54 protein-coding genes, 1 tRNA gene and 2 pseudogenes (2 of these 57 only partly in view) are annotated in these 56,198 nt (G+C 70.6%); 17 read left to right on the top strand and 40 right to left on the bottom strand.

From position 1 onward, the window contains the following. On the top strand, positions 1 to 1,326 hold the 3' portion of the coding sequence (locus J3486_RS33915) for a glycoside hydrolase family 18 chitinase (protein WP_207827467.1). It extends 537 nt beyond the left edge of the window; only the last 1,326 of its 1,863 coding nucleotides appear in the window; its start codon lies beyond the left edge, outside the window; its stop codon occupies positions 1,324 to 1,326. A gap of 81 nt (positions 1,327 to 1,407) precedes the next feature. Here J3486_RS33915 and J3486_RS33910 read toward each other — a convergent pair whose 3' ends face one another. The 25 genes from J3486_RS33910 to J3486_RS33790 form a co-directional block, all read right to left on the bottom strand. Beyond that, positions 1,408 to 1,863, bottom strand: coding sequence for a DUF2550 domain-containing protein (locus J3486_RS33910; protein WP_207827465.1), 456 nt, complete (start codon positions 1,861 to 1,863; stop codon positions 1,408 to 1,410). A 158-nt stretch (positions 1,864 to 2,021) separates the two neighbouring features. Continuing rightward, positions 2,022 to 2,405 (bottom strand): F0F1 ATP synthase subunit epsilon, encoded by a 384-nt coding sequence (locus J3486_RS33905; RefSeq protein WP_207827463.1) that lies wholly within the window; start codon positions 2,403 to 2,405, stop codon positions 2,022 to 2,024. A 114-nt stretch (positions 2,406 to 2,519) separates the two neighbouring features. After that, positions 2,520 to 3,956, bottom strand: coding sequence for a F0F1 ATP synthase subunit beta (gene atpD / locus J3486_RS33900; RefSeq protein ID WP_207827461.1), 1,437 nt, complete (start codon positions 3,954 to 3,956; stop codon positions 2,520 to 2,522). Continuing rightward, positions 3,956 to 4,873 (bottom strand): F0F1 ATP synthase subunit gamma, encoded by a 918-nt coding sequence (locus J3486_RS33895; RefSeq protein ID WP_207827458.1) that lies wholly within the window; start codon positions 4,871 to 4,873, stop codon positions 3,956 to 3,958. Before J3486_RS33895 ends, atpD begins: the two co-directional genes overlap by 1 nt. A 21-nt stretch (positions 4,874 to 4,894) precedes the next feature. After that, positions 4,895 to 6,490: a F0F1 ATP synthase subunit alpha gene (gene atpA / locus J3486_RS33890; protein WP_207827456.1), complete on the bottom strand. Its 1,596-nt coding sequence runs from the start codon at positions 6,488 to 6,490 to the stop codon at positions 4,895 to 4,897. A gap of 112 nt (positions 6,491 to 6,602) precedes the next feature. Further along, the gene (locus J3486_RS33885; RefSeq protein WP_207827454.1) at positions 6,603 to 7,424 is read right to left on the bottom strand and encodes a F0F1 ATP synthase subunit delta; all 822 of its coding nucleotides are present in this window, start codon (positions 7,422 to 7,424) and stop codon (positions 6,603 to 6,605) included. Further along, complete coding sequence (locus tag J3486_RS33880) at positions 7,421 to 7,966, bottom strand: F0F1 ATP synthase subunit B (protein ID WP_207827452.1); 546 nt, start codon at positions 7,964 to 7,966, stop codon at positions 7,421 to 7,423. Before J3486_RS33880 ends, J3486_RS33885 begins: the two co-directional genes overlap by 4 nt. A 40-nt stretch (positions 7,967 to 8,006) precedes the next feature. Beyond that, positions 8,007 to 8,258: a F0F1 ATP synthase subunit C gene (locus tag J3486_RS33875; RefSeq protein ID WP_111668288.1), complete on the bottom strand. Its 252-nt coding sequence runs from the start codon at positions 8,256 to 8,258 to the stop codon at positions 8,007 to 8,009. A gap of 77 nt (positions 8,259 to 8,335) precedes the next feature. After that, positions 8,336 to 9,157: a F0F1 ATP synthase subunit A gene (gene atpB, locus J3486_RS33870; RefSeq protein ID WP_207827450.1), complete on the bottom strand. Its 822-nt coding sequence runs from the start codon at positions 9,155 to 9,157 to the stop codon at positions 8,336 to 8,338. 225 nt (positions 9,158 to 9,382) lie between these two features. After that, positions 9,383 to 9,826, bottom strand: coding sequence for a hypothetical protein (locus J3486_RS33865; protein ID WP_207827447.1), 444 nt, complete (start codon positions 9,824 to 9,826; stop codon positions 9,383 to 9,385). Positions 9,827 to 10,086: 260 nt separating this feature from the next. Next, the gene (locus tag J3486_RS33860) at positions 10,087 to 11,451 is read right to left on the bottom strand and encodes an MraY family glycosyltransferase (protein ID WP_307805046.1); all 1,365 of its coding nucleotides are present in this window, start codon (positions 11,449 to 11,451) and stop codon (positions 10,087 to 10,089) included. A gap of 146 nt (positions 11,452 to 11,597) precedes the next feature. Continuing rightward, a complete protein-coding gene (gene glyA, locus J3486_RS33855) occupies positions 11,598 to 12,842 on the bottom strand; it encodes a serine hydroxymethyltransferase (protein ID WP_207827443.1) in 1,245 nt (414 codons plus the stop codon). Positions 12,843 to 12,931: 89 nt separating this feature from the next. After that, a complete protein-coding gene (locus J3486_RS33850; RefSeq protein WP_374194803.1) occupies positions 12,932 to 13,612 on the bottom strand; it encodes a protein-tyrosine-phosphatase in 681 nt (226 codons plus the stop codon). Then, entirely contained in the window at positions 13,609 to 14,256 is a 648-nt protein-coding gene (locus J3486_RS33845; protein WP_207827440.1) for an L-threonylcarbamoyladenylate synthase, read from the bottom strand. The genes J3486_RS33850 and J3486_RS33845 overlap by 4 nt, the downstream gene beginning before the upstream one ends. Positions 14,257 to 14,294: 38 nt before the next feature. After that, complete coding sequence (gene prmC / locus J3486_RS33840; protein ID WP_207827438.1) at positions 14,295 to 15,134, bottom strand: peptide chain release factor N(5)-glutamine methyltransferase; 840 nt, start codon at positions 15,132 to 15,134, stop codon at positions 14,295 to 14,297. Between the two features lie 85 nt (positions 15,135 to 15,219). Beyond that, the gene (prfA, locus tag J3486_RS33835) at positions 15,220 to 16,296 is read right to left on the bottom strand and encodes a peptide chain release factor 1 (RefSeq protein WP_207827436.1); all 1,077 of its coding nucleotides are present in this window, start codon (positions 16,294 to 16,296) and stop codon (positions 15,220 to 15,222) included. A gap of 110 nt (positions 16,297 to 16,406) precedes the next feature. Then, the gene (gene rpmE / locus J3486_RS33830) at positions 16,407 to 16,628 is read right to left on the bottom strand and encodes a 50S ribosomal protein L31 (RefSeq protein ID WP_010984345.1); all 222 of its coding nucleotides are present in this window, start codon (positions 16,626 to 16,628) and stop codon (positions 16,407 to 16,409) included. 154 nt (positions 16,629 to 16,782) lie between these two features. After that, positions 16,783 to 17,877 (bottom strand): LCP family protein, encoded by a 1,095-nt coding sequence (locus J3486_RS33825; RefSeq protein WP_207827434.1) that lies wholly within the window; start codon positions 17,875 to 17,877, stop codon positions 16,783 to 16,785. A 288-nt stretch (positions 17,878 to 18,165) separates the two neighbouring features. Then, positions 18,166 to 20,202, bottom strand: coding sequence for a transcription termination factor Rho (gene rho / locus J3486_RS33820; RefSeq protein WP_207827432.1), 2,037 nt, complete (start codon positions 20,200 to 20,202; stop codon positions 18,166 to 18,168). A 397-nt stretch (positions 20,203 to 20,599) separates the two neighbouring features. Further along, entirely contained in the window at positions 20,600 to 21,517 is a 918-nt protein-coding gene (gene thrB, locus J3486_RS33815) for a homoserine kinase (protein ID WP_207827429.1), read from the bottom strand. A gap of 303 nt (positions 21,518 to 21,820) precedes the next feature. Next, positions 21,821 to 22,879, bottom strand: coding sequence for a threonine synthase (thrC, locus tag J3486_RS33810; protein ID WP_207827597.1), 1,059 nt, complete (start codon positions 22,877 to 22,879; stop codon positions 21,821 to 21,823). 14 nt (positions 22,880 to 22,893) lie between these two features. Continuing rightward, complete coding sequence (locus J3486_RS33805) at positions 22,894 to 24,186, bottom strand: homoserine dehydrogenase (RefSeq protein ID WP_207827427.1); 1,293 nt, start codon at positions 24,184 to 24,186, stop codon at positions 22,894 to 22,896. A gap of 139 nt (positions 24,187 to 24,325) precedes the next feature. Further along, a complete protein-coding gene (gene lysA, locus J3486_RS33800) occupies positions 24,326 to 25,717 on the bottom strand; it encodes a diaminopimelate decarboxylase (protein WP_207827425.1) in 1,392 nt (463 codons plus the stop codon). A 28-nt stretch (positions 25,718 to 25,745) separates the two neighbouring features. Next, positions 25,746 to 26,762 (bottom strand): ArgS-related anticodon-binding protein NrtL, encoded by a 1,017-nt coding sequence (gene nrtL / locus J3486_RS33795; protein ID WP_207827423.1) that lies wholly within the window; start codon positions 26,760 to 26,762, stop codon positions 25,746 to 25,748. 360 nt (positions 26,763 to 27,122) lie between these two features. Further along, a complete protein-coding gene (locus J3486_RS33790) occupies positions 27,123 to 27,596 on the bottom strand; it encodes a response regulator (RefSeq protein WP_307805043.1) in 474 nt (157 codons plus the stop codon). Positions 27,597 to 27,756: 160 nt separating this feature from the next. On the opposite strand from J3486_RS33790, the gene J3486_RS33785 reads away from it, so the two are divergent. Both J3486_RS33785 and J3486_RS33780 read left to right on the top strand, forming a co-directional pair. Beyond that, positions 27,757 to 27,828: transfer RNA gene (locus J3486_RS33785), tRNA-Arg, on the top strand. 88 nt (positions 27,829 to 27,916) lie between these two features. Next, positions 27,917 to 28,840, top strand: coding sequence for a phosphorothioated DNA-binding restriction endonuclease (locus J3486_RS33780; RefSeq protein WP_229379025.1), 924 nt, complete (start codon positions 27,917 to 27,919; stop codon positions 28,838 to 28,840). A gap of 3 nt (positions 28,841 to 28,843) precedes the next feature. Here the strand turns inward: J3486_RS33780 and J3486_RS33775 are convergent, their stop codons facing one another. Together J3486_RS33775 and J3486_RS33770 are read right to left on the bottom strand one after the other, a co-directional pair. After that, positions 28,844 to 29,242, bottom strand: a complete 399-nt coding sequence (locus tag J3486_RS33775) for a GntR family transcriptional regulator (protein ID WP_207827416.1) — start codon at positions 29,240 to 29,242, stop codon at positions 28,844 to 28,846. Continuing rightward, positions 29,239 to 30,093: a hypothetical protein gene (locus J3486_RS33770; protein WP_207827414.1), complete on the bottom strand. Its 855-nt coding sequence runs from the start codon at positions 30,091 to 30,093 to the stop codon at positions 29,239 to 29,241. Before J3486_RS33770 ends, J3486_RS33775 begins: the two co-directional genes overlap by 4 nt. A 188-nt stretch (positions 30,094 to 30,281) precedes the next feature. On the opposite strand from J3486_RS33770, the gene J3486_RS33765 reads away from it, so the two are divergent. Then, a complete protein-coding gene (locus J3486_RS33765; protein WP_229379055.1) occupies positions 30,282 to 30,659 on the top strand; it encodes a helix-turn-helix transcriptional regulator in 378 nt (125 codons plus the stop codon). Here the strand turns inward: J3486_RS33765 and J3486_RS33760 are convergent. From J3486_RS33760 to J3486_RS33745, 4 genes and pseudogenes are all read right to left on the bottom strand, one after another. After that, positions 30,650 to 31,111 (bottom strand): MaoC family dehydratase, encoded by a 462-nt coding sequence (locus tag J3486_RS33760; RefSeq protein WP_207827410.1) that lies wholly within the window; start codon positions 31,109 to 31,111, stop codon positions 30,650 to 30,652. The genes J3486_RS33765 and J3486_RS33760 overlap by 10 nt on opposite strands. A 16-nt stretch (positions 31,112 to 31,127) precedes the next feature. Then, complete coding sequence (locus J3486_RS33755) at positions 31,128 to 32,645, bottom strand: long-chain fatty acid--CoA ligase (protein ID WP_207827406.1); 1,518 nt, start codon at positions 32,643 to 32,645, stop codon at positions 31,128 to 31,130. Positions 32,646 to 32,655: 10 nt separating this feature from the next. Continuing rightward, a pseudogene (locus J3486_RS33750) lies at positions 32,656 to 33,544 on the bottom strand (amidohydrolase family protein). Beyond that, complete coding sequence (locus tag J3486_RS33745; protein ID WP_307805042.1) at positions 33,544 to 34,458, bottom strand: SDR family oxidoreductase; 915 nt, start codon at positions 34,456 to 34,458, stop codon at positions 33,544 to 33,546. Before J3486_RS33745 ends, J3486_RS33750 begins: the two are co-directional and overlap by 1 nt. Positions 34,459 to 34,692: 234 nt before the next feature. On the opposite strand from J3486_RS33745, the gene J3486_RS33740 reads away from it, so the two are divergent. Continuing rightward, positions 34,693 to 35,157, top strand: coding sequence for a MarR family winged helix-turn-helix transcriptional regulator (locus J3486_RS33740; RefSeq protein WP_207827403.1), 465 nt, complete (start codon positions 34,693 to 34,695; stop codon positions 35,155 to 35,157). A gap of 183 nt (positions 35,158 to 35,340) precedes the next feature. Here J3486_RS33740 and J3486_RS33735 read toward each other — a convergent pair. Then, positions 35,341 to 35,730 (bottom strand): annotated as a pseudogene (locus tag J3486_RS33735) (BlaI/MecI/CopY family transcriptional regulator); the annotation flags it as partial. A gap of 246 nt (positions 35,731 to 35,976) precedes the next feature. Here J3486_RS33735 and J3486_RS33730 point away from each other — a divergent pair. After that, positions 35,977 to 37,179 (top strand): acyltransferase family protein, encoded by a 1,203-nt coding sequence (locus J3486_RS33730; RefSeq protein WP_374194806.1) that lies wholly within the window; start codon positions 35,977 to 35,979, stop codon positions 37,177 to 37,179. Here the strand turns inward: J3486_RS33730 and J3486_RS45055 are convergent. The 4 genes from J3486_RS45055 to J3486_RS33710 form a co-directional block, all read right to left on the bottom strand. Continuing rightward, a complete protein-coding gene (locus tag J3486_RS45055) occupies positions 37,142 to 39,430 on the bottom strand; it encodes an MMPL family transporter (protein ID WP_307805041.1) in 2,289 nt (762 codons plus the stop codon). The two genes, J3486_RS33730 and J3486_RS45055, sit on opposite strands and share 38 nt — an antisense overlap. 46 nt (positions 39,431 to 39,476) lie before the next feature. Next, positions 39,477 to 40,097: a DedA family protein gene (locus J3486_RS33720; RefSeq protein WP_207827398.1), complete on the bottom strand. Its 621-nt coding sequence runs from the start codon at positions 40,095 to 40,097 to the stop codon at positions 39,477 to 39,479. Positions 40,098 to 40,284: 187 nt separating this feature from the next. Further along, complete coding sequence (locus tag J3486_RS33715) at positions 40,285 to 40,914, bottom strand: MerR family transcriptional regulator (RefSeq protein ID WP_207827396.1); 630 nt, start codon at positions 40,912 to 40,914, stop codon at positions 40,285 to 40,287. Between the two features lie 37 nt (positions 40,915 to 40,951). After that, entirely contained in the window at positions 40,952 to 41,980 is a 1,029-nt protein-coding gene (locus tag J3486_RS33710) for a Ku protein (protein WP_207827395.1), read from the bottom strand. 73 nt (positions 41,981 to 42,053) lie between these two features. Here J3486_RS33710 and ligD point away from each other — a divergent pair, with 73 nt between their 5' ends. Together ligD and J3486_RS33700 are read left to right on the top strand one after the other, a co-directional pair. Then, complete coding sequence (gene ligD / locus J3486_RS33705) at positions 42,054 to 42,941, top strand: non-homologous end-joining DNA ligase (protein WP_207827393.1); 888 nt, start codon at positions 42,054 to 42,056, stop codon at positions 42,939 to 42,941. Next, positions 42,938 to 43,915, top strand: a complete 978-nt coding sequence (locus tag J3486_RS33700; RefSeq protein ID WP_207827391.1) for an ATP-dependent DNA ligase — start codon at positions 42,938 to 42,940, stop codon at positions 43,913 to 43,915. The genes ligD and J3486_RS33700 overlap by 4 nt, the downstream gene beginning before the upstream one ends. A 105-nt stretch (positions 43,916 to 44,020) precedes the next feature. Here the strand turns inward: J3486_RS33700 and J3486_RS33695 are convergent, their stop codons facing one another. Then, on the bottom strand, positions 44,021 to 44,824 hold the full coding sequence (locus J3486_RS33695; RefSeq protein ID WP_207827389.1) for a nuclease-related domain-containing protein: 804 nt from the start codon (positions 44,822 to 44,824) through the stop codon (positions 44,021 to 44,023). A gap of 396 nt (positions 44,825 to 45,220) precedes the next feature. Here J3486_RS33695 and J3486_RS33690 point away from each other — a divergent pair, with 396 nt between their 5' ends. The 6 genes from J3486_RS33690 (at position 45,221) to J3486_RS33665 (ending at position 51,141) form a co-directional block, all read left to right on the top strand. Then, positions 45,221 to 45,931 carry a hypothetical protein gene (locus J3486_RS33690; RefSeq protein WP_307805039.1) on the top strand — a complete coding sequence of 237 codons (711 nt, stop codon included), beginning with the start codon at positions 45,221 to 45,223 and terminating at the stop codon, positions 45,929 to 45,931. After that, positions 45,928 to 47,259: a HAMP domain-containing sensor histidine kinase gene (locus J3486_RS33685; protein ID WP_207827385.1), complete on the top strand. Its 1,332-nt coding sequence runs from the start codon at positions 45,928 to 45,930 to the stop codon at positions 47,257 to 47,259. Before J3486_RS33690 ends, J3486_RS33685 begins: the two co-directional genes overlap by 4 nt. Positions 47,260 to 47,382: 123 nt before the next feature. Then, a complete protein-coding gene (locus J3486_RS33680; RefSeq protein ID WP_229379023.1) occupies positions 47,383 to 47,739 on the top strand; it encodes an SH3 domain-containing protein in 357 nt (118 codons plus the stop codon). A gap of 40 nt (positions 47,740 to 47,779) precedes the next feature. Beyond that, complete coding sequence (locus J3486_RS33675) at positions 47,780 to 49,150, top strand: FtsW/RodA/SpoVE family cell cycle protein (RefSeq protein ID WP_207827383.1); 1,371 nt, start codon at positions 47,780 to 47,782, stop codon at positions 49,148 to 49,150. Further along, on the top strand, positions 49,147 to 50,619 hold the full coding sequence (locus tag J3486_RS33670) for a penicillin-binding protein 2 (protein ID WP_207827381.1): 1,473 nt from the start codon (positions 49,147 to 49,149) through the stop codon (positions 50,617 to 50,619). Before J3486_RS33675 ends, J3486_RS33670 begins: the two co-directional genes overlap by 4 nt. Before the next feature lie 69 nt (positions 50,620 to 50,688). Continuing rightward, on the top strand, positions 50,689 to 51,141 hold the full coding sequence (locus J3486_RS33665) for a DUF3291 domain-containing protein (RefSeq protein WP_207827379.1): 453 nt from the start codon (positions 50,689 to 50,691) through the stop codon (positions 51,139 to 51,141). Here J3486_RS33665 and J3486_RS33660 read toward each other — a convergent pair. Continuing rightward, a complete protein-coding gene (locus tag J3486_RS33660; RefSeq protein ID WP_207827378.1) occupies positions 51,122 to 51,988 on the bottom strand; it encodes a hypothetical protein in 867 nt (288 codons plus the stop codon). The two genes, J3486_RS33665 and J3486_RS33660, sit on opposite strands and share 20 nt — an antisense overlap. A 10-nt stretch (positions 51,989 to 51,998) precedes the next feature. Beyond that, positions 51,999 to 52,901, bottom strand: a complete 903-nt coding sequence (locus J3486_RS33655; RefSeq protein WP_207827376.1) for an ADP-ribosylglycohydrolase family protein — start codon at positions 52,899 to 52,901, stop codon at positions 51,999 to 52,001. Between the two features lie 132 nt (positions 52,902 to 53,033). On the opposite strand from J3486_RS33655, the gene J3486_RS33650 reads away from it, so the two are divergent. Further along, the gene (locus J3486_RS33650; RefSeq protein WP_207827374.1) at positions 53,034 to 53,183 is read left to right on the top strand and encodes a hypothetical protein; all 150 of its coding nucleotides are present in this window, start codon (positions 53,034 to 53,036) and stop codon (positions 53,181 to 53,183) included. On the opposite strand, the gene J3486_RS33645 is transcribed toward J3486_RS33650, so the two are convergent. Beyond that, positions 53,180 to 54,286 (bottom strand): ferritin-like domain-containing protein, encoded by a 1,107-nt coding sequence (locus tag J3486_RS33645; protein WP_207827372.1) that lies wholly within the window; start codon positions 54,284 to 54,286, stop codon positions 53,180 to 53,182. The two genes, J3486_RS33650 and J3486_RS33645, sit on opposite strands and share 4 nt — an antisense overlap. A gap of 140 nt (positions 54,287 to 54,426) precedes the next feature. On the opposite strand from J3486_RS33645, the gene J3486_RS33640 reads away from it, so the two are divergent. Together J3486_RS33640 and J3486_RS33635 are read left to right on the top strand one after the other, a co-directional pair. Further along, positions 54,427 to 55,365, top strand: coding sequence for a diiron oxygenase (locus J3486_RS33640; RefSeq protein ID WP_207827370.1), 939 nt, complete (start codon positions 54,427 to 54,429; stop codon positions 55,363 to 55,365). Positions 55,366 to 56,049: 684 nt separating this feature from the next. Next, positions 56,050 to 56,198: the beginning of a TetR/AcrR family transcriptional regulator gene (locus tag J3486_RS33635; protein ID WP_207827367.1), read on the top strand. 577 nt of this gene lie beyond the right edge of the window; 149 of the gene's 726 nt are visible here — the first part of the coding sequence; its start codon is at positions 56,050 to 56,052; the stop codon falls past the right edge of the window.

Genomic DNA, 56,198 nt, shown 5'->3' with positions numbered 1-56,198 from the left:
AAGGGCGTCAAGAACTACGACGTCCTGCGCGACGGCGCCAAGGTCGCGACGGTGACCGGCACCTCCTACACGGACAGCGGCCTGACCGCCGGCACCGACTACTCGTACACCGTGCAGGCCCGCGACACCGCCGACCAGACCGGCCCCGCCTCCGGCGCCGTGAAGGTCCACACCACTGGTGGCGGCGGCACCGACCCCGGCCCGGGCACCGGCGGCACGGTCAAGATGGGCTACTTCACCGACTGGGGCGTCTACGGCCGCCAGTACTTCCCGAAGAACCTGGAGACGTCCGGCTCGGCGTCCAAGGTCACGCACATCAACTACGCGTTCGGCAACGTGCAGAACGGCCAGTGCACGATGGGCGACTCGTACGCCGACACGGACATGGCGTACACCGCGGCCAACTCCGTCTCCGGCGTCGCCGACACCTGGGACCAGCCGCTGCGCGGCGCCTTCAACCAGCTGCGCCAGCTCAAGGCCAAACACCCGAACCTGAAGATCCTCTGGTCGTTCGGCGGCTGGACCTGGTCCGGCGGCTTCGGCCAGGCCGCGCAGAACCCGGCCGCGTTCGCCGACTCCTGCTACAAGCTGGTCGAGGACCCGCGCTGGGCCGACGTCTTCGACGGCATCGACATCGACTGGGAGTACCCGAACGCGTGCGGTCTGTCCTGTGACACCTCCGGCCAGGACGCGCTGAAGAAGCTGACGACCGCGCTGCGCGCCAAGTTCGGCTCCTCCAACCTGGTCACCGCCGCCATCACGGCCGACGCCTCGGCCGGCGGCAAGATCGAGAAGAACGACTACGCGGGCGCGGCCCAGTCCCTCGACTGGTACAACGTCATGACCTACGACTTCTTCGGCGCGTGGGACGCCAAGGGCCCGACGGCCCCGCACTCCCCGCTGACCTCGTACTCCGGCATCCCGCAGGCGGGCTTCGACTCCGCCGACGCGATCGCCAAGCTGAAGGCCCAGGGCGTTCCGGCCTCCAAGCTCCTGCTCGGTATCGGCTTCTACGGGCGCGGCTGGACGGGCGTCACACAGAAGGAGCCGGGCGGCACCGCGACGGGCCCGGCGGCGGGCACCTACGAGCAGGGCATCGAGGACTACAAGGTTCTCAAGACCAAGTGCCCCTCGAACGGCACGGTGGCCGGCACGGCGTACGCGTACTGCGGATCCGACTGGTGGTCCTACGACACCCCGGCGACGATCGGCTCGAAGATGAGCTGGGCCAAGTCCCAGGGCCTGGGCGGCGCGTTCTTCTGGGAGTTCTCGGGAGACACGTCGAACGGTGAACTGGTGACGGCGATCGACTCCGGCCTGAAGTAGGCCGGGGCCCTCAAGAACGAAGCCGGGTTCACGGGAACGCCCCCCGTGAGCCCGGCTTCTTCCCTGCTCGCGTCACATCGCTCAGGCCACGTTGACCCGCTGGCCGGGAGGCGCCGCCTCCAGCCAGGCCAGGAATCCCGTCAACGCGTCCTCGCTCATGGCCAGTTCCAGCCGCGAGCCCCGGTGCGTACAGGCCAGCACGATGGCGTCGGACAGGAGCGCCAGCTCCTCCTCGCCCTCGGGCGCCCGACGCCCGGTGACCTCGATGGCCGCGCGCTCCAGGACCCGCCGCGGCCGGGGCGCGTACGAGAAGACCCGGAACCACTCGATCCGGTCACCGTTGTAGCGCGCGATGCCGTAGCCCCACCCCTTGCCGGCGGAGTCCACGGCATCGGGTGCGGGGGCGTCCCACCGCAGGGAGCAGTCGAACGTGCCGCCCGAGCGCTGGATCAGCCGGCGCCGCAGCCCGAAGACGAACAGTCCCAGCAGTACGAGTACGACGACCGCGACTACGCACAGCACGAGAACGAGGACCATCTGCACCGACCTCCTCGCTTCTCACGAACCTGCTCGACGGATCAAACGCCTGATAACGGAACAGCAAAAACAGTTGTAGATCGCCTCAGCCGCGACCCGGTCCGGAGGGGTACTCCGGCCTGGGCCGCGGCTGAGTTGCGTCTAGGGGCTCGCTGGGGTCAGCGAACCGCCACCGCACGAAGACGGACATCGGCGCGACGCTCGGCGGACGCGTCCGCGTCCGACTGCGCACGCTCCAGCGCCCGCTCCGCCCGCTGGACATCGATCTCGTCCGACAGCTCGGCGATCTCGGCCAGCAGGGACAGCTTGTTGTCCGCGAACGAGATGAAACCGCCGTGGACAGCCGCCACGACCGTTCCCCCGCCGGACGAGTCACTCGTACGGATCGTCACCGGGCCCGACTCCAGCACACCGAGCAGCGGCTGGTGACCGGGCATGACGCCGATGTCGCCGGACGTGGTACGCGCGACGACCAGGGTGGCCTCGCCGGACCAGACACTGCGGTCCGCGGCGACGAGCTCGACGTGCAGCTCAGCAGCCAAGGTGGGCTCCTCGGGTCACCACCCGGCGGCACTCGCTGCCGGGTGTTGGGTCAAAGTCTAGTGGGCGTACGACGGGGGGCGGGGCACCCGCCCCCCGTCATGAAGTCAACGACTTCAGGAGACGCCGAGCTCCTTGGCGTTGGCCTTGAGGTCCTCAATGCCACCGCAGAGGAAGAACGCCTGCTCCGGGAAGTGGTCGTAGTCGCCGTCGATGATCGCGTTGAACGCGGTGATCGACTCGTCCAGCGGCACGTCCGACCCGTCGACGCCGGTGAACTGCTTGGCGACGTGGGTGTTCTGGGACAGGAAGCGCTCCACGCGACGGGCGCGGTGGACAGTGAGCTTGTCCTCCTCGCCGAGCTCGTCGATACCGAGGATCGCGATGATGTCCTGAAGGTCCTTGTACTTCTGCAGGACCGTCTTGACGCGCATGGCCGTGTTGTAGTGGTCCGCCGCGATGTAGCGGGGGTCCAGGATGCGGGACGTCGAGTCCAGCGGGTCCACGGCCGGGTAGATGCCCTTCTCGGAGATCGGACGGGAGAGAACCGTCGTCGCGTCGAGGTGGGCGAAGGTGGTCGCCGGGGCCGGGTCGGTCAGGTCGTCCGCGGGCACGTAGATGGCCTGCATGGACGTGATCGAGTGACCACGGGTCGAGGTGATGCGCTCCTGGAGGAGACCCATCTCGTCGGCCAGGTTCGGCTGGTAACCCACGGCGGACGGCATGCGGCCGAGCAGCGTGGAGACCTCGGAACCGGCCTGCGTGAAGCGGAAGATGTTGTCGATGAAGAACAGCACGTCCTGCTTCTGCACATCGCGGAAGTACTCCGCCATGGTCAGACCCGCGAGGGCCACGCGCAGACGGGTGCCCGGCGGCTCGTCCATCTGACCGAAGACCAGCGCGGTCTTGTCGATGACGCCCGAGTCGGCCATTTCCTCGATGAGGTCGTTGCCCTCACGGGTGCGCTCACCGACACCGGCGAACACGGAGACACCGTCGTGGTTGTTGGCGACGCGGTAGATCATCTCCTGGATGAGCACCGTCTTGCCGACGCCGGCACCACCGAACAGGCCGATCTTTCCACCCTTGACGTACGGGGTGAGAAGGTCGACGACCTTGATGCCGGTCTCGAACATCTCGGTCTTCGACTCGAGCTCGTCGAAGTTCGGAGCCTTGCGGTGGATGCCCCAGCGCTCGCCCTCGTACGTCTCGTTGACGTTCAGGACCTCGCCCAGGGTGTTGAACACCTTGCCCTTGGTGAAGTCACCGACGGGCACGGTGATCGAGGCACCGGTGTCCGTGACCGGGGCCTGGCGGACCAGGCCGTCGGTCGGCTGCATCGAGATGGCGCGGACCAGGCCGTCACCGAGGTGCTGCGCGACCTCGAGCGTCAGGGTCTTCTTCTTGCCGTCCTCGGCCGGGTCGTTGACCTCGACGTGCAGGGCGTTGTAGATGTCCGGCATCGCGTCGACGGGGAACTCCACGTCGACGACCGGGCCGATGACCCGGGCGACGCGGCCCGTGGCCGTCGCGGTCTCAACAGTGGTCGTCATTACTTGTCACTCCCCGCGTTCGCGTCGGCCAGGGCGCTCGCGCCACCGACGATCTCGCTGATTTCCTGGGTGATTTCGGCCTGGCGGGCCGCGTTGGCAAGTCGGGAGAGCGTGTTGATGAGCTCTCCCGCGTTGTCGGTCGCCGACTTCATCGCGCGGCGCGTGGCGGCGTGCTTGGAGGCAGCCGACTGGAGCATCGCGTTGTAGATACGGCTCTCGACGTAGCGCGGCAGCAGGGCGTCGAGGACGTCCTCCGCCGACGGCTCGAACTCGTACAGCGGGAGGATCTCGTCCTTGGACGAAGACTCCTCCGCCACCTCTTCGAGGCTGAGCGGCAGCAGCCGGCTGTCGACCGCCGACTGCGTCATCATCGAGACGAACTCGGTGTAGACGATGTGGAGTTCATCCACGCCGCCCTCCGCCGTCTCCTTCTCGATGGCCTCGATCAGCGGGCCCGCGACCTTCTTGGCGTCCGCGTACGTGGGCTCGTCGGTGAAGCCCGACCACGACTCCACGACCTTGCGCTCGCGGAAGTTGTAGTGGGCCAGACCACGACGGCCGACGATGTACGTGTCGACCTGCTTGCCCTCGGCCTGGAGCCGCTCGGTGAGCTGCTCCGCGGCCTTGATGGCGTTCGAGTTGAAGGCGCCGGCCAGACCGCGGTCGCTCGTGAGGAGCAGCACCGCGGCACGGGTCGCCGTCTCGGCCTCGGTCGTCAGCGGGTGCTTGGTGTTCGACCCGGTCCCCACCGCCGTGACCGCGCGCGTGAGCTCGGTCGCGTACGGCGCGGAGGCCGCCACCTTGCGCTGCGCCTTGACGACACGCGAGGCGGCGATCATCTCCATCGCCTTGGTGATCTTCTTGGTCGCGGTGACGGATCGGATGCGACGCTTGTAGACCCGGAGCTGGGCTCCCATGAGTCAGGTCCCTTCCTTACGTCACTTGGAGACGTTGACGGCCGGAGCGTCCTCGCCGAGAAGCTTGCCGTCCGAGGTCTCGAACTGCTTCTTGAACTCCGCGATGGCGTCGGCAACAGCGGTCAGCGTGTCGTCCGACATCTTGCCGCCCTCCTTGATGGAGGTCATCAGGCCCTGCTCCTTGCGGTGCAGGTACTCGAGGAGTTCCTTCTCGAAGCGGCGGATGTCGGCGACCGGGACGTCGTCCATCTTGCCGGTGGTACCGGCCCACACGGAGACGACCTGGTCCTCGGTCGGCATCGGCTGGTACTGAGCCTGCTTGAGCAGCTCGACCAGACGCTGACCGCGCTCCAGCTGGGCCTTCGAGGCGGCGTCCAGGTCGGAACCGAAGGCGGCGAACGCCTCCAGCTCGCGGTACTGGGCCAGGTCGAGGCGGAGTCGGCCGGAGACCTGCTTCATCGCCTTGTGCTGCGCGGAACCACCGACTCGGGAGACGGAGATACCGACGTTCAGCGCGGGGCGCTGACCGGCGTTGAAGAGGTCCGACTCCAGGAAGCACTGACCGTCGGTGATGGAGATCACGTTGGTCGGGATGAACGCGGAGACGTCGTTGGCCTTCGTCTCGACGATCGGCAGACCCGTCATCGAACCGGCGCCCAGCTCGTCCGAGAGCTTCGCGCAGCGCTCGAGGAGACGCGAGTGCAGGTAGAAGACGTCACCCGGGTAGGCCTCGCGCCCCGGCGGGCGGCGCAGCAGCAGGGACACGGCGCGGTAGGCGTCGGCCTGCTTCGAGAGGTCGTCGAAGATGATGAGGACGTGCTTGCCCTCGTACATCCACTGCTGGCCGATGGCCGAACCGGTGTACGGCGCCAGGTACTTGAAGCCGGCCGGGTCGGACGCCGGGGCGGCGACGATGGTCGTGTACTCCAGCGCGCCGGCCTCTTCGAGCGCACCACGCACGGAGGCGATGGTGGAGCCCTTCTGGCCGATGGCGACGTAGACGCAGCGGACCTGCTTCGACGGGTCGCCGGTGCGCCAGTTGTCACGCTGGTTGATGATCGTGTCGACGGCCAGGGCGGTCTTGCCGGTCTGGCGGTCACCGATGATCAGCTGACGCTGGCCACGGCCGACGGGGGTCATCGCGTCGACGGCCTTGTAGCCGGTCTCCATCGGCTCGTGCACCGACTTACGGGCCATGACGCCCGGGGCCTGCAGCTCAAGGGCGCGTCGGCCGGTGGTCTCGATCTCGCCGAGGCCGTCGATCGGGTTGCCGAGCGGGTCGACGACGCGGCCGAGGTAGCCCTCGCCGACACCGACGGAGAGGACCTCACCGGTACGCGTGACCGGCTGACCCTCCTCGACGCCGCTGAACTCGCCGAGGACGATGGCACCGATCTCGCGCTCTTCGAGGTTGAGCGCGAGCCCGAGGGTGCCGTCCTCGAACTTCAGCAGTTCGTTGGCCATGGCCGAGGGAAGACCCTCGACCTTCGCGATGCCGTCGCCGGCAAGGGTGACCGTACCGACCTCCTCGCGCGAGGCCGCGTCCGGCTTGTACGCCTGGACAAAGTTCTCCAGCGCGTCCCGGATCTCCTCCGGCCGGATCGTGAGCTCCGCCATCTGGGTTCCCTGCTCTCCTTGTTGGGCCCGAAGTGTTCTTGGGGTCTGGGGTCAGCCCCCAGGAATCCTCTGCACGGCCCAACTAGGGCCGTATTTCGTACGTGGTGAGGTGTCAGCCGGCCATGCGGCGGCTGGCGTCCTCGATGCGGTCCGCGATCGAGCCGTTGATGACCTCGTCGCCCACCTGCACCTTGATCCCGCCGAGGACCTCGGGGTCCACGTCCAGGTTCAGGTGCATCTGACGGCCGTAGAGCTTCGCCAGGGACGCACCCAGGCGCTGCTTCTGCTGGTCGCTCAGCGGCACCGCCGTCGTGACGACGGCGACCATGCGCTCCCGACGCTCGGCGGCGAGCTTGGAGAGGGACTCGAGTCCCGCTTCCAGGCTACGTCCACGCGGCGCGGTCACAAGACGCTCGACGAGTCGCTCGGTGGTGGGCCTGGCCCGACCGCCGAGGAGCTTCTTGACGAGGTCGCCGCGCAGCTTGGCGGAGGCGGCCTTGTCGGTCAGCGCGGCACGCAGCTCGGTGGTGGAGGAGACGATCCGGTCGAACCGGAACAGCTCGTCCTCGACGTCGTCGAGTTCACCGTTCTTCTGCGCGGCCGTGAGGTCGGCGGTGTTGGCCAGCTCCTCCAGGGAGTCGACCAGGTCGCGCGAGGCCGACCAGCGGGAGCGGACCAGACCGGACACCAGGTCGACGGCCTCGCCGCTGACCTGGCCGCCGAGCAGCCGGCCCGCGAGCTCGGCCTTGGCGTCACCGGCCTGCGCCGGGTCGGTGAGGACCCGACGCAGCGAGACCTCGCGGTCGAGCAGCGCGGTCACCGCGGCCAGGTCGCCGGCGAGCGTCTTGGCGTCGACCGACGTGGAGTCGGTCAGCGCGTCGAGACGCTCGCGCGCGGCGCCCAGGGCCTCGCGGCTCGCTCCGTGGGCGGTCATCGCGTGGCCTCTGCCTTCTCGTCGAGCTCGTCGAGGAAGCGGTCGATCACGCGCGACTGGCGGGCGTGGTCGTCCAGCGACTCGCCGACCAGCTTGCCGGCCAGGTCGGTGGCCAGCTGGCCGACGTCCTGACGCAGCGCCTGAGCGGCGGCCTTGCGGTCGGCCTCGATCTGCGCGTGACCGGCGGCGATGATCTCCTCACGCTGCCGCTGGCCTTCCGCGCGCATCTCGGCGATGAGCGTGGCGCCCTGCTCCTGCGCCTCCTGGCGCAGCCGCGCGGCCTCGTGCCGGGCCTCGGCGAGCTGAGCCTTGTACTGCTCAAGCACGCTCTGGGCCTCGGTCTGAGCGGCCTCGGCCTTCTCGATACCGCCTTCGATGGCCTCGCGGCGCTCTTCCAGAACCTTGTTGATGTTCGGGAGGAGCTTCTTGGCGAGGAACGCGAAGACGATGACGAAGGCGATAAAGCCGATCACGAGCTCTGGGATCGGCGGGATCAGAGGGTTCTCGGCCTCTTCAGCCGCCAGCTGAACCAGGGGGCTCATTTCACTGCCTTTCGTCGAAAGGGGTAGTCCGACGTCCGGATCAGGAGGACGGGTAGACGAACGGCATGACCAGACCGATCAGGGCGAGCGCCTCACAGAAGGCGAAGCCGAGGATCTGGTTGGCGCGGATCAGGCCGGCAGCCTCGGGCTGACGGGCGAGAGCCTGCGTACCGTTACCGAAGATGATGCCGACGCCGACGCCCGGGCCGATGGCCGCGAGGCCGTAACCGATCGAGCCGAGGTTGCCCTTGATTTCGACGCCAGCGGCGAGGGTCTGCGCGAGAGCGGACATGCCGGTTCTTCCTTCTCTTTCAAGTACCGGTGGGGGTTGGCCACCGGATGTCTATGGGGTGTGGAGCAGGGTCGGACTCAGTGGCCTTCGGCCATTGCGCCCTGGAGGAAGCTGCACGCCAGGAGCACGAACACGTAGGCCTGGACGGCCTGGATGAAGAGCTCGAAGGCGGTCATGATGATGACCATCACGAACGAGACGGCCGAGTACGCGATACCGATGCCGTTGAGCATGTACCAGCTGGCGATCGTGAAGAGCAGCAGCAGGGTGTGGCCGGCGAACATGTTCGCGAAGAGTCGGACGGTGTGCGTGAACGGCCGGACGATCAGGTTCGAGAAGAACTCGATGGTCATCGACAGCGGCAGCACCGCACCGAGCGACTTGTCGTAGCCCGTGAAGTTCTTGAACGCGCCCACGAAACCGTGGCGCTTGAAGGTGAGCGACACCCACATCACGTAGACGATCGCGGCCAGCGCGGCCGGGTACGAGATGATCGCCGTCACCGGGAACTGCGCGAGCGGGATGATCGACCAGAGGTTCATCATCCACACGAAGAAGAAGAGCGACACCATGAAGGGCACGTACTTCTCGCCCTCGCGCTTGCCGATCGTCTCGTAGACGATGCCGCGCCGGACGAAGTCGTAACCCGCCTCCGCGACCATCTGCAGCTTGCCCGGGATCATCTTCGGCTTGGCGAAGGCGGCCCAGAAGAAGCCGATGATGACAACCGAGCCGAGCAGCGCCAGCAGCATCGTCTTGTTGAAGTACAAGTTGCTGTCCGCGTCGCCCCAGATGGGCTCGAACAGGAACGAGTGCAGGCCGGGAGCCGGGAAGCCACACCCATCAAAAAGGTGGCAGTCGGTCTCGAAGGCGAGCACCTGCGTCGGGTCAGCACTCACCGCGGGCTCCTTCAGCGTGGCGCATAGGTACGGCAACCTCGTTGTGTCGGCGCGGCGCGCAGCCGCGGTTCGGCACGGGACTGGTGTTTCGGATGTGGGGGCGGCAGTTGGGCATCAAGCCTCGCGCTACAGCAGGCGTCAGCTCAGATGCCCGCGCCCGCGATGCCGCAGTTGGCACCGGACGATAGCAGGGTCCCGAAGCTCCACTTATCCCGCCCCTACGCTTCACGGCTTCGACCCCGTCTTTTCGGGCTTCTCGCCCTTCTGGGAGACGGAATCGGGATCGACGTAGAGGATCTTCGCCTTCATGTGGGCACGCGTCTGCGAGGCGATCCACGCGAGCGTCGAGACCACGAGCGAGATGGCGAAGGCCTTCGGGTTGAAGAGGGTCGTGTCCTTGAAGAGGGCCATGAAGATGACCATCAGCAGCAACTGCACCGCGTAGAGCATCAGGCCCATCATCTGGAACAGATGCGGAAGCGATTTGGCAGTGCGCTCCAGGACCAGAAGTCCCAGCCCCATGAAGAAGATCGCGACCAGCGTCCCGACGACCGCACCGAGGGCTCCCTTGCCGCCGGCGACCGCAGCACTGATCACGACGGCGATCGCGCCGACGGCGGCTGTGGGCACAGCGATGTGTACAAGGGTCCGTGCGTCTTTGGACGGCATGGCGGCAGCTCCGCTTGCTGATGGGGGCGGGGGTCGTCATGGACGAGCGTAGTCCGGGGCCGAGAGGGAACTTCGGGCCAATGGACCGTCGCACTCCGGTCTTTCGGCTCTATCCCCGGGTTTCGTGAACGGTATCACAAACTATTTGATGCGGTCTTTACCTAGATGGTGTGCTTGCCGTCACACGTGAGAGTGACCCTGCGCGTCTGCGCAACAACCGCATCAACTTGTCTGGTAATGGCGGCATTTGCCCGCGCGCGTCAGCGCGACGAACCGGCCTTCCGCCGATCGGTGAAGCGCGAACGAGCGCCAATTGCCGTCGCCCCGTTGACTCCTGCGGGAATCGGCGTGCGCTCCCCCTCGTCGCTGTCGTCGCTGTCGTCGCTCTCGCCGTCCGCGGCCTCCTGCGACGCGTACGCCGATGCGGCCGACGCCTCGTCGAGGGCGGCCCTGCGACGGCGGTAACGCGGCGGCACGAGACGCTCCGCCCAGCGCGGGGTGTGCGGCGTGAAGCGGGGCAGCAGAAGCAGCACCAGGCCGACGAAGCTCAGGGCGACGATGGTGAGCATCACCCACATCCCCGACGCCGAGTGCACGGAGTAGGCGACCGCGCCGAAGGCGATGAGCGCCGACCAGAAGTACATGATCAGCACCGCGCGGGAGTGCGAGTGACCGATCTCCAGGAGCCGGTGGTGCAGGTGGCCGCGGTCGGCCGCGAACGGCGACTGGCCGTTCCAGGTGCGGCGCACGATCGCGAGGACCAGGTCCGCGAACGGGATCGTGATGATCGTGAGCGGCATCACCAGCGGGATGAAGACCGGGAGCATCGCGTGGGTGGCGTCACGGGTGGAGCCGTCGAGGTTGAGCCGCAGCGCGTCCGGGTCGACCTGCCCGGTGATGGAGATCGCACCGGCGGCGAGCACGAGCCCGATGAGCATCGATCCGGAGTCGCCCATGAAGATGCGCGCCGGATGCATGTTGTGCGGCAGGAAGCCCAGGCACATGCCCATCAGGATCGCCGCGAAGAGCGTCGCGGGGGCCGCCGACTCGATGCCGTAGCCGTACCAGATCCGGTACGCGTACAGGAAGAACGCCGCGGCCGCGATGCACACCATGCCCGCCGCGAGGCCGTCGAGGCCGTCCACGAAGTTCACGGCGTTGATGGTGATCACGACCAGCGCGACCGTCAGGAGCGTGCCCTGCCACTGGGTCAGCGAGACCGTGCCCACACCCGGGATCGGCAGCCACAGGATCGTCAGACCCTGCATGACCATCACGCCCGCGGCGATCATCTGGCCGCCCAGCTTGATCAGCGCGTCGATCTCGAACTTGTCGTCCAGGACGCCGATCAGCCAGATCAGCGCCGCTCCCGAGAGCAGCGCCCGGGGTTCGTTCGACGACTCGAAGACCTGGTCCAGGTTGGTCAGGTGGTCGGCGACCAGCAGGCCCGCGCACAGGCCGAAGAACATGGCGATACCGCCGAGCCGCGGCGTGGGCTCCCGGTGCACGTCACGTGCCCGGATCTCCGGCATGGCGCCGGCCACGATCGCGAACTTCCGCACCGGGCCTGTCAGCAGATAAGTCACCGCGGCCGTGATGCAGAGCGTCAGCAGGTATTCACGCACGGGCTTCCCCACAGGTATCGCTGGCCATCTCAGCCCCACACCCTAGCTTTGCGTGCTTAGGGTTGGGGACTTACGGGTAGCGACGATGGTTGCACGAGTGACGGTTCTGGTACGCCAAGCGTGTGCTCCGCCGGTGCGTCTACCCCTTATCGGGCCGGATACGGGGGGAATCTCCCCGCCAGTTCACGGACCTCCTCGCGGACGGTGCGTACGTCGAAGACGTCACGTACGACACCCGACAGGAGCACGGCGACACGGGCCATCTCGGCCTCCCCCATGCCCTGCGTCGTCACGGCCGCGGTGCCCAGACGCAGGCCACGCCCCTCGCCGTACGGAAGCGCGCAGGTGTCCAGGACCAGGCCGGCCGAGGCCAGTCGGCCGCGGGCCACTTGGCCCTGTGCGCCCAGCGGGGCCGGGTCCACGGTGACGAGATGGGTGTCGGTGCCGCCGGTGGTGACGGCGAACCCCTCGGCCTCCAGGGCCCCGGCGAGCACCTCGGCGTTGGCGACGACCTGATGCGCGTACGCCGTGAAGGCCGGCGTGGACGCCTCGCCGAACGCGACGGCCTTCGCGGCGATGGTGTGCATCTGGGCGCCGCCCTGCGTGAACGGGAAGACCGCCCGGTCGACCCGGTCGGCGAGCTCGGCGGAGCACAGCAGCATGCCGCCGCGCGGGCCGCGCAGCACCTTGTGCGTGGTGGCGCAGACGATGTCGGCGTACGGGACCGGGTTCGGGGCCGCTCCCCCGGCGACCAGACCCATCGGGTGGGCGGCGTCCGCGATGAGGTGCGCGCCCACGTCGTCGGCGACGGCGCGGAAGCCCGCGTAGTCGATGTGCCGGGGGTAGGAGATCGAGCCGCAGACGATCGCCTTGGGGCGGTGGGCGCGGGCGAGGGCGGACACCTCGTCGAGGTCGATGAGACCGGTGGCGGGGTCGACGCCGTAGGGCACGAAGTCGAACCAGCGGCCCGAGAAGTTGGCCGGGGAACCATGGGTCAGATGGCCGCCCGCCGTGAGGCCCATCGCGAGGACGGTGTCCCCGGGGCGCAGCAGCACCGCGTACGCGGCCAGGACGGCCGATGAGCCGCTGTGCGCCTGTACGTTGACGTGCTCGGCCCCGAAGAGGGCTCTGGCGCGCTCCACGGCGATCCGCTCGGCCACGTCGACGAGTTCGCAGCCGCCGTGGTGGCGGGCGCCGGGATAGCCCTCCGCGTACTTGTTGGCGAGGGGCGAGCCGAGGGCTTCGAGGACGGCCGGTGACATGAAGTTCTCGGCGGCGATCAGCTGGAGGCAGTCCGCCTGGCGGGCCGTCTCTCCGAGGATGACCTCGGCCAGCTCGGGGTCCTGACGGCGCAGTGCTTCGAGCGCGGCGGGTTCGGTGATCACCGGCATGTTCGGCTCCGGGCCTCGCGGAGGGGACGGGTGCCTTCCAGCGTAGATCCGGGGGCCGCTCCGGGCGCGGGGAACGGGGCGAACGGCAGTTACTCGGGCACGCCGGTGAGGGCGGACACCACCGGGTCCAGAGCCTCGCTGATCTCGGAGCCGACCGAGCGGAAGAACGGCAGCGGCGCCCCGTAGGGGTCGTAGACCTCGTCGGCCTCGATGCTCGGGGCCAGGAGCCACCCGCGTAGAGCGGCCGCGGCCCGCACCAGGGAGCGTGCGCGTTCGACCACGCCGCCGTCCAGCGGGTCCGGCAGGGTCGCCGGGTCTATGGCCCGCACGAGCCGCGTGAACTCCTTCAGCGTGAACGTGCGCAGGCCCGCGCTGTGCCCCATGGAGATGACCTGCGCGCGGTGGTCGCGGGTCGCGGTCAGGACCAGGTCGGCTCTTATGACGTGGTCGTCGAGGAGCTCGCGGCCCACGAAGCCTGAGGGGTCGGCGCCGAAGTCCTCCAGGACCGTTTCGGCGTTGGCCTCCATCGGGGCGCCCTCGTGGCCCCAGGTGCCGGCGCTCTCCACGATGAGGCCGCCGGCCAGCGGGTCGCCGAGCCGGGCCGCGAGGGCATGCCGGGTGAGCCGCTCGGTGATCGGCGAGCGGCAGACGTTGCCGGTGCTGACGTGGAGGATCCGGAAGGAGTCGCCGGGGAGCAGCAGCGGCTCCCCGTACGTGGTGGACTCGGTGTACTCGGTGCCTATGCCACGCCCCGTCTCAGGGGCTGTCAATTCGCCACCTCGAGGTCGGGTACCACCTTGCGCAGCTCGTCGGCGGTGAGCGCGCCCTCGCGCAGCAGGACCGGGATCTTGCCGGTCACGTCGACGATCGAGGAGGGGATGTTGCCGGGGGTCGGTCCGCCGTCGAGGTAGACGGAGACGGAGTCGCCGAGCATCTCCTGCGCGGCGTCGCAGTCCTCGGGCGCCGGGTGCCCGCTGAGGTTCGCCGAGGACAGAGCCATCGGGCCGACCTCGGTGAGCAGCTCGATGGCGACGGGGTGCAGCGGCATGCGCACGGCGACCGTGCCGCGGGTCTCGCCGAGGTCCCACTGGAGCGACGGCTGGTGCTTGGCGACGAGCGTGAGGCCGCCCGGCCAGAAGGCGTCGACCAGCTCCCAGGCCATCTCGGAGAAGTCCGTGACGAGGCCGTGCAGGGTGTTCGGCGACGGGATGACCACCGGGGTGGGCATGCCGCGGCCGCGGCCCTTGGCCTCCAGGAGGTCACCGACGGCCTCGGGCGAGAACGCGTCGGCACCGATGCCGTAGACGGTGTCGGTGGGGAGGACGACCAGCTCGCCGCGGCGGACGGCGGACGCGGCTTCGCGCAGACCGGTGATGCGGTCGGTCGCGTCGTTGGTGTCGTAACGCCGTGCCATCTAGCGGGCCTCCTGCTCAGGTGGGTATCGGTGGTCGGTCACGGCATCGCCTTGCGGGCCGTCGCGAACCGCGGACGGTTGTTGAGGTCGGGGTGATCGGCGGCGTCCGCCCAGCCCCGCTCCTCGGTGAAGATCCACGGGACCTGTCCGCCCTGGGTGTCGGCGTGCTCGATGACGACGACGCCGCCGGGACGCAGCAGGCGGTGGGCCGTGCGCTCGATGCCACGGATCAGGTCGAGGCCGTCCTCGCCGGAGAAGAGCGCGAGGTCCGGGTCGTGGTCACGGGCCTCGGGCGCCACGTACTCCCACTCGGTGAGCGGGATGTACGGCGGGTTGGAGATGACGAGGTCGACCTGGCCGTCGAGGTCCTGGAAGGCCTCCAGGGCGTCTCCCTGGCGCAGGTCGACCCTGGACCCCTCGACGTTCTTCCGCGTCCACTTGAGGGCGTCCTCGGACAGCTCCACGGCGTGCACGCGCGAGCGCGGGACCTCCTGGGCGAGCGCGAGCGCGATGGCGCCGGAGCCGGTGCACAGGTCCACGATCAGCGGTTCCACCACGTCCATGGCGCGCACGGCGTCTATGGCCCACCCGACGACCGACTCGGTCTCCGGGCGCGGCACGAAGACGCCCGGCCCGACCTGGAGCTCCAGGTAGCGGAAGTAGGCGAGCCCGGTGATGTGCTGGAGCGGCTCGCGCGCCTCGCGGCGGGCGATGACCTCCCAGTACCGGGCGTCGAAGTCCGCGTCCTTGACGGTGTGCAGCTGCCCCCGCTTGACGCCGTGCACGAACGCGGCGAGCTCCTCCGCGTCGTTGCGCGGCGAGGGCACGCCGGCGTCGGCGAGGCGCTGGGTGGCCTGGGCAACTTCCGCGAGCAGCACGCTGCGGGGGCTTGGGGGTCGCTCCCCAAAATGTTGCTGCACGCTGGTCCTCCGGGCTGAGCTGTCGTACGGGGGTTGACTCGGCTTACGCGGCGGCGAGCTTGGCGGCCGAGTCCGCGTCGACGCACGCCTGGATCACGGCGTCGAGGTCGCCGTCGAGCACCTGGTCCAAGTTGTACGCCTTGAAACCGACCCGGTGGTCCGAGATGCGGTTCTCCGGGAAGTTGTACGTACGGATCTTCTCGGAGCGGTCGACGGTGCGGACCTGGCTGCGACGGGCGTCGGCCGCCTCGGCCTCGGCCTTCTCCTGCGCCGCGGCAAGGAGCCTGGAGCGCAGGATACGCATCGCCTGCTCCTTGTTCTGCAGCTGACTCTTCTCGTTCTGGCAGGAAGCCACGACGCCCGTGGGGATGTGCGTGATGCGGACGGCGGAGTCCGTGGTGTTGACGGACTGGCCACCGGGACCCGACGAGCGGTACACGTCGATGCGCAGATCGTTCGCGTGGATCTCGACGTCGACCTCCTCGGCCTCGGGCGTGACCAGCACGCCGGCGGCGGAGGTGTGGATGCGGCCCTGCGACTCGGTCGACGGGACGCGCTGCACGCGGTGCACGCCGCCCTCGTACTTCATGCGGGCCCAGACACCCTGGCCGGGCTCGGTCGCGCCGTTGCCGCCCTTGGTCTTCACGGCGACCTGGACGTCCTTGTAGCCGCCCAGCTCGGACTCGGTGGAGTCGATGATCTCGGTCTTCCAGCCGACGCGCTCCGCGTACCGCAGGTACATGCGCAGCAGGTCACCGGCGAACAGGGCGGACTCGTCGCCGCCGGCGCCGGCCTTGATCTCCAGGATCACGTCCTTGTCGTCGGACGGGTCGCGGGGCACCAGGAGCAGCCGCAGCTTCTCGGTGATCTCCTCGCGCTGCTTCTCCAGGTCCTTGACCTCGGCGGCGAAGTCCGGGTCGTCGGCGGCCAGTTCACGGGCCGTGTCGATGTCGTCGCCGGTCTGCTTCCAGGAGCGGTACGTCGCGACGATCGGGGTCAGCTCGGCGTAGCGCTTGTTGAGCTTGCGCGCGTTGGCCTGGTCGGCGTGGACCGACGGGTCCGCGAGCTTCTTCTCCAGATCGGCGTGCTCACCGATCAGGTCCTCGACGGCCTCGAACATCTCCGGCTCCTGCTGGTACGGGGGGTCAAAAAAAGAGGGCTGCACCGCAAAGCGCCGGTCCCGGTGCCCCCGCCGAAACAGGGACACCGGAGACCGGCGCTGGAGCCTCGCTACTTCTTGGCAGCGGCAGCCTTGCCGAAGCGGGCCTCGAAGCGGGCCACACGGCCACCGGTGTCGAGGATCTTCTGCTTGCCCGTGTAGAACGGGTGGCACTCGGAGCAGACCTCGGCACGGACGGTGCCGGACGAGATGGTGCTACGGGTGGTGAACGACGCGCCGCAGGTGCAAGAGACCTGCGTCTCGACGTACTCGGGGTGGATGTCGCGCTTCAAGGTGTCTCCTAGGTTCGGGAGGGCGCCGGGTCGCAGACGCGGATTGCGGGAGCGTGAACCGGAGCCGACGTACCAGTCTGCCAGGACTGGCCGCATCCCCCAAAACCGGGGTGGGCCCGGAAGTATTCCCCGGGGCCCCCGCGTGAGTGTCCGGCTACTTCACGACACCGTCGGCCTGGCCGGTGGCGGTGCCCTCGGTGGCGGCCTTCGGGATGGCCTTGTCGGCCTTCAGGGCCTTCCAGACCTGGTCGGCCTTGGTCTCGTCGACGAGGACGCGGTTGGCGTCGTTGGTGTCGTACTGCACAGGCAGCGTGACCATGTTCATGTCGTTGGACCCGATGCCCTTGAGCCCGTTCGCGAACGAGGCCAGGTCCTTGACGGAGGCCAGCTCCGAGTCGGTGGTCACCGACTTGGTGGCGGTGTCCGCGAGGTCGTACAGCTTCGTCGGGCTGGTGAAGACGCCGACGCTCTTGAGCTGGTCCATCAGGGCCTTCATGAACGCCTGCTGGAGCTGGATGCGGCCGAGGTCGCTGCCGTCACCGACACCGTGCCGGGTGCGGACGAGGCCGAGCGCCTGCTTGCCGTCGAGGGTGTGCGTGCCCGCGTCGAGCGTGAGGTGGCTGTCGGGGTCGTCGATCGCCTTGGTGGTGGTGACCTCGACGCCGCCGAGGTCGTCGATGAGCTCCTCGAAGCCGCTGAAGTCGACCTCGACGTAGTGGTCCATGCGGATACCGGTCACGGACTCGGCGGTCTTGACCGCGCAGGCCGCGCCGCCGGTGGAGTAGGCGGAGTTGAACATGACGCCGCTGGCCGCCGGGTGCACCGTGCCGTTGCCGTCGGTGCACTCCGGCCGCTGTATGAGCGTGTCCCTCGGTATGGAGACGACGCTGGCCTTCTTGTGGCCCTTGTAGATGTGAACGATCATCGCGGTGTCGGAGCGGGCCGAGCCGTCGTCCGTGCCGCCGCCGGCCTTCTTGTTGGCACCCGCGCGGCTGTCGGAGCCGAGGACCAGGATGTCCTGCGAGCCGTTGTCCACGTTCTGCGGGCGGTCGGTGCCGAGGGCGGCGTTGATGTCGACGCTCTTGATGTTGCCGTCGAGCTTGAAATAGACGTACCCGAGCCCCGTGCCGCCGAGGACGACGACGCCTGCCGCGCTCCACGCCGCGATGCGCAGCGCCTTGCTGCGTCCGCTGCGGGGCTTGCGGCGGCGGCCCTTGGCGCGCCTGCGCCCGCTGTCTTGGTCCGGCATGTGCTCCTCGCTGGGTCTGTCTGCATAGGGGCCGCGTGGGCCGCCAAGAAGCGTTGCACAGCAGCCTGTGTCCCCACCGTGTACCCACCACCACGGAACGTAACGGGACTTTCGTCCCACACCGCTCTCACCTGCGCTTTCAGCCCCATGCGGCGCATGCTTCACAAGAGCTCCGGATCCTTATGCATGTGGTGAAGGTCTCCGGTCCCCCAGCAGCCGGAAAGGGCTGAGCCCCGCCGCACGAGGCGGCGGGGCTCAGCCCTTTCGGACGTACGAGGCGTACGACGGTCAGTCGTTGCCGTTGCCCGGAGCGGGCGTCGTCTTCTGGATCTGCAGCAGGAACTCCGCGTTGGACTTCGTCTGCTTCATCTTGTCGAGCAGCAGCTCGATCGCCTGCTGCTGGTCGAGTGCGTGCAGCACCCGGCGCAGCTTCCAGACGATGGCGAGCTCGTCGCTGCCGAGCAGGATCTCTTCCTTACGCGTACCCGAGGCGTCGACGTCGACGGCCGGGAAGATGCGCTTGTCGGCGAGCTTCCGGTCGAGCTTGAGCTCCATGTTGCCGGTGCCCTTGAACTCCTCGAAGATCACCTCGTCCATGCGGGACCCGGTGTCGACGAGCGCGGTGGCGAGGATGGTCAGCGAGCCGCCGTCCTCGATGTTGCGCGCGGCGCCGAAGAAGCGCTTCGGGGGGTACAGGGCGGTCGAGTCGACACCACCGGACAGGATGCGGCCGGAGGCCGGGGCGGCGAGGTTGTACGCGCGGCCCAGGCGGGTGATCGAGTCGAGCAGCACGACGACGTCGTGACCCAGCTCCACGAGACGCTTGGCGCGCTCGATGGCGAGCTCGGCGACCGTGGTGTGGTCCTCGGCCGGGCGGTCGAAGGTCGAGGAGATGACCTCGCCCTTCACCGACCGCTGCATGTCGGTGACCTCTTCCGGACGCTCGTCGACCAGGACGACCATCAGGTGGCACTCGGGGTTGTTGTGCGTGATCGCGTTGGCGATCGCCTGCATGATCATGGTCTTGCCGGTCTTCGGCGGGGCCACGATCAGACCGCGCTGGCCCTTACCGATGGGCGAGACGAGGTCGATGATGCGGGTCGTGAGCACACCCGGGTCCGTCTCCAGGCGGAGGCGGTCCTGCGGGTACAGGGGCGTCAGCTTGTTGAACTCCGGGCGCCCGCGGCCGGATTCGGCCGCCATGCCGTTCGCCGAGTCGAGGCGGACCAGCGCGTTGAACTTCTCGCGGCGCTCGCCCTCCTTGGGCTGCCGCACGGCACCGGTGACGTGGTCACCCTTGCGCAGGCCGTTCTTGCGGACCTGGGCGAGGGAGACGTAGACGTCGTTGGGACCGGGGAGGTAGCCCGACGTACGGATGAAGGCGTAGTTGTCCAGGATGTCGAGGATGCCCGCGACGGGGATCAGGACGTCGTCGTCGGAGACCTGCGGCTCGTTGCCGAAGCCCTCGTCGCGTCCGCGACGGCCACGGCGGTCGCGGTAACGGCCCCGGCGGCCGCGGCGGCCACCCGCGTCATCGTCGTAGCCGTCGTCCTGCGGACCGTTGTTGCGGTCACGGTCCCGGTCGCGGTCCTGCCGGCCGCCGCCCTGCTGCTGCCGGTCCTGACGGCCGCCCTGGTCCTTGCCGCCCTGGCCCTGGTCGTCGCCCTTGCCGCCGCGGCGGTCACGGTCGCGGCCACCACGGTCACGACGGTCGCGGCGCTCGCGCCGGCCCTCGTTGCCGCCGCTGTTCTCCTGGCCGGCGTCGCCCTGGCTCTCCTGCTTGGGCTCGGCCTTGGCCTCGGCGGTGACGGTCTCCGGGCTGCCCGCCTCGGCGACGGCACGACGGCGACGGCGCTCACCGGCCGGCTGCTCGTCCCCGGCGCCCTGGCCCGGGATCTCGATCTGCTGCTGGGCGACGGCCTTCTTCGCCTTGGCAGCGCCCGAGTCGGCCTTCTCCGTCTTGGCCTCGGACTTCGCGTCGGCCTTCGGCTCCTCGCCGGTACGGGCCTTCGAGGTGGCCCGGCGCTTCGGCTTGGCCTCGGCGGCATCGGAAGCGGGGGCAGCAGCGGCGGCGCTCTTCGCCGGGGCACCGCCGCCGGCCTGCGCCTCCTTGATGACCTCGATCAGCTGGCTCTTGCGCATCCGCGCAGTCCCCCTGATACCGAGGCCCGATGCGACCTGCTGCAGCTCGGCCAGCACCATGCCCTCAAGGCCGGTACCGCGGCGCCGCCGGGCAGGCGTAGCAGAGGCTTCCCCTGCAGACGCGGCGGGCGCGGCAGCGGAGCTGTCGGCAGTCACGCCCATCAGATCGGTGGTGTCGCTCACGAAGGGTCCTTCCCTGGAGCGGACGTCGGCCTGTCTGGCTCGGCGACCGGTTGTGCTGTCCGGCGGTGGTCCTCTCGGTACGGACCGTGCCGGGGCGGTTGTCCGCCGATGAGGCGGGAGAATTCATTGGTGACAGCGATTCCGGATACCGCGGGTGCACTGGATTTCTGTGTCACGCGGCTCGGTCACGCCGGTTCCGGAGCATGCTCGACAACGATCAGCGCGGCATATCGAGAGACGATGATGTCGCGATGAATTGCTGGGGAGGCTCCCGGAAGAATGGTTGTCCCGGACGGGGACACACAGCACCTCGCCATGGTGGGGTCGGGTGCAGGTTTGAGGTTAACACTACCGGATCCAACAAACATTCCCCCTCTCTCAATCCGGCAAGCACGCGTCAGGAGCCAAGCGGCAGCACGCTCGCTCCGTCGACATCGAGGGCCAGGCGGTTGGCCGCCCACCCCTCTCCGGCCAGCCGGGCGACCTTGTCGGCCGCTCCGTCCTCCACCAGGGCGAGGACCGTCGGTCCCGCCCCGGAGATCACCGCGGGCACACCGTCGGCCCGCAGTCGCTCCACCAGCGCGGCGCTCTCCGGCATGGCCGGAGCGCGGTACTCCTGGTGAAGACGGTCCTCTGTGGCCGGCAGCAGCAGCTCGGGGCGCCTGGTCAGGGCCTCGACGAGCAGGGCCGCCCGGCCCGCGTTGGCCGCGGCGTCCACGTGCGGGACGCTGCGCGGCAGGAGTCCTCGGGCCATCTCGGTGAGGACGGGTTTCCCGGGGACGAAAACCACCGGAACGATGGAATCGGCGGCGTCCAGGCGGATGGCCCGGCCCGCCCCGTTCTCCATCCACGCGATGGTGAAGCCGCCGAGCAGACACGGCGCCACGTTGTCGGGGTGGCCCTCGATCTCGGTGGCGAGCTCCAGCAGGGCGGCGTCGTCGAGCTTGACGTCGCCGCCTATGGTCACGGCGCGCGCGGCGACGACGGCCGCGACGATGGCGGCCGACGACGAGCCGAGGCCGCGGCCGTGCGGGATGCGGTTGGCACAGACGATTTCGAGGCCGCGCGGCTGCCCGCCGAGGGCGTCGAAGGCGGTGCGCAGTGCCCGTACGAGAAGGTGCGACTCGTCGCGGGGCAGGGTCTCGGAGCCCTCACCTGCGATGTCGATGTTCAGCCCGGAGTCGGCGACCCTGACGACCACGTCGTCGTAGAGCCCCAGCGACAGGCCGAGGCTGTCGAAGCCCGGACCGAGGTTGGCGCTGGTGGCGGGGACGCGCACCCTGACGGCGGCGGCGCGGAACGCGGGACCGGCCATCGCTCGATGACTCTCCTTGAGCTGCGGGATGTTTCGAGAACTTCGAGACTTCCGATGTCTTGTGATGCGTACAGCAACACCCGGGCCGCGCTCGACGGCATCACAGGGGACAACGACGGAACGGCGGCGGCACCGCTGCATATGCGGTGGGCGGGTTCGGTACAGCCTATCGAAGGAAGGTTCTGTGGCGACATAGGGCGCACAGGAGGCGCACGATGCGTGTCGTAAGCCCCCTGTGCACCCCGTGTGCGGATACGCCCAGTTGACGGCGTATCAGCACCGGCGCGATCTACGGGTGCGGAGTCAGGCGAGGCCGAGGCGCTCGGCGGCCGCGGCGGCGTCGACCGGGACGGTGACGGGCTGCGGGGCGCCGGCGACGGCCCAGTCCGGGTCCTTCAGACCGTTTCCGGTCACGGTGCAGACGATCTTCTGGCCCTTGTCGACCTTGCCCTGCTCGGCGGCCTTCAGCAGACCGGCGACCGACGCGGCGGACGCGGGCTCGACGAAGACACCCTCCTGGGACGCCAACAGCTTGTAGGCGCGCAGGATCTCACGGTCCGTCACCTCGTCGATGAAACCGCCGGACTCGTCGCGCGCGGCGAGCGCGTGCTGCCACGAGGCGGGGTTTCCGATGCGAATCGCGGTCGCAATCGTCGAGGGGTCCTTGACGACCTCGCCGCGCACGATGGGCGCGGAGCCGGACGCCTGGAAGCCCCACATGCGGGGCGTACGGGAGGCCGGACCGTCGGTCTCGTACTCCTTGTAGCCCTTCCAGTAGGCCGTGATGTTGCCGGCGTTGCCGACCGGCAGGACGTGGATGTCGGGCGCGTCGCCCAGGGCGTCCACGATCTCGAACGAGCCGGTCTTCTGGCCCTCGATGCGGTACGGGTTGACCGAGTTGACCAGCGCCACCGGGTAGTTCTCGGAGAGGCTGCGCGCGAGGTTCAGGCAGTCGTCGAAGTTGCCGTCGACCTGGAGGATCTTCGAGCCGTAGACGAGGGCCTGGCCCATCTTGCCGAGCGCGATCTTGCCCTGCGGCACGAGCACGGCGCAGACCATGCCGGCGCGCACGGCGTACGCCGCGGCCGACGCCGACGTGTTGCCGGTGGAGGCGCAGATGACGGCCTGCGCGCCCTCCTCCTTGGCCTTGGTGATGGCCATGGTCATGCCGCGGTCCTTGAAGGAGCCGGTGGGGTTGGCGCCCTCGACCTTCAGGTGGACCTCACAGCCGAGGCGCTCGGAGAGCACCTGCGCGGGCACGAGCGGCGTGCCGCCCTCGCGCAGTGTGACGACCGGCGTGGTGTCGGTCACCGGGAGCCGGTCCCGGTACTCCTCGATGATGCCGCGCCACTGGTGGGTCATTCCGGTCATCCCTGCTACTCCCCTTCAACACGCATGATGCTGGCGACACCGCGCACGGTGTCGAGCTGACGCAGCGCGTCCACGGTCCCGGTGAGGGCCGCGTCCGCCGCGCGATGAGTGACGACGACGAGGCTGGCCTCGCCGTCCTTCCCCGACTGGCGCACCGTGTCGATGGAGACGCCGTGCTCGGCGAAGACCGTCGCCACCTGCGCGAGGACGCCGGGCTTGTCGGCCACGTCGAGGCTGATGTGGTACCGCGTCACGACGTCGCCCATCGGGGAGACGGGCAGTTTCGCGTACGCGGAGTCGCCGGGTCCCGTCGCGCCGCCCAGGCGGTTGCGGCAGACGGCAACCAGGTCGCCGAGTACGGCCGACGCGGTCGGCGAGCCGCCGGCGCCCGGGCCGTAGAACATGAGCTGCCCGGCCGCCTCGGCCTCGACGAACACGGCGTTGTAGGCGCCGCGGACGGAGGCGAGCGGGTGGGTCAGCGGGATCATCGCGGGGTGGACGCGGGCGGTGACGGACTGCCCGTCGGCGGCCCGCTCGCAGATCGCGAGGAGCTTGATGGTGCAGCCCATTTCCTTCGCGGACGCGAAGTCGGCGGCGGTCACCTCGGTCATGCCCTCGCGGTAGACGTCGTCGAGACGTACGCGCGTGTGGAAGGCGATCCCGGCGAGGATGGCGGCCTTGGCGGCGGCGTCGAAGCCCTCGACGTCGGCGGTCGGGTCGGCTTCCGCGTACCCGAGGGCGGTGGCCTCGTCGAGGGCCTCCTGGTAGCCCGCGCCGGTCGAGTCCATCTTGTCGAGGATGAAGTTCGTGGTGCCGTTCACGATGCCGAGCACGCGGTTGACCTTGTCGCCCGCGAGGGACTCGCGCAGCGGCCGGATCAGCGGGATCGCGCCCGCCACGGCGGCTTCGTAGTACAGGTCCGCGTCGTGGTCGAGCGCGGCGGCGTGCAGGGCCTCGCCGTCCTGGGCGAGCAGCGCCTTGTTGGCCGAGACGACGGAGGCGCCGTGCTCGAAGGCGGTGGTGATGAGGGTCCGCGCCGGCTCGATCCCTCCGATGACTTCGACGACCACGTCGATGTCGCCGCGTTTGACGAGCGCGGTGGCGTCGGTGGTGACGAGGGCGGGGTCGATGCCCTCGCGCACCTTCGAGGGACGGCGGACGGCGACGCCGGCGAGCTCGACCGGGGCGCCGATGCGGGCGGCGAGGTCGTCGGCGTGCGTCGTCATGATGCGCGCCACCTCTGAGCCGACAACCCCACAGCCCAGCAGCGCCACCTTCAGCGGACGCGTACGCATCATCCGACCTCGTTTCCTCTACTGCTTCGACGTATCACTCGACGTATCACTACGTCTTCAACGGTGTTCTACGGTGGACCCAGTCTCACGCACCGGACCGGGCTTTCTGCTCCCGGTCCGGATGATGAGACAGATATTTCATTTACCCGACGTCGAGACGCAGGAGATCTTCCTCCGTCTCGCGCCGGACGATCACCCGCGCCTCGCCGTCGCGCACGGCCACGACCGGCGGACGCAGCGCGTGGTTGTAGTTGCTGGCCATGGAGCGGCAGTACGCGCCGGTGGCCGGTACGGCGATGAGGTCGCCGGGCGCGACGTCGGCGGGCAGGAACGCGTCCTTGACCACGATGTCGCCGCTCTCGCAGTGCTTGCCGACGACGCGCACCAGCATCGGCTCGGCGTCGGAGCGGCGGGAGACGAGGGCGACGGTGTACTCGGCGTCGTAGAGCGCGGTACGGATGTTGTCGGACATGCCGCCGTCCACGGACACGTAGGTCCGCAGGCCGTCGAGCGGCTTGACGGTGCCGACGGTGTACAGCGTGAAGGCGGTCGGGCCGACGATGGCGCGCCCCGGCTCGACGGAGATCCGGGGGGTGCGCAGCTTCGCGGCCTCGCACTCCCTCGTGACGATCTCGTTCAGCGCCTTGGCGATCTCGTGCGGCTCGCGCGGGTCGTCGTCGCTGGTGTACGCGATGCCGAGGCCGCCGCCGAGGTCGATCTCGGGGAGTTCGACGCCGTGCTCGTCCCGGATCTCGGCGAGCAGCCCGACCACGCGCCGCGCGGCGACCTCGAAGCCCGCCATGTCGAAGATCTGCGACCCGATGTGCGAGTGGATCCCGATGAGTTCGAGCCCGTCGAGCTTGAGGGCCCGCCGCACGGCCTCGGCGGCCTGTCCCCCGGCCAGCGCGATCCCGAACTTCTGGTCCTCGTGAGCGGTGGCGATGAACTCGTGGGTGTGCGCCTCGACACCCACGGTCACCCGGATCTGCACGCGCTGCCGCTTGCCCAGCCGGTCGGCGATGTGGGCGACGCGCACGATCTCCTGGAAGGAGTCGAGGACGATGCGCCCGACACCGGCGGAGACGGCGCGCTCGATCTCGTCCTCGGTCTTGTTGTTGCCGTGGAAGGCGATGCGCTCGGCAGGCATCCCGGCGGACAGCGCGGTGGCGAGCTCCCCACCGGAACAGACGTCGAGGTTCAGCCCTTCCTCGTGCAGCCACCGCACGACGGCCCGGCTCAGGAACGCCTTCCCCGCGTAGAACACGTCGGCGTCCGGCCCGAAGGCGTCGCGCCAGGCGGCGCACCGGGCGCGGAAGTCGGCCTCGTCGAGGAAGTAGGCCGGGGTGCCGAACTCCTCGGCGAGCCGGGCGACTTCGATGCCGCCGACACTGATCTGCCCGTCCTCGGAACGGGCCACGGTGCGCGACCAGACCTTCGCGTCGAGGGCGTTGAGGTCGGCCGGCGGGGCGGCGTAATGCCCCTCGGGAAGAACGTCGGCGTGGCGGGGGCCTGCGGGGTGCGCGGAACGGCTCATGGCTTCGGTAGCACTCTCTTCGTGATGCTCATACGTGTTCGGGGGCGTCGATGCCGAGCAGGGTCAGGCCGCCGGCCAGCACCGTCCCGGCGGCTTCGGCGAGCGCGAGCCGGGCGCGGTGGGCGGCCGAGGGTTTCTCCCCTCCCATGGGGAGCACGGCGGGCAGGACGGGCATCAGGGCGTCGGCGACGTCGACGAGGTACCGGGCGAGCCGGTCGGGGGCGCGGTGCCGGGCCACGGCGAGCAGGATGCGCGGGTACGCGCCGAGCAGGTCCTCCAGGGCGCCTTCGAGGGAGTCTGCTCTCGTGTCGCCGGGCTGGGGGCCGAATCCGAGGTCCGCGGCGTTGCGGCTCAGGGCGCGGGTGCGGGCGTACGCGTACCGGACGCGGAAGAGGGGGTTGGACTCGCGCTGGGCGAGCAGCTCGGCACCGATCCGGGGCCGGTCGTGCCCGGCGGGATGGAGCAGGGCCCAGCGGGCGGCGTCGGGGCCGAGCGAGAAGGGGTCGGCCGGGGCCGGCACGGGCCGGAGGCTGACGTCTTCGGCCGCCGCGGCGTGGACGACGCGGACGTCGGCGCCCTGACTGCGCGCGATGTTCTCCAGGGCCTCGGCGACGACGGCGGCGCGCGTCTCGTCGGCCGGGATCCGCAGCTCGACGCGCTGCCCGCGCAGAACGTCGGAGTGTCCGTAGGCCGCCCCCTGCCCCCGAATCTCCGCGACGAGGGCACAGCCACCGGGGTCCGTCGGCTCAAGGGTGAGATTGAGAAACCCCGGCCCGGTGATGTCGACGGCCGCGATCCCCGGGCTCCCGGCCAGCCGCCGGCCGAGCACCTCGGCGATCTGGCGGGGCGGGCGTCCGGCGGACTTGGCGATCTGCAGAGCGACATTCGTGGCGTAGTCCCCGCGCCCGCCGGGCCTCGGCCGCTCGACCACGACCCGTGCGACGGCCTCGTCCACGGCCCCGCCCGCGACCGCACCGAGCTCACCGTCGTCGGCTGCGCGGCGAACGGCGCGCAGGACGGTGCGGGAGACGTCGGCGGGGGTCACAGGGCAAGCGTAGGGGAGGAGGGGGGTGGGTAGGCGAGTCGGTTTCCCGGATGGTCCGGGATGCGGACGGGGTGGGTGGGGGTTCGGGGGGGGCTGGTGTCGGCTGCGGCGGCGTCGGCGGTGGTGCCGGCTGCGGTCGTGCCGACTGCGGTGGTGCCGGTCGCCCTGGGGTCGGTTGGGCCGGGGGTCGGGCGTCGGCGGTACGGGGAGACGAGGATGCGGACCCGGCGGACGACGGTTCGGGGCGCCCGTGCGCCGACAATCAGCCGTCGGCGCTCAGACGTCGACGGTGAGGCGTCGGCGGTCGGGCGTCGGCGCTCAGACGTCGGCGCTCAGACGTCGACGGCCAGACGTCGGCGGTCAGGCGTCGGCGGTACGGGGAGCACGCCCGGAGGGCCCGTCGGTGCTCTCCTCCCCCGACCGCGCCTCGTCCGCTGCGGAGCTCCGCTCCCCCGCCCTGCCCTTCTCGCTCAACTGCCCTACGACACGCACCAGTTCACCCGGCTCGAAGGGCTTGGCCAGAAACGCGTCGACCCCGACGTCGAGCCCGCTCTCCACCTCGTACTGGGTGCAGGCACTCACGATGACGATGGGCAACTCACTGGTACGCGCGTCGGCACGCAGCCGGGCGGCGGTCCGCAGCCCGTCGAGCCGCGGCATCACGACGTCCAGCGTGACGACATCCGGCCGCACCTGATGCACCACGTCCAGACACTCGGCACCATCGGCCGCGGTCACGACCTCGAAGCCCTCCAGCTCGAGATTGACCCTGATCAACTGCCGGATCACCGTGTTGTCGTCCACGACAAGGACCCGGCCGGACGCGCCTGGCACAACTCGAGAGTAGGTCGGCACCGGCCACCGCGTCCGGGTTTTCCCCACTTCCGCCCCGTACAGGGGACACGCCCCTCGACCCGACCCCGAAATACCTGTTCATGAGGACCCCGGATGAGCTGGTAGGGTTCTACCCGTCGCCACGCACCGCGCGGCGCACGCCCCCGTAGCTCAGGGGATAGAGCAACGGCCTCCGGAGCCGTGTGCGCAGGTTCGAATCCTGCCGGGGGCACCTTATATGAGGTGCCTGAAGACCCCGCATCGGCGAGATCGCTGACTGCGGGGTCTTTTTTGTGTGTTCATGGCAGGGTGGCTCCGTGATGTCGCGGGACGAACTGATGAGCGTCCTGTCCGGGCTGCGTCGGGCGCAGATCGGCGGGCGGCGGGCGCCGCACAAACCGCTGCTCGTGCTCTGGCTGTTGGGCAGGTTCGCCGAGTCGGGCAGCACCTCGGTCACGTACGACGAGGTGGAAGAGCCCGTCAGTCGGCTCATCAACGATTTCGGCCCCGCGGTGACGAGTCGTTCGCGGGCTCGAGAGCGGGCGGCCATGCCGTTCGTGCATCTGGAGCGGGAGCTCTGGGAGCTGCGGGACCGGGAGGGGCACGGGATCGGTCCGGATATCGCGGAACGCGGCAGTCTGCTGCGGGCTCGCGGTGCGCACGGGCGGCTGCGCCCCGAGGTGGAGCGGCTGGTCGCGGATCCCGTGACGTTCGCGGCGGCCACCCGCCTGCTGCTGGATCAGCACTTCACCCCGGCCCTGGAAGCAGCGGTCTGCGACGCCGTCGGCCTGGACCTGGCCGGTCCGGGCGGCACGGCCGGTGCGCCCGAGGAGAGGAAGCGACGTTCGCGAAGAGCCGCGTTCGCAGAGGAAGTTCTGCAGGCGTACGCGTACGCCTGCGCCTTCTGCGGATATGACGGTGCCCTCGGCAGGAATCCCGCCGGGCTGGAGGCCGCACACGTCCGCTGGCACAGTCAGGACGGGCCCGACGAAGTGCACAACGGGCTGGCCCTGTGCTCACTGCACCACTCGCTGTTCGACCTGGGGGTGCTCGGTCTGCTGCCCGACCTTCGGGTTCAGGTGTCGTCGTCGTACGTGGCACGGAGTCGCGCCGGACAGGCCGTGCACGCCCTCCACGGCGTACCCGCCGCCACGCCGCAGCCCGGCCGTCCTCCCGTGGCGGTCGAGTTCGTCCTCTGGCACGGCCGGCAGGTCTTCAAGAGGCCGGGCGCACAGACGGCGTGAGCGTCACTGCCGTGGGGGCGGCGCCGCGAGGGCGATGCGGAGGGCCGCGAGGAGTTCGGTGTCGTCGGCGCCCAGGGCCCGGGCCCTGGTGACGTAGGTGCGGGCCGCCTGGGTGAGGGCCGGTTCGGGGACGGGGGCGTGACCCGGGGCGACGCGGGTGCCGGCGCCTCGGCGGCTGTGAACCAGGCCCGCGGACTCCAGCTCGCGATAGGCGCGGGCCACCGTGCCTGTCGCAAGGCCCAGATCCGCGGCGAGTTGGCGTACGGGTGGCAGGCGGTCGTTCTCGGCGAGGTGCCCGGCGCGGATGAGGTCGGCCAGTTGGGCGCGCACCTGCTCGTACGGCGGGACCGGGCCCGCGGTGTCGACCTGCACGCTCAGCGGGTTCACCGTCGGCTCCTTCATGCCGCTGTTCCGTTCGGTGCCGGCAGGCGCGTCAGGCGGATCACGAGGTGGACGAGGCCCGCCGCGGAGCCGAGGGCCGCCAGGAGGGCGAGGATGTAGGGCGCCAGCAACTCGCGATTGTTGCACGGAACCTCCCTCAGGGCCTGGAGGTAATCGGCCGTGAGGACTGACGACATCAGCAGCCAGGATGCCACCAGGCAGCCCCAGGCCAGGGCCACCGCCTCCACGGAGGACGCACGCAGGGCGTGGTCCGGCGTCGGGGCACCGGGCAGCGCAGGTCGGGTCACGACCCGCCTGGCCGCCAGCAGGCACACTCCGGCCCCGCCGACCACACAGCCGAGCGCCCCGAGGACCAGCGTGCTGACGTCCTGCTCCGCGAGCATGAACGCGGTGCCGTTCGGGCAGGTCAGCAGCACGAAGCCGTCCCGGACGGCGCTGCGGCGGGTCGCGACGACGACGGCAGTGAGGAGCACTGCCAGCGCCACGACGAGAGCGGCGAAGAGCGCGGTGCAGCGGCGTGGAAAGTAGTGCCGCACCTGACGTGGGGTCAGCACGGCCGCACGCACCGGCCCCTCCGGGCGCGGCACCCGCAGTTCGCCGATCAGGACACCGGCGAGCGTGCACCCGCCGAAGACGATCCCCGCCGACCCGTAGTTCATGAGGTACGCGAGGCAGACGGCCGCACAGAGCCCCGCCACCAGGCCGCCCGTGCGCCACCTCGAAGCCCGTCGCTGGTACCGGCCGAGTGCGCCGGACAGCGCGGGCCCCGGTCTGCGCCGTGCGCGCAGGAGCGCCAACAGCCCGATGAGGAAAGGGGCCGCGAAGAGCCAGTTCAGGGGCACGCCGCCCATGGAACCTCCAGCAGTTGTGTCAGATGATTGACACAAGCTGCCGCGACACCTCATCTTGTGTCAAGTGTTTGATACAAGATGAGGTGAGTGAGAACGGGAAGGGAAGGGCGCGGACTCCGACTGCGTGCGATCGTGGTGCGGTGACCAACCTGGAGGACCTGGCCCGGCTGCGGCGTGCCCGCGACACCATGGATCGGGCGTATGCCGAGCCGCTCGACGTGACGGCTCTGGCGCGGGCTGCGCTGATGTCGCCGGGGCATTTCTCGCGGAGCTTTCGGGCCGCGTTCGGGGAGACTCCGTACAGCTATCTGATGACGCGGCGCATCGAGCGGGCCAAGGCGTTGTTGCGGCGCGGGGATCTGTCGGTGACCGAGGTGTGTTTCGAGGTGGGGTGTACGTCGCTGGGGTCGTTCAGCTCGCGGTTCACCGAGCTGGTCGGGGAGACGCCCAGCGCGTACCGGGCCCGCGCCCATGACCCCGCCACCGATCTTCCCGCCTGTCTGTCGAAGATCCATACGCGGCCGGTGAAAGGGGCCGGGCCCAAGCTGCACGACCCTCAGGCGTAGAAGCGGGAGAGGCTCTGGAGGACCGCTGCCGGCTTCGGGGCGTTCTCGATCTCTATCGTGCCGTCGACCGTGATCTGCACGCCGCCGCCCGCGACCTCCTCGACCGCCGCGAGCCTGCCGGTCAGGCGGATGCGGGAGCCGACCTTCACCGGGGACGGGAAACGGACCTTGTTCAGGCCGTAGTTGACCTTCGTCGTCACGCCCCGGACGTCGAGGAGTTCGGTGAAGAGCGGGATGAAGAGGGAGAGGGTCAGGTAGCCGTGGGCGATGGGGGCGCCGAACGGTCCCGCCGCCGCGCGCTCCGGGTCGACGTGGATCCACTGGTGGTCGCCGGTGGCGTCGGCGAACGTGTCGATGCGGTCCTGGGTGACCTCGATCCACTCGCTCACCCCCAGCTCGCTGCCGGCGAGCTTCTTCAGGTCGTCGAGGCCGTTCACTGTGATGCCGCTCATGGGATGCGTGGGTTCCTTACTGGTTGCCGTTGCCGGTGCCGTAGTGCGTGCGGATGCGGGACTTGAGGAGCTTTCCGGAGGCGGTGCGCGGGAGTTCGGGCGCCAGCACCACCGATTTGGGGATCTTGTAGCGGGCGAGGCGGCCGGCCAGGGAGGCGAGGATCTCGTCGGGGTCCGGGTCGGCCCCTTCGCGGGCGACGACCACCGCGCGCGGCACCTCGCCCCACTTCTCGTCCGGTACGCCGATGACGGCGCACTCGGCGATGTCGGGGTGGGCGAGGAGGGCGTCCTCGACCTCGGCGGGGTACACGTTCTCGCCGCCGGAGATGATCATGTCCTTGATGCGGTCGACGATGTGGACGTAGCCGTCGTCGTCGGTGCGGGCCGCGTCGCCGGTGCGGAACCAGCCGTCGGCCAGGGCGTCCGCCGTGGCGTTGGGCAGGCCCCAGTATCCGGGCATCACGTTCGGGCCGCGGACCAGGATCTCGCCGGTCTCGCCGGGCGCGGCCGGGGTCAGGTCGGGGCGCACCACCCGTACGTCGGTGAAGAAGTGCGGGACGCCCGCCGAGCCCGCCTTCGACTCCGCGTGCTCGGCGTCGAGGAAGAGGGTGCCGGGGGACGCCTCGGTCATGCCGTAGCCCTGGAGGAAGGTCAGGCCGCGTTCCCGGTAGGCGGCGATCAGGGTCAGCGGGACCGGGGCCCCGCCGCACAGGAGGGTGCGCAGCGAGGAGAGGTCGGCCTGCGGCCAGCCGGGCTGCCTGGCCACCAGGTCGTACATCGTGGGGACGCCGAACATCGTGGTGATGCGGTGCTCGGCGATCAGGGCGAGGGTCGTCGCCGGGTCGAAGGACTCGACCAGGACGCAGGTGCCGCCCTTGAGGAGGACGGGCAGGGCGAGCATGTTGAGGCCGGCCGTGTGGAACAACGGGGCCGAGACCAGGGCCCGTTCGTCGGCCGCGAGGTCGGTGTCGACGAGGACGTTGAGGGCGTTCCAGGTCAGGTTGGCGTGGGTGAGCATGGCGCCCTTGGGGCGGCCCGTGGTGCCCGAGGTGTACATGATGATGCAGGTGTCGTCGCCGGAGACCGCCTCGTCGGCCGGGCCCTCCCCCGTGGCCGACTCCAGCAACTCCTCGTACTCCGTGCCCACTTGGACGTACAGGCGTACGTCCGTCCCGTCGCGCAGGCCCGCCACCAGCGGCCGGTGCGCGGGGCCGTGGATCAGGACCTTCGCGCCCGAGTCCGTCAGCTGGTAGGCGATCTCGGGGCCCGCGAGCCGGGTGTTGAGGGGGACGAAGACCGCGCCGAGCGCGCCTGCCGCGAACAACGTCTCCAGGAAGGTGGGGTGGTTGGGGCCCAGGTACGCGACGCGGTCGCCGCGGCGGATCCCGCGCTCGCGCAGGGCGTGCGCCAACTGAACGGTCCGGGCGTGGAGTCGGGCGTAGGTGAGCGTGGCGCCCTCGTGGATCAGGGCGGTGCGGTGCGGGGTCTTGCGGGCCCGGCGGGCGGGCCACGACCCCAGTCCCTCGTTGCGCATCCGATGCCTCCTACGGCTTCGTCAGACCGAGCAGCCGGGCCGCGTTCTCCTTGAGGATCTTCGGGCGGACCTCCTCCTTTATGTCCAGCTTCGCGAAGTCGGCGAGCCAGCGGTCCGGGGTGAGCACCGGGTAGTCCGAGCCGAACAGGACCTTGTCCTTGAGCAGCGTGTTCGCGTACTGGACGAGCTGCGGCGGGAAGTACTTCGGGGACCAGCCGGAGAGGTCGATGTGGACGCCGGGCTTGTGCGTGGCGACGGCGAGCGCCTCGTCCTGCCAGGGGAAGGAGGGGTGCGCCAGGATGATCTTCAGGTGGAGGAAGTCGGCGGCGACGTCGTCCACGTACAGCGGGTTGGAGTACTTCAGGCGGATGCCGCCCCCGCCGGGAACACCGGCGCCGATGCCGGTCTGGCCCGTGTGGAACAGGGCGATCGTGCCCGTCTCCTCGATGACCTCGTACAACGCGTACGCCACACTGCGGTCGTTGGGGAAGAAGCCCTGGACGGACGGGTGGAACTTGAAGCCCTTCACCCCGTACTCCTCGACCAGGCGGCGGGCCTGCTTCACGCCCGCCTTGCCGCGGAACGGGTCGATGGACGCGAACGGGACGAGGACGTCGGCGTTGGCGGCCGCGGCCTCGGCCACCTCGTCGTTGGGGACGGGCGGGGTGCCGGTCGCGGACTCGGCGTCGACCGTGAAGACGACCGCGGCCATCCGGCGCTCGCGGTAGTACGCGGCCATCTCCTGAAGCGTCGGCTTCCGGTTGCCCGATCTTGAAGTACGCGGACGAGGCGTCGTGCAGATCGTCGTCGAGGGAGGCGTGGCCGTCGCGGGACGACACCTCGGCGTGGGTGTGGACGTCGATCGCCCGCAGCTCGTCGATGTTCAGCGAGGGGGACATCACGCCTCCGGGACCTTGGGCGCAGGGATGCCGACCGTCTGCGGCTCGGCGCCGAGCGTGGTGGGCCAGGCGGCGGCGAGCGCGTCGGGGGTCCAACCCCCGTCCGCGTAGGCCGACTTGACCTCCTGGGGGTGTGACCAGAGCGTGACCCGGTCGCCGCCGATGCCGATGGCCTGGCCGGTCACCTCGCGCGCGGCGGCGGAGGCGAGGAAGGGGACGAGCGCCGCGCAGTCCTCGGGGGTGCCGAAGCCCTCTCCCTTGCGCAGGAACGCGGGCAGCGGTTCACCGGCGCGCATCGCCTCGATGTACGGGGCGAAGGCGGGGATCGTCTCGGTCATCGCGGTCGCCGCCACCGGCACGATCGCGTTGACGGTGATCTGCGCGCGGGACAGTTCCATCGCCCACGTACGGGCCATGGCGGCGATGCCGGCCTTGGCGGCGGCGTAGTTGGTCTGGCCGAAGTTGCCGCGCTGGCCCGCGGGCGAGCCGACCAGGATCAGCGTGCCGCCCTCGCCCTGCTCGCGCATCCGGACCGCGGCGGCGCGGGCACAGGTGAAGGTGCCCTTGAGGTGGGTGGTGACGACCGCGTCGAAGTCGTCGTCGGTCATCTTCCACAGCACCTTGTCGCGCAGGATGCCCGCGTTGGTGACGAGGATGTCGAGCCGCCCGAACTCGTCCACGGCGCGCGCCACCAGACGGTCGGCGGCCTCCGCGGTGCCGACCGGGACCACCTCGGCGACGGCGGTGCCGCCCGCCTCGCGGAGGGACTTCACGGCGGCCTCGGCGACGGCCTCGTCGATGTCGTTGACGACGACCGAGGCGCCGTGGGCCGCGAGGGCGTGGGCGTAGGCGAGTCCGAGGCCACGGCCGCTGCCGGTGACGACGGCGGCCTTGCCGGTGAGATCGATGGACACGTGCAAGTCCCTTCCTTCCAGCGCTGCTTGAGGACGCGCCCCGGGTCGAACTCAGGACGTCCCCAGGACGTCCCCAGGGCGACCCCAGGACGACCCAGGAACGAATCCCGGAACGAATCCCGGAACGAGAAGGAAGCTAAGAGCAATAGTTGGTGACGTCAATAGTTGTCGCCGACCGGGATATTGAGGGAGACTGGTCCGCGACCGGCCACCACGACGCACCTGGGAGAGCCCATGACCCCCGCCCCGATCGACGCGCACGAGCCATGGATGCGCGGGCTGCACGCCGACACGGGCTATCTCCTGTACCGGCTCGGGCTGCGTTCGGGGCAGCTGTTCAACGCCTCGCTGCAGGAGTCGGGCCTGCGCCTGCGCCACTACGCGCTGCTGCGGTTCCTGGCCACCACCGAGGGCGCCCTGCAAAGAGAGTTGAGCGCGCGGCTCGGCTACGACCCGAGCGCGATCGTCGGTCTCGTCGACGACCTGGAGAAGGCGGGGTTCGCCGAGCGCCGCCCCTCCCCCGACGACCGGCGCAGCCGCGTCGTCGTCCTCACGGACAAGGGCCGCGACTTCTTGCGCGACACCGACGAGGCGGGCCTGCGCGTCACCGGCGAGCTGCTCGCACCGCTGGACGCGGGCGAGCGCGAGACGCTGCACTCGCTGCTGCTGCGGATCGCAGGGCCCGGCATTCCGGGCTGAGCCGACAGCACACGCCGCCTCCGGTCAGCAGCCGTCCCCCTCGACCCTGTCGCTCTCGGCCCTGTCACTCCCGACCCTGCCGCTCCCGACCCTGCCGCTCCCGACCCTGCCGCTCCCGACCCTGCCGCTCCCGACCCTGTCGCTCCCGGTCCCTGAGTTCTCGGTCCCGGCGCTCTCAGTCCCGTCGCTCTCGGCCCCGTCGCCCAGCAGCGCGCGCAGCAGGTGCTCGTCCTGGGTGGAGAGGCCGGAGACGAAGCCGGCGAGGACGGCCGCCCGGTCCTGTTCGGCGTCCAGGACCCGGCGCATCCGGTGCGCGGCGAGCCCGGCGGCGTCGGCGGCCGCGGTCCAGACGAAGGAGCGTCCGGCCCGCTCCCGGGTCACGGCCCCCTTCGCCTGGAGGCGGGTGAGGATCGTCAGTACGGTCGTGTGGGCGACGGCGCCGCCGATGCGCTCGCGCACCCAGGCCGCCGTCACCGGACCCGGCGCCGCCCACAGCGCCGCGAGCACCTGGCCCTCCAGCTCGCCCGGGCCGCGCCGCCGCCCGGCCGCCCGGGTCCCGTCCCGTCGCTGCACCACGCCGCTCACCGCCTCGCCCGGCCCGTCACGCGCCGTCCGTCCCATCGTAGTGAGCCCGCAGTGAGTCCCTAGCGAGCGGACGCAGTGGCTCCGCCCAGCCCTGTGACAGACACCACCCATGACCGGCACAGGTTTACGTGGGCCTCGGGGGGTGACTACGGTGCCTGGGATGTCTCGCAGCCACATGAACCCCGCAAACCTGGGAAGACGCGAATTCGTGAATCGAGGTTCCATCGGGGAGGGATCGTGAGCGAACCGCGACAACTCGCGTCTCAGCGGACCCCGCTGCCCGCACAGCGTGCCGCCGTGGCCGCCCCTCCTGCGGACACAAAGGGCTCAAAGAGTGCGACGGACACAAAGGGCGCAACAGGCATAAGGGGCGCGGAGGCCGCCTCGGCCACCGGTGCCGCCGGGAAGAAGCCCGGCAAGGCGCGGGACGCGTTCTTCGACAACGCGAAGTACCTGGCGATCGTGCTCGTCGCGATGGGCCACGCCTGGGAGCCGCTGCGCGGCGACAGCCGGGCGGCGTCCGCGCTCTACATCACCGTCTACACGTTCCACATGCCGGCGTTCATCGTCATCTCCGGCTACTTCTCGCGGTCGTTCGACGCGAGCCCGAACCGGCTGAAGCGGCTGATCACGGGTGTGGCCGTGCCGTACGTGGTCTTCGAGGTGGCGTACACCTTCTTCAAGCGGACGGCCGGGGGCGACCCCGACTACCCGATCAGCCTGCTGGACCCGTGGTATCTGACCTGGTTCCTGATCGCGCTGTTCGTGTGGCGGCTGTCGACACCGATCTGGAAGGTGGTGCGCTGGCCGCTGCCGCTGGCCCTCGCCATCGCGGTGCTCGCCTCGGTCTCCCCCGACATCGGCGACGACCTGGACCTCCAGCGCGTCCTGCAGTTCCTGCCCTTCTTCGTCCTCGGCCTGTGCCTCAAGCCCGAGCACTTCCAGCTGGTGCGCCGCAAGGAGGCGCGGATCCTGGCGGTGCCGGTGTTCGCGGCCGCGCTGCTGTTCGCGTACTGGGCGGCGCCGCGGATGAACGCCGCCTGGTTCTACCGCCGCGACAGCGCCCAGGAACTCGGGGCACCGGGCTGGTCCGGCGCGGTCATGACGCTGGCCATGTTCGGCTGCTCGGTGATCCTCGCCGCGTGCTTCTTCGCGTGGGTCCCGGGCCGCAAGCTCTGGTTCACCGCGCTCGGCGCCGGAACGCTGTACGGCTATTTGCTGCACGGCTTCGTCGCCAAGGGCTCCCGCTTCTGGGACTGGTACGACGTGCACTGGGTGCACACCCCGGCCGGTGAGATCACGGTCACCGTGGCCGCGATGTCACTGATCACCGTGTTGTGCACCCCACCCGTGCAACGGATGTTCCGGTTCGCGATGGAACCGGAGATGGAGTGGGCGTTCAGGAAGGACGCCGCCGAGGTGGCGCGGCGACGGTAGGACCGTCGGCCGCGACGGGACTCTCGGCTGCGACAGGGCGGTCGGCTGCGACAGGACGGTCGGCTGCCGTACGGGACACAGGGCGCCCGGGGACGAACTCCCCGGGCGCCTTTCGCCGTTCCGGGGCCGGCGGGCGGCGGCGGAGCAGCGGGGCCGGCGCCCACCAGGCCCACGTGCCGAGCAGCGCCATCGTCGCGGGCACCAGGAGCCCGCGCACGATCGTCGCGTCGACGAGGACCGCGACGACCAGGCCGACGCCGATCATCTTCATGAAGAGGATCGACGAGGCCATGAAGCCTCCGACGACCACGACGAGGAGCAGCGCCGCACTCGTGATGATCTTCGCGCTGCGCTGCACACCGAGCGCCACGGACTCGACGGGGTCACCGCAGGCGTCGTACTCCTCCCGCACCCGTGACAGCAGGAACACCTCGTAGTCCATGGCGAGCCCGAAGGCGATGGCGACGACCAGGACGGGGAAGTTGACGTCGACCGCGCCGATCGCTTCGAAGCCGAGCGGCCCGGACAGATGGCCGTCCTGGAAGATCCACTTGATCGCGCCGAACGCGGCGAGCAGCGACAGCAGGTTCAGGGCGACGGACTTGAGGGGCAGCAGGACCGATCCGAAGGCCATGAACAGCACCAGGAACGAGACCACCGCGACGAACAGCGCCATCCACGGCAGCCGTTCCCCGATCATGGCGACGATGTCGACGCGCGAGGCGGGCATCCCGGTGACCAGGGTCTCGGCGCCCGGCGGCGGCTGCACCGCGCGCACCTCGCCGACCAGGGTGCGGGCCGCGTCCGACATGGGGTCGGGCGTGTAGTGCAGGGTGACACGCGCGTCGTCGCCCGCGACGCCGGTCACCGCCGCCGAGGAGACACCGTCGATCGTCGCCAGCTCATCGGCGTACGCGGTGAGCCGGGAGCGGTCGACCGGGCTGTCGCCGAACCGGACGACCGAGGTCATGATCCGGCCGGGGTCGGTGTCGAAGTCGGCGGCGAGCTGCCTGCTCACCACCTTCGCGTCGGCGCCGGACGGCAGCACCCACTCCCCCGGGCGCGCCCAGTTCACGCCGAGCAGCGGGGCGCCGAGACCGACGAGGACGGCGACGATCGCGAGCGTGGACAGCAGCGGCCTGCGCATGACGGCGTGGGCGGTGCGGTACCAGCGGCCCTCGGTCTCCGGGCGCGGGCGGCGGGTCGGCAGCGGAATGCGCCACTTGTCGACGCGGTGTCCCGTGCAGCGCAGGAGCGCCGGCAGCAGGGTGAGCGCGCCGAGCACCGCGAAGGTGACGACGGCCACGGCCGCGTACCCCATGGAGGACAGGAAGCGGGAGGGGAAGAAGAGCAGTCCGGCGAAGGAGATCGCGACGGCGATCCCGGAGAAGGCGACGGTGCGGCCCGCGGTGGCGGTGGTGCGCTCGACCGCCGTGTCGACGTCGGCGCCCGCACGCAGCTCCTCGCGGAAGCGGTTCACCATGAACAGGGCGTAGTCGATGGCGAGTCCGAGGCCGAGGATCGTGATGACGTTGATGACGGTGGAGGAGATCTCCGTCACGGCCGTCAGGACCCGCAGCACCACGAACGAGCCGAGGGCCACGAACGCACCGACGGCCAGCGGCAGCAGCGCGGCGATCGCGCTGCGGAAAATCAGCACGAGGAGGATCAGCAGGACCGGGACCGAGAGCGTCTCGGCGCGGGCGATGTCCGAGCCCGTCAGGGAGTTGACCTGTTCGGTCATGGCGGCGACCCCGCCGTAGCGGACGTGGACGCCGCGTGCCTCGAAGTCCTTCTTGACGCGGCCGAGCGCCTCGACCTGCTCCTGGTCCACGTCGCTGGTGAACTGCACGGTGGCGTACGTCTTCTGACGGTCCGTCGACAGGTACGCGCGCTTGTCCTGGCCGCGCCCCGGGTGCCAGTACGAGTCGAGGCGGTCGATGCCGGTGCGCGGTACGCCATCGAGGGCGGCGCGCACGGCCGGGCCGAAGTCGTCGACGGTGGCGCCGGGCCGCTCGGCCTCGTAGACCACGATCAGGTCGTTGGACTCCCGGCCGAGCGGTCCCTGCAGCACCTTGTCGGCGCGCACCGACTCGCTGCCCGGGTCGTCGAACCCGGCACCGCCGGTGAACGAGGCGAAGACCCGCGTCCCCCATAACCCGGCGAAGAGGGTGAAGGCGACGGCCGCGACGACGACCCACTTCCGGTGCCGCGCGGCGGCCCGTCCGATGCGGGCGAACACGGTGACCACATCTGTCTCCTTGGCTTGTTCGGGGTTTCCGGCACTGCGGGGGGTGTCAGGCGGCGTCCCGCGCCGCGCCCGTGCGGCGGCGGACGGCGGCCGCGCAGACGCCCACGAGGACGGAGAGGCCGATGCCGATCGCGACCGAGACCGTCGGGTCGTCGCTGACGGCGGCGCCGACGTACCCGGCACCGACGGAGTACCCGGCCCACACCGACTCGGCGAGGACCGCGGCGAGCACGAACCTGCGGACCGGACAGCGGGCGGCGCCCGCGGCCATCCCGGCGAGCAGCCGGCCGCCCGGCAGGAAGCGCACCCCGACGACGAAGGCGAGACCACCGCGGTGCACGCGCCCGGTCGCCCGGGCGAGGAGCCGGCTGTCGCGGCGCGCGAGCCTGCCGCCCGCCAGGTGGCCGAAGCGGTGGATGAGCAGATCGCCGAGGACCGCGCCGCCCGTGACCGAGGCGAGCACGAGCAGCAGCGACATCTCGCCGCGGGCCGCGAGCATCCCGCCCGTGACCAGCAGTACGGCGTTGGGCAGCAGCGGCGGGAGCGTGGTGAGGGCGAGGATCCCGTACCCCCAGCAGGCCGCCCCGGTGAGCGAACCCGACAGGCCGGACGTGATGTCCGGCCAGGTCGCGAGCGTGCCGATGTCGATGCCGCCGCCGATGGCCATGAGCGCGTGCCTCCCCCTGCACAGGTCGGCGCCGCGGCGGATGCCGGGAGCCGTGCACGCAACGGTAACTGAAACTATCGATAGTTTCAGTATCAGTATGGAATGTGTGGTGCCCAGGGCGTGATGTCGAGTGCGCCGGAGGGGTTCTCGCTCGGTGTCGTCGGGCGCGGGGGCCCCTGGACGGGCTCTAGGGGCGCTGCAGTCGCGCCGAGACGTCCTCCTGGGCGATGCGGCGCAGGGCCGCCATCGCCGCGTCGCCGAGGACCGTGCCGAGGACGACGCCCTCCACCTTGCCGTCGGTGCTGGCGACGTCGGCCAGCGCCGCGAGCTCGGCCGTGGCCAGTTCGCCCGCGGCGGTCGCGTACCGGTCGAGGAGCACGAGCAGATCGCCGCGGTCGAGGTCCCGGTAGGTCGCCACGATCTGGACCAGCGAGCGCCACCCGGGGTTCTGCGGCTTCGTCCGCCAGCCGTGGCGCCGGACCAGTTCGGCCACCTCGGCCTCGGCGCGCTCCCGGTCCTCGGGGGCGCCGCGCTCCGGCATCGTCGCGCTGACGGCGGCCTGGGCGACGCCGAGCGCGCCGTGCACCGTGCGGTGCGGGGAGTCGACCTCGGCGAGGACGTCGCGGGCCGCGGCGACGGACACGCCACCGACCTCCAGCATGGCGCGGATCAGTTTGAGGCGCCGGACGTGCTCGTCGTCGTACGCGACCTGGTTCGGGCTGCTGCGCTCGCCCGGGGGCAACAGGCCCTCGCGCGTGTAGTACTTGATGGTCGGCACCGGGACCCCGGTCCGCCGCGCCAGCTCTCCGATCCGCATCCGACGAGGATACGCAGGGGGCGCGCGGCCCCCTGGTTCAGGCGGACGCCTTCTTGCGCGGGGTCGCCTTCTTCGCCGACGCGGTCTTCTTCGTCGCCGTGGACGTCTTCTTCGCGGTGGTCTTCTTCGCCGCGGACGTCTTCTTGGCCGAGGCGGCCGAGGTGGTCTTCTTCGCGGCCGTCTTCTTGGTCGCGGCCGCCTTCTTCGCGGCGGTCTTCTTCGGAGCCGCCTTCTTGCGGGTGCGTCCGGCGAGGTGCGTCACCTCGGCGACGTCGCCGGAGTCCTCGCCGCGGGCCTCCTTCGCGGCACGCACGCTGCCTTCGAGGGCGGCCATCAGGTCGATGACCTTGCCGCCGCCGGACTCCCTGGCGGGGGCCTCCTCGGGCTCGCCGCCGGCGGCCTTCGCCGCGATCATCTCCTCGACCGCCTCGCGGTAGTCGTCGTGGAGGGACTCCATGTCGACCTCGCCGAGGGTGTCCATCAGGGCGTCCGCCAGGTCGAGTTCGGCGTCGCGGACGGTGACGTGGGTGTCCGGGGCGACGTCCTCGGGGGCGCGGATCTCGTCCGGCCACAGCAGGCCGTGCATGGCGATGACGTCGTCGACGACGCGCAGCATCCCGAGCCGCTCGCGGCCGCGCAGGGCGAACTTGGCGATGGCCACCTTCTGGCTGCGTTTGAGGGCCTCGCGCAGCAGGGTGTAGGGCTTCGCGGCGGGCACCCCGTTCGCGGCGAGGTAGTAGGCCGCGTCCATCTGGAGCGGGTCGATCCGGTCGGCCGGGACGAAGGCGACGATCTCGATCGTCTTGGCGGTGGGGATCGGGAGGGAGGCGAGGTCGTCCTCCGTGATGGGCACGATGGAGCCGTCCGCCTCCTCGTACCCCTTGCCGATCTCCGCGGCCGTGACCTCCTTGTCCTCCAGCTCGCACACCTTGCGGTAGCGGATGCGGCCGCCGTCCTCCAGATGGATCTGGCGGAAGGAGATCGAGTGGCTCTCGGTGGCGTTGACCAGCTTGATCGGGATGCTGACCAGTCCGAAGGAGATGGCGCCGTTCCATATGGAGCGCACGGTGTACCTCCCGTTTCGCCCTGCTTTGTGCAGATCGGATACGTTTCTGCGCGGATTGCCAGACTATTACCGTATGACGCCCCTCACAGAAGTGGACGGGCAGCGGCTCGCGCTCAGCAATCTGGACAAGGTGCTGTACCCGGCGTCCGGATTCACCAAGGGCGAGCTGCTGCACTACTACGCGACGACCGCGGGCTCCCTGCTCGCGCACCTGTACAACCGGCCGGTGTCCTTCCTGCGCTACCCGGACGGGCCCGACGGCCAGCGCTTCTTCGCCAAGAACGTGCCGCCGGGCACCCCCGCCTGGGTGAAGACGGCCCAGGTGCCGCGCTCGGAGGGCGGCAGCGCGCGCCAGATCCTGGTGCAGGACCTGGCGACGCTGATGTGGGCCGCGAACCTGGTCACCGAGTTCCACACCCCGCAGTGGCAGGCCGACGCGCCGGGCGAGGCGGACCGGCTGGTCCTGGACCTCGACCCGGGGGCGCCCGCCGACGTCGTGCAGTGCTGCGAGGTCGCGCTGTGGCTGCGCGAACGGCTCGCGGCGGACGGGCTGCACGCGTATGCGAAGACGTCGGGATCCAAGGGGCTGCATCTCCTGGTCCCGCTGGTTCCCACCCCGTCGCCGCAGGTCAGCGCCTATGCGAAGGCGCTCGCGCAGGAGGCCGAGTCCGAGCTTCCGCAGCTGGTCGTGCACCGGATGACGCGCAGCCTGCGCCCGGGCAAGGTCTTCGTCGACCACAGCCAGAACTCCGCGGCGAAGACGACGGCGGCGCCCTACACCCTGCGCGCCCGCCCCGAGCCGACCGTCTCGACCCCGGTGACCTGGGACGAGGTGGCGTCCTGCGGGAACGCGGCCGAGCTGGTCTTCCGCGCCGACGACATCGCTGCGCGGCTGCGGCGCCACGGGGACCTGCTCGGGCCGCTGATCAACCCGAACCGGGCGGGACGGCTCCCCTCATGACCCCGGAGCCCGTGCCCCCGAAGCCCCCGGCCCCGGCCCGCACGTCACCCATCGAGTCCCCCGTCGCCGTCGCCCTCGCCGAACCCGTCGACGCGCTGCCCGCCGGGGACGGCTGGGCGTACGAGCCCAAGTTCGACGGGCACCGGATGGTGGTGATCCGGGACGGCGACGACGGTGACGGCGCCGACGGCGTGCGGCTCCAGGCCAGGTCGGGGCGGATCGTGGGGCGGGCCTTCCCCGATCTCGTGGCGGCCGCGACGGAGCTGGCGCCGGGCACCGTGCTCGACGGCGAGGTGGTGGTCTGGCACGACGGGCGGACCGACTTCGCGGCGGTGCAGCGCCGCGCGGCCGCCGCGAGCGCGGCCCGCGCCCGCACCCTGGCCCGTGAACTGCCCGCCTCCTACGCGGCGTTCGACCTGCTGGCCGAGGGCGGGGCGGACCTGCGCGGCCTGCCGTACAGCGAGCGCAGGGACCGGCTGGTGCGACTCCTCGCCCCGCTGGGCCCGCCGTTGCAGGCGGTGCCCTCCACGACCGACCGGGACACGGCCCTGACCTGGTACGAGACGCTGCCCGCGACCGGCGTCGAGGGTCTCGTCGCCAAGCGCCTCGACGGCCCCTACCGGGGCGGGCGGCGCGTCTGGCGCAAGCTGCGGCACAGCGACACCCACGACGCCGCCGTCATCGGTTTCACCGGCCCGCACACCGCGCCCCGCGCCCTGGTGGTCGCCCTTCCCGGCGACGGCACCCCGGTCCTGACGACGCCGCTGGGCGCGGGCCTGCGGGCGGAGGCGGCCGCGCTGCTGCCTCCGGCCTCCGGTGAAGAGGCCACGCTCATCGCGGTGGGGGTGGGCGAGGTGACGTATCAACTCCTCGACGGAATCGGCGAGTTGACGCTGGAGGTGCGCCAACACTCCACGCGGCACGGTGCGTTCTCGGCTGCGCCGGTGCGGTTTCGTCTCGACGACGGGCGGTAGGGCGGCCGGACGGGTACGGCACCGGTGGGGGCCGTGTCCGTCAGCGGCTCCGCCGCGGGGCGCGACCAGCCGCGACGCGGCCCGCGCCCGCCCGGGCACCCCGCCTCACACCCGGGCCCACGTCCCCCGGTCCCGGGCCATCGCGTGCAGTGCCTCCACGTCCGCCGGCTTCAGCAGGCCGCCGGAGCGGGCGAGCCCCGAGACCTCGGTGTCCGTCAGGACCCGTACGTCCCGTGGCGCGGCCGGCACGTCCACCGATGCGGGCTCCACGAGGACCAGCACCGCCCGCACCTCGGCCGTCAGGGCGAAGGAGGCCCGGGACGCGTCGGCCCGGACCCGGCGCAGCAGCGGCTGGGGTTCGCCGCGGCCCGCGGTGACCACGGGGTCCATGACCCGGACCCGCTGCTTGCGCGCGGGCAGGACGTGCAGCGCGAAGAGCCCTCCGGGGCCGATCAGCAGATGGTGCAGGTGCGAACCGCCGGGCAGCGGCACCGAATGGAGCACCCGCCAGCCGGCCGGTTCCAGACCTTCGAGGACCTCGCCGACCCGCTGCTGCGCGGCGAGCGCCCGGCGGCGCGGGTCGGCGCGCAGCCTGCGCGGCGGCGCGGGGTCCCGGTCGAGCGCGATCACCAGGGCCTCCCCCGGCCGGTTCGGCGCGAGGTCGTCGTCCGGGTGGAGACTGAGCCGGGCCAGCTCCACGGGTGTCGGCACCGGCGGCGGCCCGACCGTGACCTGTCCGGTGAGGAACGGGCCGAGCACCTCAAGGACGGCCTCCCGGCCGGCCTCACTGAGCAGGTTCACCCGGCCCGCCTCGCGGTCGTACCAGGCGACGTTCCTGCCGTCGTCCCCGCATACGTAGAGCCGCTCCTGACCGTGCCGCCAGGTCGGAATGACGCGCAGTTGGCTCATGCCCCATCACCACCCCTCCGACCATGGGAGCAGCAAGAACCGCGCAGGGCAAGAAGCACGCAGGCCCGTCCCGGCGGCGTGCGGCATGTCGTCGGCAGACCTTGGCACGGCCGTTACACAGTCGCCGATTTGCCGTGATGACGGACTTTTACTGTTCAACGCGTCGAACCAGGCGAAGTGCCACCCCGCGCCACCCCACCGGCCGCGCCCGGACCGATGTCCCGCACGGAAGGGATCTCCCGCCGAAAAAGAACGTCCCTGCCCATAAGGTGTATACGTCACCACAGGGTCGTAAGGGGCCGTCGAGGCTCATGAGAGACAGGAGCGTGGAGCGCAGTGAAGCCCAGGCGCCCCGGCCGCCGTTCTCCGGCTGCGGCTCTCGCTCGCGCTCTCGCCGTGCCCGCCGCCGCACTGCTGCTCGCGGGCTGCGGCGAGTCGGGCGGCCTGGAGGACGCGGGCCCGACCCCGACGGCCGTGGGCCCGCGCCAGTTGTGGCCCACGCTGCCGCCCGCGTCCGCCGCGGTGGACGACTACGGGGCGGGCGAGACCGAGAAGGTCAAGGGCGTCTCCGTGCCCGGCGGCGATCTGCACAAGGTCAGCCCGGTGACCATCGTCCGCGCGCAGGCGGCCGCGGACCCCGACACGTACCAGGAGATCGAGAAGGGCCTCGCCACCTGCGGCGATCCGGGCCCCAGGACGGCCGACTGCCCTGTCCTGCACGCCTATTACGCGGATCTGACCGGTGACGGCAAGGACGACATGGTCGTCGGGGTCAAGGCGCCGAAGCAGCAGCTCGTGGTGCGGGTCTACGCGTACGAGGGGGGCACGCTGACCCAGATCATGAACGACGAGGACGCCGTGATCAGTGTCGAACTGGCCGGGCAGAGCGTGGTGGTGCGAGCCGTCGCGGACCTGGCCGGATACGAGTACCGGACCTCGTGGTCGTACGACGTCCACCAGAAGGCGATGCTGCCGACGCGCGACGAGATCGTGCGCACCGGTCCTCCGCAGACGCCGGCCCCGTCCGGGTCCTCGTCGCCGTCCCCGTCGCCATCGCCGTCCCAGTCGCCGTCGGCCGCCCCCGCCCCTTCGCCGAGCGCCTCATGAGACGGCCGCTGCGGCTGCCCTCCTGGACCGCCTCGCTGACCTGGAAGGCGGCCGCGTTCATCACGGTGATGTGCTGCGCGCTCGCCGCGCTGCTCGGCGTCCTCGTGCATGTCTCGGTCACCCATCAGACGGTGGCGGAGGCGCGGGACCGCGCACTGACCCGGCTGGACGAGGCGACGAAGGCGTTCGCGGCCGGGGACCGGCTCGGCCCCGGCGCCCGGGTCGACCCGCCGGAGCTGCCCGCCGAGCTGCACGGCATCGCCGTGCGCGGCCACCGCGGCACGATGCTCGGCAGCCAGGACGGGCTGCCCGTGATGTGGGCGGCGGGCCCCGCGTCGGGCGAGTCGGAGGGGGAGCGAAGCGACTTCCCAGGACGGGCGGCGGCGGGAGACGGGCGGGCTCTCGCCGTGGAGATCGACTACGCGCAGAGCGCGCGCACCATCGACGGGCTGGACAACGCGATCCTCGGCTCGTCCGTCCTCGCCATCGGCGCGACGCTGCTCGTCGGCGCGTTCGCGGTGACCCGGGTGACACGGCGGCTGCACACCACCGCGCGCGTGGCCCGCAAGATCAGCTCCGGGGAGCTGGACGCGCGGGTCAACGACCCGCGGACCAAGGACCCGCAGCGCCATCAGGACGAGGTCGCCGCCGTCGCCGGCGCGCTCGACTCGATGGCCTCCTCGCTGCAGTCCCGCATCCTCACCGAGCAGCGCTTCACGGCCGACGTCGCCCACGAGCTGCGCACCCCGCTGACCGGGCTGCACGCGGCGGCCGAGCTGCTGCCGCCGGGCCGCCCGACCGAGCTGGTCCGCGACCGGGTCGCCGCGCTGCGCACGCTCACCGAGGACCTGCTGGAGATCTCCCGGCTCGACGCCCGCAGCGAGCGCGTGGACCTGGACGACGTCTGGCTCGGCCCGGTCGCCGAGCGGGTGGTGCGCGCGGCGGCCGCGGGGACCGGCACGGAGACGGAGGTCGTGGTCGTACGGGACGTGTGCGTGGTGACCGACCGGCGGCGCCTGGAGCGGGTGCTCGGCAACCTGGTGGCCAACGCGCACCGGCACGGCGCCCCGCCCGTGGTGCTGACGGTCGACGGCCCGGTGATCACCGTGCGGGACCACGGCGACGGCTACCCGGACTACCTGGTGGAGCACGGCCCGCAGCGCTTCCGCACGGAGGGCGGGGCCCGTGGGCACGGGCTCGGCCTGACCATCGCGCTGGGCCAGGCCGAAGTCCTGGGCGCCCGGCTGGCGTTCACGAACGCGACGGACGGCGGGGCGCTGGCGACGCTGAGGCTGCCGTACGAGGAGCCTGTGACCTGGCCCGCGTGAGCCGCCTGGCGGAGCCACCCCACGTGACCTTTTGCGGACGTTACGTAGCACTTTTAGTGTGAATCAAGGCGTATGTCCTACGCCCGCTCCACTCCTGCCACACTCCCTCCCCAAGGAGGCCCCATGAGCACACGGACCGCCGTCATCCGTCTCGGCATAGCCGTCGCCGCGGCAGCCACTCTCGCCGCCACGGCCTCGCCCGCCCTGGCCGAGGACGCCGCCACCGGCGCCCACAACAACCCCCCGATCTACAAGGGCCGCGTCATCGCCAAGTCCGGCCTGAACCTGCGCGACGCCCCCACCCGCGGCAGCCGCATCGTGCGCACCGAGCCGTACAACGCGATCGTCCCGATCTTCTGCAAGACGGGCGGCGACGACGTCGGCGGCAACAACCTCTGGTACCTGCTGACCGACGGCACCTGGGCCTGGGGATCCGCGAAGTACATCAACAACATCGGCGCGGCGCCCCGCTGGTGCTGACATAAGGGCATATCGCCCATTTGCTTGCTACGTTCCCGGCATGACCGGATCAACGGGAACGGCGGAACCCTCTTCCCCGGTCGCCGCGGTGCGCGTCCCCAGGCGCCGGGGCACCGAACTCGCCCTGATCGTGCTCGCCGTGCTGCTCAGCGTCTACGGCTACTGCGACGTGGGGCTGGCGAAGAACGGCTCCGTTCCGCCCGGCGCCGCCGGTTACGGTGCCGGGCTCGGTGTGCTCGCGCTGCTCGCGCACTTCGCGGTCCGCTTCCGCGCCCCGTACGCGGATCCGCTGGTGCTGCCGATCGCCGTGCTCCTCAACGGACTCGGGCTCGTCCTCATCTACCGCCTCGACCTGGAGACCCCGGGCTCCGAGGCGGCGCCGACGCAGTTGGTCTGGTCGACGCTCGGCGTGGGCCTGTTCATCCTCTTCGTGGTCTTCCTGCGCGACCACCGCGCTTTGCAGCGGTACGCGTACATCTGCGTCGTCTCGGCGCTGATCCTGATGATCCTGCCGATCTTCTTCCCCGCCGTGAACGGCGCCCGGATCTGGATCCAGATCGGCGGCTTCTCCATCCAGCCCGGCGAGTTCGCCAAGATCCTGCTCGCCATCTTCTTCGCCAGCTATCTCGCGGCGAACCGCAACGCCCTGCGCTACACCGGAAAGAAGGTCTGGCGGTTCCAGTTCCCGACCATGCGGGTGTTCGCGCCGATCCTCGTGATCTGGCTGCTGAGCGTCGGCGTCCTGGTGCTGGAGACCGATCTCGGTACGTCGCTGCTCTTCTTCGGGCTGTTCATCGTGATGCTCTACGTCGCGACGGGCCGCGGCAGCTGGATCGCGATCGGGCTCGTGCTGGCCGCGGTCGGCGCGGTGCTCGTCGGCTCCTTCGAACCGCATGTGCACAGCCGCGTCGAGGACTGGCTGAACCCCTTCGCCTCCATCGAGGCGGGTGAGGGCGCCAGCCAACTGGCCCAGTCGCTGTTCGCGTTCGCCTGGGGCGGGATGCTCGGCGCGGGGCTCGGCATGGGGCACTCGATCCTGATCGGCTTCGCCGCCAAGTCGGACTTCATCCTGGCGACGGCCGGCGAGGAGCTGGGCCTGGTCGGGCTGACCGCGATCTTCCTGCTCTACGCGCTGCTGGTGGAGCGGGGCTACCGGGCCGGGCTGGCGCTGCGCGACCCGTTCGGCCGACTCCTCTCGATCGGTCTGGCCTCGATCGTCGCGCTCCAGGTCTTCGTCATCGCGGGCGGCGTGATGGGGCTGATCCCGCTGACCGGTATGGCGATGCCGTTCCTCGCGCAGGGCGGCTCGTCCCTCGTCACCAACTGGGTCATCGTCGCGATCCTCGTACGGATCAGTGACTCCGCCCGTGGCTCGCTGCTGCCCGAGGACGCCCTGGAGGCCGCCACGTGACCAAGTACATCCGCCGCGCCTCGGTCTTCTGCCTGATCCTGCTGGTCGCGCTGCTGCTGAACGCGGCCCGCATCCAGGTCTTCGAGGCCCCGTCCCTCGACGACAACTCGGCGAACCGGCGCGAGACCATCCAGCGCTACGACCAGCCGCGCGGCGACATCCTCGTGCAGGGCAAGCCGATCACCGGCTCCGAGGACACCGGCGAGACGTACAAGTACGAGCGGACCTACAAGAACGGGCCGCTGTACTCCCCCGTCACCGGGTACGCCTCGCAGACGTACGGCACGACGTTCGTGGAGAGCGCCGAGGACGACATCCTCTCCGGCACCGACGCGATGCTCTCCACCGTGCCGTTCTGGAACGAGATCTCGCGGTTCCAGAACCCGGGCGGCGACGTCGAGACCACCATCGACGCGGCCGCGCAGAAGGCCGCGTACGACGGGCTCGGCGGCAAGAAGGGCGCGGTCGCCGCCATCGACCCGTCGACCGGGAAGATCCTGGCGCTGGTCTCCACGCCGTCGTACGACCCCGGGGACATCGCGGGCACCAGCCAGTCCGACGTCGACGCCTGGAAGAAGCTGAACGCCTCCGCGAGCCAGCCGATGCTCAACCGGGCGATCCGCGAGACGTATCCGCCGGGCTCCACGTTCAAGATCGTCACCGCGGCGGCGGTCCTGGAGAACAACATCGTCAACGGGATCACCACGGCGACCGACACCCCGTCCCCGTACACCCTGCCGGGCACGACCACGCAGCTGACGAACGAGTCGTCGTCCGACGCCTGCGAGAACGCCACCCTGGAGTACGCGATGCAGGTCTCCTGCAACACCGTGTTCGCCAACCTGGGCGTGCAGGTGGGGCTCGACGGCATGGTGGCGATGGCGCAGAACTTCGGATTCAACGACACCGGGGTCAAGATCCCGATGACGGCCGCCAAGTCGAACTTCGACACGGACATGAACAAGTCGCAGCTGGCGCTCTCCTCCATCGGCCAGTTCGACACGGCGGCCACGCCGCTGCAGATGGCGATGGTCTCGGCGGCCGTCGCCAACGGCGGGACGCTGATGTACCCGCACCTGGTGGAGAAGACGACGAAGAACGACGGCACCACCGTCTCCACCACCGACAACAAGTCCTACAAGCAGGTGATGTCGGCGTACACGGCCTCGCAGCTGCAGCAGATGATGGTCGACGTCGTCACCAAGGGCACCGGCACGAACGCGCGGATCGACGGGGTGACGGTGGGCGGCAAGACCGGCACCGCGCAGAACGGCGTGAACAACAGGGGCACCCCGTACGCCTGGTTCATCTCCTACGCGCAAAGCGCCGACGCGTCCACGCCGCAGGTGGCGGTGGCCGTGGTGGTCGAGGACGCGGAGGCGAACCGGGCGGACATCAGCGGGGGCGGCAGCGCGGCGCCCATCGCCCGGTCGGTGATGGAGGCCGTGCTCAACTCCTCCGGCGGGTGAGAGTGGTCCCCGTACCGGAGTGTGGAATGGCCCTGCTCGCACCGCCCCCGTTCGCCTACGGTCCCGGTCATGACCACGTACGAACTGGCACAAGTCAACATAGGCCGCCTCACCGCACCCCTCGACGCCCCCGAGATCAAGGACTTCACGGACAACCTGGAACCCGTGAACGCGGTGGCCGACGCCTCCGACGGATTCGTCTGGCGGTTGCAGGGTGAGACGGGCGACGCCACCGACATCCGTATCTACGACGACGAGTGGATGCTCGTGAACATGTCGGTGTGGCGCGACGCCGACGCGCTCAAGGCGTTCATGTACGCGGGCACGCACCGCGAACTGCTGTCCCGGCGGCGGGAGTTCTTCCAGCGGCTGAGCGAGGCGGTGACCACGCTGTGGTGGGTGCAGGCCGGGCACCGGCCCACCGTGAAGGAGGCGGAGGAACGGCTCACGCACCTGCGCGAGAACGGTCCGACCGCCTACGCCTTCACCCTGACGAAGACCTTCAGCCCACCGGCTTCCTGATCTCGTCGCGGATCTTGGCGGCCGTCTCGGCGGCCGCCTCCAGGTCGATGTCCTGCGGGTCCGCGGTCGCGGTCTGCGCGGTGACCTCACCGATCGAGGCGCCGGTGTTGCCGTCCACCCAGGCGCACATCGGCATGGTGACCGTGGCGGCCCCGCTGGTCTGCTTGAGGACCTGGCAGGTGATGGTGACGTCGGTGCCGGACGGGTGGAAGTCCCGGGGCTGGACGGCGACGGTGGCGTTGTCGGACTCGGCGCCGCCCTTCATCATGTTGTCGCGCGCCTCGTCGGTGTTCTTGAAGCGCCCGTACATGCCGGAGACGACGAGCACACCCTTGGTCCGGTCCCCGCCCAGCGTGTACTGCCCGATGACCGCCTTGGTGTCACGGGCGTCCCAGGAGCCGTCGGCCTCGTCCTCCAGCGCCTTGCCCTTGGACTGCGACATGTCCTCGGCCAGCTCGTACTTGTCGTCGAGCATCTTCTGCGGCAGCGTCAGCCTGTACTCGGCCTCGGGGAATCCGCTGTCGGACTTCAGGCCGACGTAGGCGAGCGCGCCGAGCCCGAGCACGACGATGCCGACGACACCGGCCACGATCCCGACGATCATCCCGACCCGGCGCTTCGGCGGCGGCGGCGCGCCCCACGGGGCGCCCGGGTACTGCTGCTGCGGGAAGCCGGGGTAGGCCGGGGTCTGCGACTGCTGCCCGTACTGCGGCTGGCCGTAGGGCGCCTGCGGCTGGCCATAGGGGGCCTGCGGCTGGCCATAGGGCGCCTGCGGCTGGCCGTAGGGACCGGGCTGCTGCCCATAGGGGTTCGGCTGCGGCGGCTGGGGCGGAGGTGGCGTGGACACGGCCGAAACGCTACTGCATCGGGGGCTCCCCGGCGGCGGGCAGCGCTTCCCTGCGCCGCAGCCAGCCCTCGGGCGCCGCGTCGGTGCCGGTCCGCGCACCCACCACACCGCCCGCGATCGCGCAGGTGGTGTCGACGTCGCCGAGCCCTTCGGCGGTGGCCCACAGCGCGGCCGACAGATCGCCGGGGTGCCGGGCGGCGCACCACAGGGCGAACGGCACGGTGTCGTCGGCGCGGATCCGCTGCCCGTTGCCGAGCAGGTCGGCGGCGCGCCACGGTGCGGTGCCGGGGTCCAGCGCGGCCGCACGCCCGAGCCCCTCGCGCACGGCGCTGTCGGGGGTCGCGTCGGCGACGGCGCGCAGGGCGAGCTCGCCGCGTGCGGACAGGGCGGCGGCGACGGCCACGGCGACGGCGCCGGCGACGCCCTCCGGGTGGGCGTGGGTGACCCGGGCGGAGCGCTCGGCCTGTTCCCGCACGCGGCCGAGGTCGGCGTGGAACCAGGCCCCCAGCGGGGCGACGCGCATCGCCGCCCCGTTGCCGAGACTGCCCTGGCCGCCGAAGAGCGCGGTCGTCAACTGCGGCCACCGGTCCGGGTGTGCGCGCAGCTCGGGGAGCAGCTGGTGCATTCCGTAGCCGTAGCCGCGCCCCGGGTCGGCGGCGTGCCCGGCGGCGAAGGCGCGGGCCAGCTCGGTCTGGAGCACCTCGCCGTACCGCTCCAGGACCCCGACCACGGCCAGGGCCATCGCGGTGTCGTCGGTCCAGTGCCAGTCGGGTTCGTGCGGGGTGCGCCGGGACCGGATCTCGGCGGCCGCCTGCTGCGGCGCGCGGAAGAGCGGGAACCAGCGCTCCCCGAACGCGTCCCCGAGCGCGAGGGCTTCGAGACTGCGGCGGGCGGCGGCGGGGTCTGCGGTCATGGGGTCGATGATGCGGGTCGAAACGGGTGGGCGCACCGCGATTTCGGAGCCGGGAACTCCGCTGTCCGCCAGGCCCGTTGCCCCCCTCATGGCGATGGTGCCGAGCCTCATGGCGACGACGGCCGGGCGGTCGTGCCGTTCACCCTGGGCGTGCTGCGCCACCTCGTCGTACGGACCGGGCGGCCCGCCCGGGTCCGGCGGATCGTCGCGCGCACGGGCGTGGATCCGGAGGCCGGGACCGCCGCGGTCCGGGCCCCCTCACCCCGGCAGGGCAGACCCTAGTCGGCGGCGCCCGACCTGATCGCCTCGTCCACCTCGGCGACCCGTTCCTGTTCCTCGGCCGCGAAGCGCTCGGCGTCGAGCTGTTCGGCGACCTCCTCGTCCTGGGCCATGAGCAGGTCCAGGTTGGAGTTGCCCATCTCGAAGACGCCCATGTCGACGTAGGCCTGCTGGAGGCGCTTGCCCCACAGGCCGATGTCCTTGACGCACGGGACGATCCGCGAGAACAGCAACTGGCGGAACAGGGCGAGGAACTCGGACTGCTCCGTGTACTCCTCGGCCTTCGCCGCCGGGATGCCAAAGTCCTCCAGGACCTCGACCCCGCGCAGCCGGTCGCGCATCAAGTAGCAGCCCTCGATGACGAATTCCTCGCGCTCGCGCAGTTCCGCCTCGGTGAGCTGCCGGTAGTAGTCGCGCAGCGCCATCCGGCCGAAGGCGACGTGGCGGGCCTCGTCCTGCATCACGTACGCGAGGATCTGCTTGGGCAGCGGCTTGTCCGTGGTGTCGCGGATCATGCCGAACGCGGCGAGGGCGAGCCCTTCGATGAGGACCTGCATGCCGAGGTAGGGCATGTCCCAGCGGGAGTCGCGCAGGGTGTCCCCGAGCAGGGCCTGGAGATTGTCGTTGATCGGGTACAGCATCCCGATCTTCTCGTGGAGGAAGCGGCCGTAGATCTCCGCGTGCCTCGCCTCGTCCATGGTCTGTGTCGCCGAGTAGAACTTGGCGTCGAGGTCGGGCACGGACTCGACGATGCGCGCCGCGCACACCATCGCGCCCTGCTCACCGTGCAGGAACTGGCTGAACTGCCAGGAGGCGTAGTGCTTGCGCAGTTCGCCCTTGTCCTTGTCGGTCATCTTGTCCCAGTACGGGGTTCCGTAGAGGGACATCGACTCGTCGGGGGTGCCCAGAGGGTCGTACGGATCGACTTCGAGGTCCCAGTCGATGCGTGTGGCGCCGTCCCACTGCTTGTCCTTGCCCTTCTGGTACAGGGCCAGCAGGCGGTCGCGTCCGTCGTCGTATTCCCAGCTGAGGCGGGCGGAACTGGCCGACGGTACCTGCCAGTTGGGCTCGTCCACGGCCTTGGTGTACAGCTCATGGGTCGACATACCGGCAGGCTCACACGGTGGTAGACGCGGGGTCAACAAGTCGCACGCAAGGGATTGACGCCCTTGCTGACACGGAGTCTCATAAGAAGAGGGGCGAAAGTAACCACGGGTAACTCTTCTACAGGGATGTGGAGTCGGCGATGACGACCATGCCGGAAGCCGATGCGCTCGAAGGGCTGCGGGACGCGCTCGGTCTGCTCAAGGACCGGGAGCAGGTGGCCGAGCGGCTGCTCGACTCTTCCGCCAAGCACTCCTTCGACCCGGACAAGGAGCTCGACTGGGACGCTCCGTTCGAGCCGGGCAAGTGGTTCTGGCCGCCGGAGCTGGTGTCGCTCTACGACACCCCGCTGTGGAAGAAGATGAGCGAGGAGCAGCGCATCGCGCTCTCCCAGCACGAGGCGGCGGCGCTCGCCTCGCTCGGCATCTGGTTCGAGCTGATCCTGATGCAGCTGCTCGTCCGGCACGTCTACGACAAGGCGGCGACGAGCGCGCACGTCCGGTACGCCCTCACGGAGATCGAGGACGAGTGCCGGCACTCGAAGATGTTCGCCCGCCTGATCACGCACGGCGGCACCCCGCACTACCCGGTGGCGCCGGTCCACCACAATCTGGGCCGCCTCTTCAAGACGATCTCGACGACCCCGGGTTCGTTCACGGCGACGCTGCTCGGCGAGGAGATCCTCGACTGGATGCAGCGCCTGACGTTCCCTGACGAGCGCGTCCAGACGCTGGTCCGCGGCGTCACGCGCATCCACGTCGTCGAGGAGGCGCGTCATGTCCGTTACGCGCGCGAGGAGTTGCGCCGTCAGATGGTGACGGCCCCGAAGTGGTCCCAGGAGTTCACCCGACTGACCTCGGGCGAGTTCGCCCGCGTCTTCTCGGTGGCGTTCATCAACCCCGACGTGTACGTCAATGTGGGCCTCGACAGGAAGGAGGCCATGGCCCAGGTCAAGGCCTCCGGCCATCGCCGGGAGATCATGCAGACCGGGGCGAAGCGGTTGACCGACTTCCTGGACGACATCGGGGTGCTGCGGGGTGCCGGCCGCCGGCTGTGGAAGTCGTCGGGGCTGCTGGCCTGACACCGGCCCCGGGGGCCCCGGGGGCCCCGGCCCCGACGGGCCGCCTCGGGCGATCCACCGTCGCCCTGCCGCCCCCGCCTCGGGCGACCTGCCGCCGCCCCGCCCCCGCCTCGGGCGACCTGCCGCCACTCCGCCCCCGCCGCCTCGAGCGACCTGCCGCCGCTCCGCCCCGCCGCCTCGGGCGATCTGCCGCCGCTCCGCCCTCGCCTTGGGCAATCTGCCGCCGCTCCGCCCCCGCCTTGGGCAATCTGCCGCCTTGGGCGGCAGGGTGGGCAAGGCGGCGCCCCGGCGCGGGGCGAGCGCTCCTGGGCGGCCTCCAGCTCGGCCCGGCCCCGCCATCGCCGAGTGCGGCTCCGGTGGGGGCTGGTCGCGCAGTTCCCCGCGCCCCTGACGGGGCACATCTCGCCCCGGCGCGGGGCGGGCGCTCCCGGGCGGACTCCCGCTGGGTCCCGCCGCGCCATCGCCGAGTGCGGCTCCGGTGAGGGCTGGTCGCGCAGTTCCCCGCGCCCCTGACGGGGCACATCTCGCCGGCGCCCTGGGCAGCACCCCGGCGCGGGGCGGGCGCTCCCGGGCGGCCTCCGGCTCGGTCCCGGCCGCGCTCTCGCCGGTCGCGCCCGCGCGGCGGAACCGCACATCGGCACAGCTCCGCGCCCCGGCAGGGCGGCGCCGGTTACGCTGCCGGACATGACCTCGGCAACCGGCACGCCCGCCTACAGAAGGCTCAGCGTCGAGGAGCGGCGCAAGCAACTGCTCGAAGCGGCCCTGTCGTTGTTCGCGCACCGGGCCCCCGAAGAGGTCTCGCTCGACGACGTGGCGGAGGCCGCGGGCGTCTC

The sequence above is a fragment of the Streptomyces sp. VRA16 Mangrove soil genome (assembly GCF_017377775.1).
Classification (GTDB): domain Bacteria; phylum Actinomycetota; class Actinomycetes; order Streptomycetales; family Streptomycetaceae; genus Streptomyces.
Note: the sequence above shows the minus strand (reverse complement) of the source record. Positions and strands in the feature narration are given on the sequence as shown.

Excerpts from the sequence above, each read along its gene's own strand:
- J3486_RS33910 (WP_207827465.1), bottom strand. The coding sequence starts at position 1,863 with ATGGTCCTCGTTCTCGTGCTGTGCGTAGTCGCGGTCGTCGTACTCGTA.
- atpD (WP_207827461.1), bottom strand. The coding sequence starts at position 3,956 with ATGACGACCACTGTTGAGACCGCGACGGCCACGGGCCGCGTCGCCCGG.
- J3486_RS33895 (WP_207827458.1), bottom strand. The coding sequence starts at position 4,873 with ATGGGAGCCCAGCTCCGGGTCTACAAGCGTCGCATCCGATCCGTCACC.
- atpA (WP_207827456.1), bottom strand. The coding sequence starts at position 6,490 with ATGGCGGAGCTCACGATCCGGCCGGAGGAGATCCGGGACGCGCTGGAG.
- J3486_RS33885 (WP_207827454.1), bottom strand. The coding sequence starts at position 7,424 with ATGACCGCCCACGGAGCGAGCCGCGAGGCCCTGGGCGCCGCGCGCGAG.
- J3486_RS33880 (WP_207827452.1), bottom strand. The coding sequence starts at position 7,966 with ATGAGCCCCCTGGTTCAGCTGGCGGCTGAAGAGGCCGAGAACCCTCTG.
- J3486_RS33875 (WP_111668288.1), bottom strand. The coding sequence starts at position 8,258 with ATGTCCGCTCTCGCGCAGACCCTCGCCGCTGGCGTCGAAATCAAGGGC.
- J3486_RS33865 (WP_207827447.1), bottom strand. The coding sequence starts at position 9,826 with ATGCCGTCCAAAGACGCACGGACCCTTGTACACATCGCTGTGCCCACA.
- glyA (WP_207827443.1), bottom strand. The coding sequence starts at position 12,842 with ATGCCGGTGATCACCGAACCCGCCGCGCTCGAAGCACTGCGCCGTCAG.
- J3486_RS33845 (WP_207827440.1), bottom strand. The coding sequence starts at position 14,256 with ATGGCACGGCGTTACGACACCAACGACGCGACCGACCGCATCACCGGT.
- prfA (WP_207827436.1), bottom strand. The coding sequence starts at position 16,296 with ATGTTCGAGGCCGTCGAGGACCTGATCGGTGAGCACGCCGATCTGGAG.
- J3486_RS33825 (WP_207827434.1), bottom strand. The coding sequence starts at position 17,877 with ATGCCGGACCAAGACAGCGGGCGCAGGCGCGCCAAGGGCCGCCGCCGC.
- thrB (WP_207827429.1), bottom strand. The coding sequence starts at position 21,517 with ATGGCCGGTCCCGCGTTCCGCGCCGCCGCCGTCAGGGTGCGCGTCCCC.
- thrC (WP_207827597.1), bottom strand. The coding sequence starts at position 22,879 with ATGACCCACCAGTGGCGCGGCATCATCGAGGAGTACCGGGACCGGCTC.
- J3486_RS33805 (WP_207827427.1), bottom strand. The coding sequence starts at position 24,186 with ATGATGCGTACGCGTCCGCTGAAGGTGGCGCTGCTGGGCTGTGGGGTT.
- lysA (WP_207827425.1), bottom strand. The coding sequence starts at position 25,717 with ATGAGCCGTTCCGCGCACCCCGCAGGCCCCCGCCACGCCGACGTTCTT.
- J3486_RS33780 (WP_229379025.1), top strand. The coding sequence starts at position 27,917 with ATGTCGCGGGACGAACTGATGAGCGTCCTGTCCGGGCTGCGTCGGGCG.
- J3486_RS33775 (WP_207827416.1), bottom strand. The coding sequence starts at position 29,242 with ATGAAGGAGCCGACGGTGAACCCGCTGAGCGTGCAGGTCGACACCGCG.
- J3486_RS33770 (WP_207827414.1), bottom strand. The coding sequence starts at position 30,093 with ATGGGCGGCGTGCCCCTGAACTGGCTCTTCGCGGCCCCTTTCCTCATC.
- J3486_RS33765 (WP_229379055.1), top strand. The coding sequence starts at position 30,282 with ATGGATCGGGCGTATGCCGAGCCGCTCGACGTGACGGCTCTGGCGCGG.
- J3486_RS33760 (WP_207827410.1), bottom strand. The coding sequence starts at position 31,111 with ATGAGCGGCATCACAGTGAACGGCCTCGACGACCTGAAGAAGCTCGCC.
- J3486_RS33755 (WP_207827406.1), bottom strand. The coding sequence starts at position 32,645 with ATGCGCAACGAGGGACTGGGGTCGTGGCCCGCCCGCCGGGCCCGCAAG.
- J3486_RS33740 (WP_207827403.1), top strand. The coding sequence starts at position 34,693 with ATGACCCCCGCCCCGATCGACGCGCACGAGCCATGGATGCGCGGGCTG.
- J3486_RS33720 (WP_207827398.1), bottom strand. The coding sequence starts at position 40,097 with ATGGCCATCGGCGGCGGCATCGACATCGGCACGCTCGCGACCTGGCCG.
- J3486_RS33715 (WP_207827396.1), bottom strand. The coding sequence starts at position 40,914 with ATGCGGATCGGAGAGCTGGCGCGGCGGACCGGGGTCCCGGTGCCGACC.
- ligD (WP_207827393.1), top strand. The coding sequence starts at position 42,054 with ATGACGCCCCTCACAGAAGTGGACGGGCAGCGGCTCGCGCTCAGCAAT.
- J3486_RS33700 (WP_207827391.1), top strand. The coding sequence starts at position 42,938 with ATGACCCCGGAGCCCGTGCCCCCGAAGCCCCCGGCCCCGGCCCGCACG.
- J3486_RS33695 (WP_207827389.1), bottom strand. The coding sequence starts at position 44,824 with ATGAGCCAACTGCGCGTCATTCCGACCTGGCGGCACGGTCAGGAGCGG.
- J3486_RS33685 (WP_207827385.1), top strand. The coding sequence starts at position 45,928 with ATGAGACGGCCGCTGCGGCTGCCCTCCTGGACCGCCTCGCTGACCTGG.
- J3486_RS33680 (WP_229379023.1), top strand. The coding sequence starts at position 47,383 with ATGAGCACACGGACCGCCGTCATCCGTCTCGGCATAGCCGTCGCCGCG.
- J3486_RS33675 (WP_207827383.1), top strand. The coding sequence starts at position 47,780 with ATGACCGGATCAACGGGAACGGCGGAACCCTCTTCCCCGGTCGCCGCG.
- J3486_RS33665 (WP_207827379.1), top strand. The coding sequence starts at position 50,689 with ATGACCACGTACGAACTGGCACAAGTCAACATAGGCCGCCTCACCGCA.
- J3486_RS33655 (WP_207827376.1), bottom strand. The coding sequence starts at position 52,901 with ATGACCGCAGACCCCGCCGCCGCCCGCCGCAGTCTCGAAGCCCTCGCG.
- J3486_RS33645 (WP_207827372.1), bottom strand. The coding sequence starts at position 54,286 with ATGTCGACCCATGAGCTGTACACCAAGGCCGTGGACGAGCCCAACTGG.
- J3486_RS33640 (WP_207827370.1), top strand. The coding sequence starts at position 54,427 with ATGACGACCATGCCGGAAGCCGATGCGCTCGAAGGGCTGCGGGACGCG.